The 56,233-nt window shown below is 62.6% G+C and carries 54 protein-coding genes (2 of these 54 running past the window's edge); 28 read left to right on the top strand and 26 right to left on the bottom strand.

Going from position 1 to position 56,233, the window contains the following annotated elements; translation table 11 throughout:
* On the bottom strand, window positions 1–97 hold the beginning of the coding sequence (rph, locus tag BLS27_RS08920; protein WP_043212958.1) for a ribonuclease PH. It extends 626 nt beyond the left edge of the window; only the first 97 of its 723 coding nucleotides appear in the window; its start codon is at window positions 95–97; its stop codon lies beyond the left edge, outside the window.
* A gap of 226 nt (window positions 98–323) precedes the next feature.
* On the opposite strand from rph, the gene BLS27_RS08915 reads away from it, so the two are divergent.
* Together BLS27_RS08915 and gmk are read left to right on the top strand one after the other, a co-directional pair.
* Complete coding sequence (locus tag BLS27_RS08915) at window positions 324–1,187, top strand: YicC/YloC family endoribonuclease (protein ID WP_043212955.1); 864 nt, start codon at window positions 324–326, stop codon at window positions 1,185–1,187.
* A gap of 13 nt (window positions 1,188–1,200) precedes the next feature.
* Entirely contained in the window at window positions 1,201–1,857 is a 657-nt protein-coding gene (gmk, locus tag BLS27_RS08910; RefSeq protein WP_043212953.1) for a guanylate kinase, read from the top strand.
* A gap of 39 nt (window positions 1,858–1,896) precedes the next feature.
* On the opposite strand, the gene BLS27_RS08905 is transcribed toward gmk, so the two are convergent.
* The 3 genes from BLS27_RS08905 to BLS27_RS08895 all read right to left on the bottom strand — a co-directional run bounded on the left by BLS27_RS08905 (window position 1,897) and on the right by BLS27_RS08895 (window position 5,714).
* On the bottom strand, window positions 1,897–3,441 hold the full coding sequence (locus tag BLS27_RS08905) for an APC family permease (RefSeq protein WP_070572153.1): 1,545 nt from the start codon (window positions 3,439–3,441) through the stop codon (window positions 1,897–1,899).
* A 112-nt stretch (window positions 3,442–3,553) separates the two neighbouring features.
* A complete protein-coding gene (locus tag BLS27_RS08900; RefSeq protein WP_090344202.1) occupies window positions 3,554–4,327 on the bottom strand; it encodes a gamma-glutamyl-gamma-aminobutyrate hydrolase family protein in 774 nt (257 codons plus the stop codon).
* 4 nt (window positions 4,328–4,331) lie between these two features.
* A complete protein-coding gene (locus tag BLS27_RS08895) occupies window positions 4,332–5,714 on the bottom strand; it encodes a glutamine synthetase family protein (RefSeq protein ID WP_043209890.1) in 1,383 nt (460 codons plus the stop codon).
* Between the two features lie 209 nt (window positions 5,715–5,923).
* Between BLS27_RS08895 and BLS27_RS08890 the strand changes: the two genes are divergently transcribed.
* The 5 genes from BLS27_RS08890 to BLS27_RS08870 all read left to right on the top strand — a co-directional run bounded on the left by BLS27_RS08890 (window position 5,924) and on the right by BLS27_RS08870 (window position 10,684).
* Window positions 5,924–6,796: a LysR family transcriptional regulator gene (locus BLS27_RS08890; RefSeq protein ID WP_043209893.1), complete on the top strand. Its 873-nt coding sequence runs from the start codon at window positions 5,924–5,926 to the stop codon at window positions 6,794–6,796.
* 272 nt (window positions 6,797–7,068) lie between these two features.
* The gene (gene rpoZ, locus BLS27_RS08885) at window positions 7,069–7,332 is read left to right on the top strand and encodes a DNA-directed RNA polymerase subunit omega (protein WP_008091595.1); all 264 of its coding nucleotides are present in this window, start codon (window positions 7,069–7,071) and stop codon (window positions 7,330–7,332) included.
* A gap of 59 nt (window positions 7,333–7,391) precedes the next feature.
* The gene (gene spoT / locus BLS27_RS08880) at window positions 7,392–9,500 is read left to right on the top strand and encodes a bifunctional GTP diphosphokinase/guanosine-3',5'-bis pyrophosphate 3'-pyrophosphohydrolase (RefSeq protein ID WP_043209897.1); all 2,109 of its coding nucleotides are present in this window, start codon (window positions 7,392–7,394) and stop codon (window positions 9,498–9,500) included.
* Window positions 9,501–9,521: 21 nt separating this feature from the next.
* On the top strand, window positions 9,522–9,902 hold the full coding sequence (locus BLS27_RS08875) for a RidA family protein (RefSeq protein WP_043209898.1): 381 nt from the start codon (window positions 9,522–9,524) through the stop codon (window positions 9,900–9,902).
* Window positions 9,903–9,958: 56 nt separating this feature from the next.
* Entirely contained in the window at window positions 9,959–10,684 is a 726-nt protein-coding gene (locus BLS27_RS08870; protein WP_090344200.1) for a hypothetical protein, read from the top strand.
* A 126-nt stretch (window positions 10,685–10,810) separates the two neighbouring features.
* Here BLS27_RS08870 and BLS27_RS08865 read toward each other — a convergent pair whose 3' ends face one another.
* A complete protein-coding gene (locus BLS27_RS08865; RefSeq protein ID WP_043209901.1) occupies window positions 10,811–11,662 on the bottom strand; it encodes an SDR family oxidoreductase in 852 nt (283 codons plus the stop codon).
* Window positions 11,663–11,853: 191 nt separating this feature from the next.
* Here BLS27_RS08865 and exbB point away from each other — a divergent pair, with 191 nt between their 5' ends.
* From exbB to BLS27_RS08835, 6 genes are all read left to right on the top strand, one after another.
* Window positions 11,854–12,816 (top strand): tonB-system energizer ExbB, encoded by a 963-nt coding sequence (gene exbB, locus BLS27_RS08860; RefSeq protein WP_090344403.1) that lies wholly within the window; start codon window positions 11,854–11,856, stop codon window positions 12,814–12,816.
* 3 nt (window positions 12,817–12,819) lie between these two features.
* Window positions 12,820–13,248, top strand: a complete 429-nt coding sequence (exbD, locus tag BLS27_RS08855) for a TonB system transport protein ExbD (protein WP_043209902.1) — start codon at window positions 12,820–12,822, stop codon at window positions 13,246–13,248.
* On the top strand, window positions 13,245–13,979 hold the full coding sequence (locus BLS27_RS08850; RefSeq protein WP_043209905.1) for an energy transducer TonB: 735 nt from the start codon (window positions 13,245–13,247) through the stop codon (window positions 13,977–13,979). The genes exbD and BLS27_RS08850 overlap by 4 nt, the downstream gene beginning before the upstream one ends.
* Before the next feature lie 94 nt (window positions 13,980–14,073).
* The gene (locus BLS27_RS08845) at window positions 14,074–15,000 is read left to right on the top strand and encodes a hydrogen peroxide-inducible genes activator (RefSeq protein WP_043209907.1); all 927 of its coding nucleotides are present in this window, start codon (window positions 14,074–14,076) and stop codon (window positions 14,998–15,000) included.
* 3 nt (window positions 15,001–15,003) lie between these two features.
* The gene (recG, locus tag BLS27_RS08840) at window positions 15,004–17,082 is read left to right on the top strand and encodes an ATP-dependent DNA helicase RecG (RefSeq protein WP_090344197.1); all 2,079 of its coding nucleotides are present in this window, start codon (window positions 15,004–15,006) and stop codon (window positions 17,080–17,082) included.
* A gap of 141 nt (window positions 17,083–17,223) precedes the next feature.
* Window positions 17,224–18,627 (top strand): aminoacyl-tRNA deacylase and HDOD domain-containing protein, encoded by a 1,404-nt coding sequence (locus BLS27_RS08835; protein ID WP_043209911.1) that lies wholly within the window; start codon window positions 17,224–17,226, stop codon window positions 18,625–18,627.
* Between the two features lie 117 nt (window positions 18,628–18,744).
* On the opposite strand, the gene BLS27_RS08830 is transcribed toward BLS27_RS08835, so the two are convergent.
* The 4 genes from BLS27_RS08830 to BLS27_RS08815 form a co-directional block, all read right to left on the bottom strand.
* Window positions 18,745–19,119 carry a helicase gene (locus BLS27_RS08830; protein WP_090344194.1) on the bottom strand — a complete coding sequence of 125 codons (375 nt, stop codon included), beginning with the start codon at window positions 19,117–19,119 and terminating at the stop codon, window positions 18,745–18,747.
* 155 nt (window positions 19,120–19,274) lie between these two features.
* Complete coding sequence (locus BLS27_RS08825) at window positions 19,275–19,574, bottom strand: HU family DNA-binding protein (protein WP_043209915.1); 300 nt, start codon at window positions 19,572–19,574, stop codon at window positions 19,275–19,277.
* 189 nt (window positions 19,575–19,763) lie between these two features.
* Window positions 19,764–20,912, bottom strand: a complete 1,149-nt coding sequence (locus BLS27_RS08820) for an NAD(P)/FAD-dependent oxidoreductase (RefSeq protein WP_090344191.1) — start codon at window positions 20,910–20,912, stop codon at window positions 19,764–19,766.
* A gap of 29 nt (window positions 20,913–20,941) precedes the next feature.
* Window positions 20,942–21,109 (bottom strand): rubredoxin, encoded by a 168-nt coding sequence (locus BLS27_RS08815; protein ID WP_011536423.1) that lies wholly within the window; start codon window positions 21,107–21,109, stop codon window positions 20,942–20,944.
* 132 nt (window positions 21,110–21,241) lie between these two features.
* Here BLS27_RS08815 and BLS27_RS08810 point away from each other — a divergent pair, with 132 nt between their 5' ends.
* Together BLS27_RS08810 and ubiA are read left to right on the top strand one after the other, a co-directional pair.
* Window positions 21,242–21,799 carry a chorismate--pyruvate lyase family protein gene (locus BLS27_RS08810; protein ID WP_090344189.1) on the top strand — a complete coding sequence of 186 codons (558 nt, stop codon included), beginning with the start codon at window positions 21,242–21,244 and terminating at the stop codon, window positions 21,797–21,799.
* Window positions 21,799–22,689 carry a 4-hydroxybenzoate octaprenyltransferase gene (gene ubiA / locus BLS27_RS08805; protein WP_090344187.1) on the top strand — a complete coding sequence of 297 codons (891 nt, stop codon included), beginning with the start codon at window positions 21,799–21,801 and terminating at the stop codon, window positions 22,687–22,689. The genes BLS27_RS08810 and ubiA overlap by 1 nt, the downstream gene beginning before the upstream one ends.
* Before the next feature lie 88 nt (window positions 22,690–22,777).
* Here the strand turns inward: ubiA and BLS27_RS08800 are convergent, their stop codons facing one another.
* Window positions 22,778–23,149 carry a COG4315 family predicted lipoprotein gene (locus BLS27_RS08800; RefSeq protein WP_043209922.1) on the bottom strand — a complete coding sequence of 124 codons (372 nt, stop codon included), beginning with the start codon at window positions 23,147–23,149 and terminating at the stop codon, window positions 22,778–22,780.
* A 177-nt stretch (window positions 23,150–23,326) separates the two neighbouring features.
* On the opposite strand from BLS27_RS08800, the gene phoB reads away from it, so the two are divergent.
* The 3 genes from phoB (at window position 23,327) to BLS27_RS08785 (ending at window position 27,067) form a co-directional block, all read left to right on the top strand.
* Window positions 23,327–24,016, top strand: a complete 690-nt coding sequence (phoB, locus tag BLS27_RS08795; protein ID WP_003253341.1) for a phosphate regulon transcriptional regulator PhoB — start codon at window positions 23,327–23,329, stop codon at window positions 24,014–24,016.
* 158 nt (window positions 24,017–24,174) lie between these two features.
* Complete coding sequence (gene phoR / locus BLS27_RS08790; protein WP_043209923.1) at window positions 24,175–25,482, top strand: phosphate regulon sensor histidine kinase PhoR; 1,308 nt, start codon at window positions 24,175–24,177, stop codon at window positions 25,480–25,482.
* 244 nt (window positions 25,483–25,726) lie between these two features.
* A complete protein-coding gene (locus BLS27_RS08785) occupies window positions 25,727–27,067 on the top strand; it encodes a hemolysin family protein (RefSeq protein WP_043209925.1) in 1,341 nt (446 codons plus the stop codon).
* A 66-nt stretch (window positions 27,068–27,133) separates the two neighbouring features.
* Here the strand turns inward: BLS27_RS08785 and BLS27_RS08780 are convergent, their stop codons facing one another.
* From BLS27_RS08780 to BLS27_RS08745, 8 genes are all read right to left on the bottom strand, one after another.
* Complete coding sequence (locus BLS27_RS08780) at window positions 27,134–28,030, bottom strand: peptidoglycan DD-metalloendopeptidase family protein (protein WP_090344185.1); 897 nt, start codon at window positions 28,028–28,030, stop codon at window positions 27,134–27,136.
* A 244-nt stretch (window positions 28,031–28,274) separates the two neighbouring features.
* Window positions 28,275–29,189 carry a response regulator gene (locus BLS27_RS08775; protein WP_043209926.1) on the bottom strand — a complete coding sequence of 305 codons (915 nt, stop codon included), beginning with the start codon at window positions 29,187–29,189 and terminating at the stop codon, window positions 28,275–28,277.
* A 164-nt stretch (window positions 29,190–29,353) separates the two neighbouring features.
* The gene (phoU, locus tag BLS27_RS08770; protein ID WP_043209928.1) at window positions 29,354–30,124 is read right to left on the bottom strand and encodes a phosphate signaling complex protein PhoU; all 771 of its coding nucleotides are present in this window, start codon (window positions 30,122–30,124) and stop codon (window positions 29,354–29,356) included.
* Between the two features lie 130 nt (window positions 30,125–30,254).
* Window positions 30,255–31,088, bottom strand: coding sequence for a phosphate ABC transporter ATP-binding protein PstB (gene pstB / locus BLS27_RS08765; protein WP_043209930.1), 834 nt, complete (start codon window positions 31,086–31,088; stop codon window positions 30,255–30,257).
* A 102-nt stretch (window positions 31,089–31,190) separates the two neighbouring features.
* The gene (gene pstA / locus BLS27_RS08760) at window positions 31,191–32,861 is read right to left on the bottom strand and encodes a phosphate ABC transporter permease PstA (RefSeq protein ID WP_043209932.1); all 1,671 of its coding nucleotides are present in this window, start codon (window positions 32,859–32,861) and stop codon (window positions 31,191–31,193) included.
* A 17-nt stretch (window positions 32,862–32,878) separates the two neighbouring features.
* Complete coding sequence (locus BLS27_RS08755) at window positions 32,879–35,167, bottom strand: ABC transporter permease subunit (RefSeq protein ID WP_090344183.1); 2,289 nt, start codon at window positions 35,165–35,167, stop codon at window positions 32,879–32,881.
* 139 nt (window positions 35,168–35,306) lie between these two features.
* Window positions 35,307–36,305: a phosphate ABC transporter substrate-binding protein PstS gene (locus BLS27_RS08750; protein ID WP_043209935.1), complete on the bottom strand. Its 999-nt coding sequence runs from the start codon at window positions 36,303–36,305 to the stop codon at window positions 35,307–35,309.
* Window positions 36,306–36,503: 198 nt separating this feature from the next.
* Window positions 36,504–37,793 (bottom strand): MFS transporter, encoded by a 1,290-nt coding sequence (locus tag BLS27_RS08745; protein WP_090344181.1) that lies wholly within the window; start codon window positions 37,791–37,793, stop codon window positions 36,504–36,506.
* Window positions 37,794–38,153: 360 nt separating this feature from the next.
* On the opposite strand from BLS27_RS08745, the gene BLS27_RS08740 reads away from it, so the two are divergent.
* Entirely contained in the window at window positions 38,154–38,552 is a 399-nt protein-coding gene (locus BLS27_RS08740) for an acyl-CoA thioesterase (RefSeq protein ID WP_003253317.1), read from the top strand.
* A gap of 72 nt (window positions 38,553–38,624) precedes the next feature.
* A complete protein-coding gene (locus BLS27_RS08735) occupies window positions 38,625–39,521 on the top strand; it encodes a D-hexose-6-phosphate mutarotase (RefSeq protein WP_090344179.1) in 897 nt (298 codons plus the stop codon).
* A 60-nt stretch (window positions 39,522–39,581) separates the two neighbouring features.
* Here the strand turns inward: BLS27_RS08735 and BLS27_RS08730 are convergent, their stop codons facing one another.
* The 5 genes from BLS27_RS08730 to BLS27_RS08710 form a co-directional block, all read right to left on the bottom strand.
* A complete protein-coding gene (locus tag BLS27_RS08730) occupies window positions 39,582–40,115 on the bottom strand; it encodes a DUF3299 domain-containing protein (protein WP_167358079.1) in 534 nt (177 codons plus the stop codon).
* A gap of 45 nt (window positions 40,116–40,160) precedes the next feature.
* Complete coding sequence (locus BLS27_RS08725) at window positions 40,161–40,409, bottom strand: GlsB/YeaQ/YmgE family stress response membrane protein (protein WP_043209941.1); 249 nt, start codon at window positions 40,407–40,409, stop codon at window positions 40,161–40,163.
* A 96-nt stretch (window positions 40,410–40,505) separates the two neighbouring features.
* A complete protein-coding gene (locus tag BLS27_RS08720) occupies window positions 40,506–41,588 on the bottom strand; it encodes a 5-(carboxyamino)imidazole ribonucleotide synthase (RefSeq protein WP_070572184.1) in 1,083 nt (360 codons plus the stop codon).
* A gap of 10 nt (window positions 41,589–41,598) precedes the next feature.
* Window positions 41,599–42,090, bottom strand: coding sequence for a 5-(carboxyamino)imidazole ribonucleotide mutase (purE, locus tag BLS27_RS08715; protein WP_043209945.1), 492 nt, complete (start codon window positions 42,088–42,090; stop codon window positions 41,599–41,601).
* A 171-nt stretch (window positions 42,091–42,261) separates the two neighbouring features.
* Window positions 42,262–43,203 carry a LysR substrate-binding domain-containing protein gene (locus tag BLS27_RS08710; protein WP_090344176.1) on the bottom strand — a complete coding sequence of 314 codons (942 nt, stop codon included), beginning with the start codon at window positions 43,201–43,203 and terminating at the stop codon, window positions 42,262–42,264.
* 180 nt (window positions 43,204–43,383) lie between these two features.
* Here BLS27_RS08710 and aspA point away from each other — a divergent pair, with 180 nt between their 5' ends.
* The 4 genes from aspA to BLS27_RS08690 all read left to right on the top strand — a co-directional run bounded on the left by aspA (window position 43,384) and on the right by BLS27_RS08690 (window position 48,361).
* A complete protein-coding gene (gene aspA / locus BLS27_RS08705) occupies window positions 43,384–44,808 on the top strand; it encodes an aspartate ammonia-lyase (RefSeq protein WP_043209948.1) in 1,425 nt (474 codons plus the stop codon).
* Window positions 44,809–45,004: 196 nt separating this feature from the next.
* Entirely contained in the window at window positions 45,005–45,997 is a 993-nt protein-coding gene (locus BLS27_RS08700; RefSeq protein ID WP_090344173.1) for an AraC family transcriptional regulator, read from the top strand.
* 217 nt (window positions 45,998–46,214) lie between these two features.
* The gene (locus BLS27_RS08695) at window positions 46,215–47,258 is read left to right on the top strand and encodes a histone deacetylase family protein (protein WP_090344171.1); all 1,044 of its coding nucleotides are present in this window, start codon (window positions 46,215–46,217) and stop codon (window positions 47,256–47,258) included.
* Window positions 47,258–48,361, top strand: a complete 1,104-nt coding sequence (locus BLS27_RS08690) for a polyamine ABC transporter substrate-binding protein (protein WP_090344169.1) — start codon at window positions 47,258–47,260, stop codon at window positions 48,359–48,361. The genes BLS27_RS08695 and BLS27_RS08690 overlap by 1 nt, the downstream gene beginning before the upstream one ends.
* 81 nt (window positions 48,362–48,442) lie before the next feature.
* Here BLS27_RS08690 and pdxR read toward each other — a convergent pair whose 3' ends face one another.
* A complete protein-coding gene (gene pdxR / locus BLS27_RS08685; RefSeq protein ID WP_090344167.1) occupies window positions 48,443–49,981 on the bottom strand; it encodes a MocR-like pyridoxine biosynthesis transcription factor PdxR in 1,539 nt (512 codons plus the stop codon).
* Window positions 49,982–50,070: 89 nt separating this feature from the next.
* Here pdxR and BLS27_RS08680 point away from each other — a divergent pair, with 89 nt between their 5' ends.
* The 3 genes from BLS27_RS08680 to BLS27_RS08670 are packed head-to-tail and all read left to right on the top strand — an operon-like array spanning window position 50,071 to window position 51,834.
* Window positions 50,071–50,700 carry an FMN-binding negative transcriptional regulator gene (locus tag BLS27_RS08680; RefSeq protein ID WP_090344165.1) on the top strand — a complete coding sequence of 210 codons (630 nt, stop codon included), beginning with the start codon at window positions 50,071–50,073 and terminating at the stop codon, window positions 50,698–50,700.
* Between the two features lie 11 nt (window positions 50,701–50,711).
* The gene (locus BLS27_RS08675) at window positions 50,712–51,158 is read left to right on the top strand and encodes a GNAT family N-acetyltransferase (protein ID WP_090344162.1); all 447 of its coding nucleotides are present in this window, start codon (window positions 50,712–50,714) and stop codon (window positions 51,156–51,158) included.
* A gap of 4 nt (window positions 51,159–51,162) precedes the next feature.
* Window positions 51,163–51,834, top strand: coding sequence for a GNAT family N-acetyltransferase (locus tag BLS27_RS08670; RefSeq protein ID WP_090344160.1), 672 nt, complete (start codon window positions 51,163–51,165; stop codon window positions 51,832–51,834).
* Window positions 51,835–51,981: 147 nt separating this feature from the next.
* On the opposite strand, the gene oadA is transcribed toward BLS27_RS08670, so the two are convergent.
* Both oadA and BLS27_RS08660 read right to left on the bottom strand, forming a co-directional pair.
* Entirely contained in the window at window positions 51,982–53,790 is a 1,809-nt protein-coding gene (gene oadA, locus BLS27_RS08665) for a sodium-extruding oxaloacetate decarboxylase subunit alpha (RefSeq protein ID WP_043209967.1), read from the bottom strand.
* An 11-nt stretch (window positions 53,791–53,801) separates the two neighbouring features.
* A complete protein-coding gene (locus BLS27_RS08660) occupies window positions 53,802–55,217 on the bottom strand; it encodes an acetyl-CoA carboxylase biotin carboxylase subunit (protein WP_070093419.1) in 1,416 nt (471 codons plus the stop codon).
* 189 nt (window positions 55,218–55,406) lie between these two features.
* On the opposite strand from BLS27_RS08660, the gene BLS27_RS08655 reads away from it, so the two are divergent.
* Window positions 55,407–56,233, top strand: partial view of a LysR family transcriptional regulator gene (locus BLS27_RS08655; RefSeq protein ID WP_043209969.1) — the 5' portion only. The gene runs 136 nt beyond the window's last position; 827 of the gene's 963 nt are visible here — the first part of the coding sequence; it begins with the start codon at window positions 55,407–55,409; its stop codon lies beyond the right edge, outside the window.

Genomic DNA, 56,233 nt, shown 5'->3' with positions numbered 1-56,233 from the left:
ACTCGACCAGTACCGACCCCTCGGCGTGCTTGGTGTAGTTGCGGGTGATGCGGATCGAGCGGAGCTGATCGGCGGCGCGACCACTTGGACGTTTCATCTGGGATACCTGTACCGGGACTTGAATCTGGCGAGCATTATAAGGCCCGTCGCCCTGTGAGGACATGCCTATTGTCGCGCGCCGGGGCAGCCTGTCGTCTTTTCCCACCGGCCTTGCAGGCGCTCTGTAGCATGGGCGGATTGGGCGCCCGCACCGCACTGCGTTACAATCCCACGCCTTGGCCGAAAGGCTTTCCCGTTCATTCAGACTTCGCGAGGTACTCACCATGGTGCACAGCATGACCGCTTTTGCTCGCGTCGAGCGCGCTGGCAGCCAAGGCACCCTGGCCTGGGAACTGCGCTCGGTCAACCACCGCTACCTGGAGCCTCACCTGCGCTTGCCCGAGGCCCTGCGCGATCTGGAAGGCGCGGTGCGCGAAGGCCTGCGCCAAGGCCTTTCGCGCGGCAAGGTCGAATGCACCCTGCGCCTGAGCGAAGACAACGCCGGCAAGCCCCTTCAAGTCGACCGTGAGCGCGCCGCGCAACTGGTCGCCGCCGCCGAGACCGTCGCCGGTCTGATCAAGCAGCCCGCACCGCTGAACCCGCTCGAAGTCCTGGCCTGGCCCGGCGTGCTGGTGGCCGACGCCAGCGACCCTCAGGCGCTCAATGCCGAGGCCATGGCGCTGTTCAACGAGGCGCTCGCCGAGCTCAAGGCCGGCCGCCAGCGTGAAGGCCTGGAGCTGGCCCGCCTGATCAACGAGCGTCTGGACGGCATGACCGCAGAGGTCACCACCTTGCGCGCTCTGGTGCCTCAAATGCTGGCGGCCCAACGCCAGCGCATCCTCGACCGCTTCAATGACCTGCAGGCCGAACTCGACCCGCAGCGCCTGGAACAGGAGATGGTGTTGCTGGCCCAGAAAAGCGACGTGGCCGAAGAGCTGGACCGCCTCAGCACGCACATCACTGAAGTCCGGCGCGTACTCAAGTCCGGCGGCGCGGCCGGCCGGCGCCTGGACTTCCTGATGCAGGAGCTCAACCGCGAGGCCAACACCCTGGGCTCCAAGGCATTCGACCCGCGCAGCACCCAGGCGGCGGTCAACCTCAAGGTGTTGATCGAACAGATGCGTGAACAAGTACAGAACATCGAGTAAGGCCACCCCCACCATGAACCACAGCAGCGGCACTCTCTACATCGTCTCGGCCCCGTCCGGCGCCGGCAAGACCAGCCTGGTCACGGCACTGATCAAGGACGATCCACGCATCAGCGTCTCGGTTTCGCACACCACGCGCAACAAGCGCCCGGGTGAAGAACACGGCGTGAATTACCACTTCGTCAGCCATGACGAGTTCAAGGCCCTGATCGAGCGTAACGACTTCCTCGAGCATGCCGAAGTGTTCGGCAACTTCTACGGCACTTCGCGCAGTGCGCTGCAACAGGCCCTGGACCAGGGCCAGGACCTGATCCTGGAAATCGACTGGCAAGGCGCCCAGCAGGTACGCAAGCTGATGCCACAGGCGCTTTCGGTATTCATCCTTCCGCCGAGCCAGCAGGCACTGCGCCAGCGCCTGGACAACCGCGGCCAGGACAGCGAAGAGATCATCGAAGGCCGCATGAAGGAAGCGGTCAGCGAAATGGTGCACTACGACGAGTACGACTACGTCATCATCAACGATGACTTCGCCGTTGCATTGGAAGACCTCAAAGCCGTGTTCCGTGCGAACCGCGATGGTGACTCGCTGGCCACAGAACGCGCCGAGGCGCTCAAGCTGCACAAGCAACAGCAACGCCATGGAGCGCTGCTCAAGCAATTGATCGGCTGAAATCAAAAAGGGGCTGCGTTCGCAGCCCCTTTTCTTTCATTACTCCTGCAGTTGCAGGTTGGCCTGCTGGCGCAACGTTGCGCCCAGGAAGTAGGCCGGTGCGCGCCAGCGCGACAGCACCATCAACACGATCCCCAGTGCCGAGATGATTGCCGCGATCACGAACACCAAGCCAAGACCGGCAACGTGAGAACCGCTGCCGAAATCCGGCGAGGCGCTGTCGATCGCCGTGCGCACGAAGATGATCGACAGGATCACACCACCCACCAGCGGGCACAGGCCGCGCATGAAGAAGTGACGCAGGCTGCCGAACAGACTGTGGCGGAAGTACCAGACACAGGCATAGGCCGTCAGCGAGTAGTAGAAGCAGATCATCATGCCCAAGGCAGTGATGGTATCGGCCAGCACGTTCTCGCTCAGGGTGCGCATGGTCACGTAGAACAGACCAGCAGCAACGCCCGCGCAGATGGTAGCGTAGCGCGGGGTCTGCGAACGCGGGCAGACGCTGGCAAAGCGCTGCGGCACGGCACCGTAGTAGCCCATTGCAAGCAGGGTCCGCGCCGGCGACACGAAGGTCGACTGCAAGGACGCAGCGGTGCTAGCCAATACGGCAATGGACATCAGGATCGCCAGTGGGCCCATGACCGGACCGGCCAGGTGCGCAAAGACGTTCTCCTGGATACGCGGGTTACCCAGACCCAGGCCGACATCACTGATTCCGGCGAACTGCAGGGTGGCGATGGCGGTGACCAGGTAGAGACCAAGGATCAGCAATACCGTCCAGGTGGCAGCCTTGCCCGGGACTTCGTCACTGCCGATCGACTCTTCGCTCACGGTCAGGCACACGTCCCAGCCCCAGAAGATGAAGATCGACAACGACAGACCTGCGGCGAACGCCGAGAAAGACTCCACGCCAAACGGGTTGAACCAGGCCAGATCGAATGCCAGCGGTGGCGGTGCGGTGGTCTCGCTGAAGGCGGCGAACGCAAAGCCGATCAACACCAGCAACTGCAAGGCCACCAGGCCGTATTGCACGGTCATCGTGGTGCCCATGCCACGGCAGCAGATCCACACCGCAAGGGCGATGAACACACAACAGGTGGTGATGTTCACCAACAAGTTGTCCGCCAATGCCGCCAGCTCCTGCTGACCGGTGATCTGTGCAATGAACAGATAGAAGAAATCGACGGCCACACCCGCCAAGTTGGACAACACGATGGTTGTGGCCACGACCAGCCCCCAGCCACCGATCCAGCCGATCATCGGCCCGAAAGCCCGCGCCGACCACGTAAAGGAAGTGCCGCTGTCCGGCTCCGCGGCATTGAGCTCGCGATAACCCAGCGCGACCAGCAGCATAGGCAGGAAGCCGACGATGAAAACAGCGGGAAGGTGGGCGCCCACCTCACGCACGGTGGGGCCAAGGGCGCCGGTCAGGGTATAGACAGGTGCAATCGTGGAGATGCCCAGCACCACGCTGGCCAGCAGGCCCAAACGGCCTTTTGCAAGGCCTTTACTGGCGCGCTGGGTGTTGCCTGCATCGGTCGCCACATCGGGTGGGCGGCCGGCTTCGGTGTATTCGCTCATGAGTCTTTGCCGTAACTATTGGTATTGTTTTCACGGACCTTGCGAACAAGGCCCGCTTTCACTCATTGAAAGCTGTTGCAGGGAGCGGGTCATCCAAGACCTTCGGGTAACGTCAGAGTGTTTTCTGGCGCGAACCCTCCCGTGCAGCATGGGCAATGCAGGCCTCGCGGAATGCCTGGAACAGGCGCCGGGAGACCGGGTTTTCGGCGAAACGCCATTCCGGGTGCCACTGCACGCCGAGCACGAAGCCCGGCGCATCAGGCATGGACACCGCTTCGATCAGGCCATCCGGGGCCCGTGCCTCGACGCGCAGGCCAGGGGCCAAACGGTCGATGCCCTGGCTGTGCAGCGAGTTGACCTCGAACTGCGCAGCCAGGCCCAAGCGCTCGAACAGCCCTCCCGGCGAAACGCCGACGGGGTGTCGAGGGCTGTATTGCACCTCAAGCGGTGCATCCTCAGGTTCTCGGTGATCCAGGTAGCCGGGCAGTTCCTGCACGCGCTGGTGCAGGGTGCCGCCGAGGGCGACGTTCAACTCCTGGAAACCACGGCAGATACAGAACACCGGTATACCGGCGGCAATGGCTGCCTGCAGCAACGGCAAGGTCAGACGGTCACGCGCGGTGTCGTGCCGGGTCCCTTCCGCGCTGGGGGCGCCATTGTAATGATGCGGCTCGACATTAGAAGGTGAGCCGGTAAAAAGAATGCCATCGAGCCGAGCGAGCAGCGCCTGTGTGTCGCTGCCACCGTCGCGGGCCGGCAATATCAACGGAAGCCCCGCAAAGCCGGCCGCCTCCACGTACTTGTCGCCCACAGTGTGCGACGAGTTTTTCCCCACCTGCTGGCGGCAGGCGCTGACACCGATCAGAGGGACCGCATTTGCGCTCATGGGCTTATACCGTGTGCAGGTACCAGTTGTACTCGAGGTCGGAGATCGACACTTCGAACTCGGCCAGCTCGCTTTCCTTGCAGGCCACGAAGATATCGATGTAGTCCGGGCTGATGTATTGGTTGAGCACCTCGCTGTCGTCCAGCGCGCGCAGGGCGTCACGCAGGTTGTTCGGCAGGCTCTGCTCCAGCTGCTCGTACGAGTTTCCTTCGATCGGCTCACCCGGCTCGACCTGGTTGGTCAGGCCGTGATGGATGCCGGCCAGAATGGCGGCGAGCATCAGGTAAGGGTTGGCGTCCGCGCCGGCCACGCGGTGCTCGATGCGCACGTTCTCGCTGCTGTCGGTGGGCACGCGCAAGGCGACGGTGCGGTTGTCCAGGCCCCAGCTCGGTGCGTTCGGCACATAGAACTGTGCGCCGAAGCGACGGTAGGAATTGATGTTCGGGCACAGAAACGCCATCGATGCCGGCATGGTTTCCAGCACACCACCAATCGCGTGGCGCAGCGCATCGCTCTTGAGCGGGTCTTCGTTGGCGAAGATGTTCTTGCCGGTCTTCTTGTCCAGCAGCGAGATGTGCACGTGCAAGCCGTTGCCTGCCTGGCCCGGGTAGGGCTTGGCCATGAAGGTGGTATCCATCTCATGGTCGTAGGCGATGTTCTTGATCAGGCGCTTGAGCAGGATCGCGTAGTCACACGCCTTGAGCGGATCGGCCACGTGGTGCAGGTTGACTTCGAACTGGGCCGGGGCGCTTTCCTTGACGATGGCGTCGGCAGGAATGCCTTGCTCCTTGGCCGCTTCCAGCATGTCTTGCAGGCAGTCGGCGTACTCGTCCAGATCATCGATCAGGTACACCTGGGTCGACTGCGGGCGCTTGCCGGAGATCGGGGAGCGCGGTGGCTGCGGACGGCCATTGAGGTTGTCCTGGTCGATCAGGTAGAACTCGAGCTCGAAGGCTGCGCAGATATCCAGGCCCAGCTCGTCGAATTTGGCGACCACTTGACGCAGCACTTCACGTGGGTCGGCGAAGAATGGGGCGCCGTCCAGCTCATGCATGGTCATCAGCAACTGAGCAGTGGGGCGCTTCTGCCAAGGCTCGTCGGACAAAGTGCCGGGGATCGGATAGCAGATGCGGTCAGCATCGCCGATGTCCAGGCCAAGGCCGGTGCTCTCGACGGTCGAGCCGTTGATATCCAGGGCGAACAGCGACGCCGGCAGGTTGATGCCTTTCTCGTATACCTTGTGCAGGCTGGCGCGCTCGATGCGCTTGCCGCGTACCACACCGTTCATATCGGAAATCAGCAGATCGACGAACTGCGTGTCCGGATGAGCCTCTAGGAATTCATTCATCTCGCTGGAAGAACTGGCGCACGGGATTACCGACGTCATGGCTGTACATCCTTTGATTCGGGGCGGCGATGTGGAGGGATACTGCTGGCGCCTCGCGGGCGGCGATGGTTGCTACTGTTGTTCTTTTCACTGTCCCATCGTTGGGGATAGGGTGCGACCCGGTGTGCATTGATTCCCGGGGGCCGTTCCACTATAAAATGGCCTCAACGCAACAGACATTGGCATTTCGGCAAGCAGAGCGTGCAACAATGCAATATCAGATTACCCATGCCGACCTTTCGTTGGTCCTGGCCCTGGAGCGTGGTCGCTCGCTGGCCAAAGCCGCCGAACTGCTCAAAGTAGACGTCTCGACGGTGTTTCGCTCGATTCGCCGACTGGAGTCCGCACTGGGCACAGCACTGTTCGTCAAGAGTCGCAAAGGCTACCTGCCCACCGATACCGCCCAGGCCCTGGCAGAGCAGGCCGAGCGCGCCGAGCAGGCGCTCGATGCCGCTCGCATCGCCCTGACCAGCGGGGAACAGGTCGTCAGCGGTACCGTTCGTCTGACATGTACTGAAGCCGTCATGCACAGCCTGCTGCTGCCAGCGCTGGCTGACTTCATGTCGAACTACCCTGCCCTGTCGCTGGAACTGGGCACCTCCAACACCTTCGCCAACCTCAGTCGACGCGATGCCGACATCGCGCTTCGCCTGACCAACACACCGCCCGAGCACCTTGTCGGCCGCTGCCTGGGCTCCACGTCCTACGTGGTCTGTGGCCAAGCGCAGTGGCGCGAGCGGCTGGGCGAATCGCATCACAGCGTACCGTGGATCGCCCCGGACGACTCGATGCAGGACCATCCCACAGTCGTCTGGCGCAACCAGCAGTACCCTGGCTTGAACCCACGCTACCAGTGCAGCAGCATGTCGACCATCGCCCAGCTGGTCAGCACCGGGCTTGGCGTCGCGGCATTACCGGACTACATGGTCGATGCCCTGCCCGAGGTTGAAGCCCTGAGCGGCCCCCTGCCCGGTTGCGATACCCAGCTGTGGCTGCTGACCCGCCCGGACTGCCGAGCGCTGCGCTCGGTACAGACCTTGTTCGAAGAGCTCACCCCGCGCCTGCGCGACGCCATGTTGTGATAACGCGCCAAGGAGGGTTGTCTGCCGTCTATGCATCCCGTTATCGTCAGGGTAGAGCGTGCCGGTGTCTGTTCCGGTGCTTTCGCGAACAAGTCCGCTCCCACAAGCACAACGCTGTGTCTGTGGGTTTACCCGCGAAGCAGCCAATACAGGCCCGACAGACCAGCACCTGACAAAACAGCGCTTCCCTATTGGCTGGTGATTTTTTAAACTATCGAGTCCGCCTGCCCACTCTGGGCTGCACGCTAACGCATTTGCTACTGAGGAAGACCATGGCCCGCGTAACTGTTGAAGACTGCCTGGAACACGTGGATAACCGCTTTGAGCTGGTCATGCTCTCGACCAAGCGCGCCCGTCAGCTGGCCACCGGCGGCAAAGAGCCGCGCGTTGCATGGGAAAACGACAAGCCGACCGTCGTCGCCCTGCGCGAGATCGCCGAAGGTATCGTCACTCCCGAGTTCATCGCCGCCGAAGAGATCGTAACGGAAGATCCAGTCTTCGCTGCGTTCGAGGACGAGAACAACGAGGCTGTCTGATCCATGCCCGGTCGACATCGTGCGGCACAAGGCCCTCTCCCTCGGCAGGAGGTGAACCCATGCCGGGTATAGAAGCCCTCGCCGAACGGCTGTCGACCTACCTCGGCCCCGACCAGGTCAATCTGGTCCGCCGGGCCTACTTCTACGCCGAACAGGCGCACGATGGCCAACGCCGCCGCAGCGGCGAGCCCTACGTGACCCATCCGCTGGCCGTGGCCAGCATCCTGGCCGACATGCACATGGACCATCAAAGCCTGATGGCCGCCATGCTGCACGATGTGATCGAAGACACCGGCATCGCCAAGGAAGCCCTCTGCCAGCAATTTGGCGAAACTGTCGCCGAGCTGGTCGACGGGGTCAGCAAGCTGACCCAGATGAACTTCGAGACCAAGGCCGAGGCCCAGGCCGAAAACTTCCAGAAGATGGCCATGGCCATGGCCCGGGACATCCGTGTGATCCTGGTCAAGCTGGCCGACCGCCTGCACAACATGCGCACCCTGGAAGTGCTCTCTGGCGAAAAACGCCGACGCATCGCCAAGGAAACCCTCGAAATCTACGCCCCTATCGCCAATCGCCTGGGCATGCACAATGTGCGCGTGGAATTCGAAGACCTCGGCTTCAAAGCGATGCACCCGATGCGTTCCTCGCTCATCCATCGCGCCGTCAAGAGCGCCCGTGGCAACCGCAAGGAAATCGTCGCCAAGATCGAACAGTCGCTGGCCAATTGCCTGGCCGCGGACGGCATCGAGGGCGAGGTCAGCGGCCGGCAAAAACACCTCTATGGCATCTACAAGAAGATGCGCGGCAAGCGCCGCGCCTTCAACGAGATCATGGACGTGTATGCCTTCCGCATCATCGTCGACAAGGTCGATACCTGCTATCGCGTGCTCGGCGCCGTACACAACCTGTACAAGCCGCTGCCCGGTCGCTTCAAGGACTACATCGCGATTCCCAAGGCCAACGGCTACCAGTCGCTGCACACGACGCTGTTCGGCATGCACGGCGTACCCATCGAGATCCAGATCCGCACTCGCGAAATGGAAGAGATGGCCAACAACGGGATCGCCGCCCACTGGCTGTACAAGTCCAACGAGGACGAACAGCCCAAGGGCAACCATGCCCGCGCCCGGCAATGGGTCAAGGGCATCCTCGAACTGCAGCAGCGTGCCGGCAACTCGCTGGAATTCATCGAGAGCGTCAAGATCGATCTGTTCCCGGACGAAGTCTACGTCTTCACGCCCAAGGGCCGGATCATGGAGCTACCCAAAGGCTCCACCGCCGTCGACTTCGCCTACGCAGTGCACACCGACGTCGGCAACAGCTGCATCGCCTGCCGCATCAATCGCCGCCTGGCGCCGTTGTCCGAACCGCTGCAAAGCGGCTCGACAGTGGAAATCGTCAGCGCACCGGGCGCACGCCCCAATCCGGCCTGGCTCAACTTCGTGGTCACCGGCAAGGCGCGTACGCACATTCGTCACGCACTCAAGCAGCAACGCCGCTCCGAGTCGATCAGCCTGGGCGAACGCCTGTTGAACAAGGTGCTCACCGGTTTCGACAGCAGCCTGGAGAAAATCCCGCCGGAGCGCATCCAGTCCATTCTCAGCGAATACCGACTGGAACTGCTCGAGGATCTGCTCGAAGACATCGGCCTGGGCAATCGCATGGCCTATGTTGTGGCTCGCCGCCTGTTGTCCGCCGAAGGCGAGCAACTGCCCGCACCGGAAGGCCCACTGGCCATCCGCGGCACCGAAGGCCTGGTGCTCAGCTACGCCAAGTGCTGCACCCCGATCCCCGGCGACCCGATCGTCGGGCACCTGTCGGCGGGCAAAGGCATGGTCGTGCACCTGGAAAACTGCCGCAACATCAGTGAAATCCGCCACAACCCGGAAAAATGCGTGCAGCTCTCCTGGGCCAAGGACATCACCGGTGAGTTCAATGTCGAACTGCGTGTCGAGCTGGAGCACCAGCGCGGCCTGATCGCCTTGTTGGCCAGCAGCGTCAATGCCGCCGACGGCAATATCGAAAAAATCAGCATGGACGAACGCGACGGCCGTATCAGCGTGGTCCAACTGGTGGTCAGCGTGCATGATCGCGTGCACCTGGCCCGCGTGATCAAGAAGTTGCGTACCCTGACCGGCGTGGTCCGCATCACCCGCATGCGTACGTAGTCCGTCAACCAAGGAGTCATCATGACCAAGACCGTCATCAACAGCGACAAGGCCCCAGCCGCCATCGGCACCTACTCCCAGGCGATCAAGGCCGGCAACACCGTCTACATGTCCGGCCAGATCCCGCTGGATCCGAAAACCATGGAACTGGTCGAAGGCTTCGAAGCCCAGACCGTCCAGGTCTTCGAAAACCTCAAGGCCGTTGCCGAGGCCGCTGGCGGTTCGTTCAAAGACATCGTCAAGCTGAACATCTTCCTCACCGACCTGAGCCACTTCGCTAAGGTCAACGAGATCATGGGTCGTTACTTCGAGCAGCCTTACCCAGCGCGCGCCGCTATCGGCGTTGCCGCTCTGCCGAAAGGCTCCCAGGTCGAGATGGACGCGATCCTGGTCATCGAGTGATGCCTCCGGTGGCGGGCGCCCTGCCCGTCACCTTTCCTGCCCCAAGGTTTTACGCCATGCGCCATGCCCTGCCCCTTGCACTGGCAGCCCTGCTCCTGGGCGGCTGTGCCAGTCACAAACCTGAAGACTACAACGGCACCTGGATCAACCAGGACGCCATCGATGCCGCCGACGGCAGCAGCCTGCACCAGGCCCTGAGCAAAAAAGGGCCCGTACTCGAATGGAAAATCGACACCGCCAACCAGCAAGCCAGCTACAGCAACGGCTTCGAGGCAGTGGATGGTTACCTGAGCGCGAAGGAAGACCAGTGGCAGGCCAGCTTCACCGGCGGCCAGACCGAGCAACTGGACCTCAGTGGCGACAAACTGCGCGTCACCTCGCAAAACGGCAACAAGCAGACCTTCGTGAAGGTACCGACGGCCTCCGCCAACACACCGCTTGGCGGCAGTTTTGAAAAGGCCCTGTATACCGCCTATCTGGGTGGCGAGTGGAAGATCGTCGAGGGCCCGGGCAAGGGTGCGACGGTGCGCTTCGCCGACAACGGCAGCGTGACCGGCCTGCCGAATCTGGATCGCTACGCACTCTGCCTGGCAGGTGATTGCGCCGACATGGGCGGCGACAACGACAGCCTGTGGTTGGAGCGCAACCAACGAGGCGCGCCGTGGATATTCAAGCGCGACGGCGACACGCTGGAGATCCATCAAGCGGTCAATCGTGCCCAGCCAGACGAAAAGCCGCAGCTGGCCCCCGGCGCCCGGCAGTGGGTGCTTGAGCGCGACTGATTCGACCTCGCAAGTCCCTCGCTCCCACAGGCACCGCGGCACCCTCGATAACGCCACGGTGCCTGTGGGACGGGTTTAGCTGCGAAAACCCGAGGCGGTCCTGCAAGAAGCAGCCTTGATTGCGGTCTACCCTTTCAAGATCGCGGTGTACCCTTCCCTGTAGCTTGGATACTGCGGCGCCCATCCCAGCGCACGTGCTCGTGCATTGCTGCAGCGCTTGCTGCCGGTACGCCGAACGCGTTGCTCGTCCGACCATTCGCTCACGCCCATGTACTGGCGCAGCCAGCCCACTACCTCGGCCAAGGGTGCAGGGTCGTCATCAACGCCGATATAGCATGCGTCCAGCGCCACGTCCCGGGCGTCGGCCTGGAGCAGGAAGGCCAGCAAACCTGCCGCATCCTCGGCGTGGATGCGGTTGCCATACAGCGGCGGCTCCTCGGCCACCCGATAACCCTGACGCACCTGGCTGAGCAGCCATTCCCGACCCGGGCCATAGATGCCAGTCAGGCGCACGAGCGTTGCGGGCAGCCCGCTGTGCAGCGCCAAATGCTCGGCCTGCAGCATCACGCGGCCCGAATAGCTTTGAGGTTCGGTCACCGCGTCTTCGTCGACCCACTCGCCCTGCGCCTGCGCATACACACTGCTGCTGGACACGAACAGCAGCCGCCGGGGCTGCTGTCCACGCGCCTTTAGCCAATCGAGTACATGACGCAGACCGTCGACATAAGCGGCCTGGTATCCCGCCTCATCGTGTTGGCTGGCGGCCACGCAGTACACCAAATAGTCGGGCGAACGCTGGGGCCAGGCTGCCGGTATCGCGGGCTCGGAGAGGTCGGCGGCGATCGGCACGACGCCCGCAGGCAGGTGCTCGACCGAGCGTCGCAAGCCACTGACCTGCCAGCCCAGCGCCAGCAACTGGCGAGCTAGACGACCGCCTACATCACCGCAGCCAACGATCATCACGCAGGGTTCGGACATTTCAATCGCTCCACAGGCAAAGGTTCAGGCTAACCGGATTAATCGATAGGCGGCTAGACGATGGTTAAAAAAGGCAACTTTATTACTTCTGCTAACAAGAATTACTTGCAATAATGGCGCCCTATCTGTTCTCGGCCCGCCTCGAGGCCTTGGAGAACGTCACCTTTTTATCTTCATCAGGTCCGGCCAGCATGACACGTACACAATCCTCCGCTTCGCCAACCACGTCGCGCGCATGGCGCGCCATCGCCGCGCTGACCCTCAGCCTGGTGCTGGCCCCGGCCGCCATGGCCGATGAGCCTGCCACCGCAGCCACCAGCGCCCCCGCTGCCGCTGCAGCACCTGCCGCCCCGGCTCCAACCGGTGAAACCCAGGCCCCCGCTGCTACCCCCAATGCCCAGGCACCTGCGGACGAGAACGTCCAGGCCCTGGTCGAAGACACCTCTCTGGGCATGGCACACGATCTTTCTCCCTGGGGCATGTATAAGAACGCCGACGTCGTCGTCAAAGCCGTGATGATCGGCCTGGCCATCGCCTCGCTGATCACCTGGACCATCTGGATCGCCAAGGGCTTCGAGCTGATGGGTGCCAAGCGCCGACTGCGTGGCGAAATCGCCTTGCTGAAGAAAGCAGCCAGCCTCAAGGAAGCGAGCGACGCCGCCAACAAGGCAGGCACCCTGGCCCACACCTTGGTCCATGATGCGCTGGACGAAATGCGCCTCTCGGTCAATGCCCGTGAGAAGGAAGGCATCAAAGAGCGCGTCAGCTTCCGCCTGGAGCGCCTGGTCGCCGCCAGCGGCCGCAGCATGAGCACCGGCACCGGCATGCTTGCCACCATCGGTTCCACTGCGCCTTTCGTCGGTCTGTTCGGTACCGTCTGGGGCATCATGAATAGCTTCATCGGCATCGCCAAGACCCAGACCACCAACCTGGCCGTAGTCGCCCCTGGCATCGCCGAAGCCCTGCTGGCCACCGCCCTGGGCCTGGTCGCGGCCATTCCGGCCGTGGTCATCTATAACGTCTTCGCCCGCTCGATTGCCGGCTACAAGGCCCAGGTCTCCGACGCCTCGGCCCAGGTACTGCTGCTGGTGAGCCGTGACCTGGACCACCAGGGTGGCGAGCGCGTTGCCCCGCACATGGTGAAAGTGGGGTAAGCCATGGGCCTGCATCTGAACGAAGGTGGCGACGACCTCGCCGAAAACCACGAAATCAACGTCACGCCTTTCATCGACGTCATGCTGGTGCTGCTGATCATCTTCATGGTCGCCGCCCCGCTGGCTACCGTCGACATCAAGGTCGACCTACCAGCCTCGACCGCCAAGCCGGCGCCGAGGCCCGAGAAGCCGGTGTTCGTCAGCGTCAAGACCGACAAGAAACTCTATGTCGGCGATGACGAGGTGGCCCAGCGCGACCAGCTTGGTGCAATGCTCGATGCCAAGACCAAGGGTGACAAGGAAACCACGATCTTCTTCCAGGCCGACAAAGGGGTTGATTACGGCGACCTGATGGAAGTGATGAACACCATGCGCGCCGCCGGCTACCTCAAGGTCGGCCTGGTCGGTCTCGAAACGGCAGCCAAGCAATGACAACGACACGGTCCAACCTGGCGCGCTACGGCGTAAGCCTGGCGATCGTGCTGGGCGTGCATGTGCTGGCGGTGCTACTGACCCTGAACTGGTCCGTGCCCCAGGCCGTCGAGCTACCACCGGCAGCCATGATGGTCGAGCTGGCGCCGCTGCCCGCACCGGCACCGCCACCACCGCCCAAGGCCGCACCGCAGCCTCCGGCACCGGTCGAAGAGCCTCCGCTACCCAAGCTGGTAGAGGCGCCCAAGCCGAAGATCGCCATCGCCAAACCACCCAAGCCCAAGGCCAAGCCTCAACCGCCCAAGCCTGAGAAAAAACCTGAGCCGCCGAAGGATTTGCCACCGGCCAAGGAACAGGTCGCGGACACGCCGCCCAGCAACACGCCACCGCAGAAATCGGCGGCACCAGCGCCGAGCATCGCGTCCAATAGCAATGCGCTGCCGACGTGGCAGAGCGACTTGCTGCGCCACCTGGCCAAGTACAAGCGGTATCCGGAAGACGCTCGCCGCCGTGGTCTGCAAGGCATCAACAGGCTGCGCTTCGTGGTAGACGCCGAAGGCAAGGTGTTGTCGTTCTCGCTGGCCGGTGGTTCGGGCAGTGCGGCGCTGGACCGAGCGACCCTGGAAATGATCCGCCGGGCGCAGCCAGTACCCAAGCCGCCGAAGGAATTGCTGAACAATGGCCAGATCGAAGTCGTGGCGCCGTTCGTCTACTCGCTGGACCGTCGCTGATACTTTTGTTTCTGTCACAAAACAGCAAGTCTGATAACGTGCGTCTATCGATTGCAGCCGCTATGCTGGGGCCGCAACTTCATGGACGCACGTTATGACCCTCACAGAATTACGCTACATCGTCACACTCGCCCAGGAGCAGCATTTCGGCCACGCCGCCGAGCGTTGCCATGTCAGCCAGCCGACCCTGTCGGTCGGTGTGAAGAAACTCGAGGACGAGCTTGGCGTGCTGATCTTCGAGCGCAGCAAGAGCGCGGTGCGCCTGACCCCGGTCGGCGAAAGCATCGTCGCCCAGGCGCAGAAGGTTCTGGAGCAGGCCCAAGGTATTCGCGAACTGGCCCAGGCCGGCAAGAACCAACTCACCGCGCCGCTCAAGGTCGGTGCCATCTATACCGTCGGCCCCTATCTCTTCCCGCACCTCATTCCTCAGCTGCACCGGGTCGCCCCGCAGATGCCGCTGTACATCGAAGAGAACTTCACCCACGTACTGCGCGAAAAACTGCGCAACGGCGAGCTGGACGCGGTGATCATCGCCCTGCCGTTCAACGAGGCGGACGTGCTGACGCTGCCGCTGTACGACGAGCCCTTCTACGCGCTGATGCCCGCCGATCACCCTTGGACCGCCAAGAAGACCATCGACACCGCCATGCTCAATGACAAGAGCCTGTTGCTGCTCGGCGAGGGCCACTGCTTCCGTGATCAAGTGCTGGAGGCCTGCCCGACCATCAACAAGGGCGGCGAAGGCTCCAAGCACACCACGGTCGAATCCAGCTCGCTGGAAACCATCCGCCACATGGTCGCCTCCGGCCTTGGCGTGTCGATCCTGCCGCTGTCGGCCGTACACAGCCACCATTACGCCCCAGGCGTGATCGAGGTGCGCCCACTCACGGCGCCTTCGCCTTTCCGTACCGTCGCCATCGCCTGGCGCGCCAGCTTCCCGCGGCCCAAGGCCATCGAGATCCTCGCCGACTCGATCCGCCTCTGCTCGGTCGCCAAGCCGCCTGCGGAAAAATCGGCCTGACCCATGACCGAGCTGTCGACTGTCCCGGTGACCGCCCTCAAGGGTGTTGGCGAAGCCATGGCCGAGAAACTGGCCAAGGTCGGCTTGGAGAACCTGCAAGATCTGCTGTTCCACCTGCCGCTGCGCTATCAGGATCGCACCCGCGTGGTGCCCATCGGGGCTTTGCGTCCCGGTCAGGACGCGGTGATCGAAGGTGTGGTCAGCGGCGCCGACGTGACCATGGGCAAGCGCCGCAGCCTGGTGGTGCGCCTGGGAGATGGAACCGGCGTGCTGAGCCTGCGTTTCTATCATTTCAGCAATGCCCAGAAAGAAGGCCTCAAGCGTGGCACCCATTTGCGCTGCTACGGCGAGGCCCGCCCCGGTGCGTCGGGGCTTGAGATCTATCACCCGGAGTACCGGGCGCTCAATGGCAACGAACCGGCGCCACCAGTCGAACAGACCCTGACGCCCATCTATCCGAGTACCGAAGGCCTGACACAGCAACGCCTGCGCCTGTTGTGCCAGCAGAGCCTGGCCATGCTCGGCCCGCGCAGCCTGCCGGACTGGCTGCCCGAAGAACTGGCCCGGGATTACCACCTGGCGCCGCTGGACGATGCGATCCGCTACCTGCACAACCCACCGGCCGACGCCGACCTCGACGAACTCGCCGAAGGCCAGCACTGGGCCCAGCATCGCCTGGCCTTCGAAGAGCTGCTGACCCATCAGCTCTCCCAACAGCGCCTGCGCGAAAGCCTGCGCGCCCTGCGAGCCCCGGTATTGCCCAAGGCCAGCCGCCTGCCAGCGCAATACCTGGCCAACCTGGGCTTCAGCCCCACCGGCGCCCAGCAGCGAGTCGGCAACGAAATCGCCTACGACCTCAGCCAGCCCGAGCCGATGATGCGCCTGGTGCAGGGCGATGTCGGCGCAGGCAAGACGGTAGTCGCGGCCCTTGCCGCCTTGCAGGCCTTGGAAGCCGGCTACCAGGTGGCCCTCATGGCGCCTACCGAGATCCTCGCCGAACAGCATTACCTGACCTTCAAACGCTGGCTCGAGCCCTTGGGCATCGAGGTGGCCTGGCTGGCGGGCAAGCTCAAAGGCAAGGCGCGCGCCAGCGCCTTGGAGCAGATCGCCAGCGGTGTGCCGATGGTGGTCGGCACCCATGCGCTGTTCCAGGAAGAAGTGAAGTTTCGCCGCCTGGCCCTGGCGATCATCGACGAGCAGCACCGGTTTGGCGTACAGCAGCGTTTGGCCTTACGCCAGAAAGGCGTGGACGGCGCGCTGTGCCCGCACCAGTTGATCATGACCGCCACCCCGATTCCGCGGACGCTGGCGATGAGCGCCTACGCCGACCTGGACACCTCCATCCTCGACGAGTTGCCCCCTGGCCGTACCCCGGTGAACACCGTGCTGGTGGCCGACAGCCGGCGCTTCGAAGTGGTCGAGCGGGTACGCGCGGCCTGCGCCGAAGGGCGCCAGGCGTATTGGGTCTGTACCCTGATCGAAGAGTCGGAAGAACTGACCTGCCAGGCGGCAGAAAGCACCTTCGAAGAGCTGGGCAGCGCCCTGGGCGAACTGCGTGTGGGCCTGATCCACGGACGCATGAAACCGGCGGAAAAAGCCGCGGTGATGGCCGAGTTCAAGGCCGGCAATCTCCAGTTGCTGGTGGCGACCACCGTGATCGAGGTGGGCGTGGATGTGCCCAATGCCAGCCTGATGATCATCGAGAACCCCGAGCGCCTGGGCCTTGCCCAGTTGCACCAGCTGCGCGGCCGGGTGGGCCGGGGCAGCGCGGTCAGCCATTGCGTGCTGCTCTATCATCCGCCCCTGTCGCAGATCGGCCGTGAACGCCTGGGTATCATGCGCGAAACCAATGACGGCTTCGTCATCGCCGAGAAAGACCTGGAGCTGCGCGGCCCCGGCGAAATGCTCGGCACCCGCCAGACCGGTCTGCTGCAGTTCAAGGTAGCGGATCTGATGCGTGACGCAGATCTGCTCCCTGCCGTGCGTGATGCAGCCCAGGCGCTGCTGGCCCGTTGGCCCGACCATGTCAGCCCACTGTTGGACCGCTGGCTGCGCCATGGCCAACAGTACGGACAGGTGTGATACCGATCACGAAATGCACCCAAACCTAGAGGCCTGTTTTGCAGCCTCACGCTGCCTGGGCCACCATCGAAGCATAATGGATCCAGTTATCGCGCCGGGTGGTTATACTTCGCGTTTAAAAGAAAACCTTGGACTCAGACCATGACTGAAGTTGCCCTGGATACTTCGACCCCACACGCACCCTCTGTCATTCGGCTGTTGCTCGACAAGCTCGGCGTGCCCTACCGCGAAGTGCCCGAGCATGCGCAGCTACCGGTCAACGCTCGAGTCCAGGCGATCCTTCTCGACGACGAAGTCGGCGCTTTGATGGTGCTGTTCCCGCAGAGCCAATTGCTGGACTTGAACCGCCTCACCGAGCTTACCGGTCGCAAGCTGGTGGCCGTGCCGGTCGCACGCCTTGCGCACATGCTCGACAAGCATGCCCTCAAGACCCTGCCGGGGATCCCGGCACTGACCAGCTACCCCTGCCTCTACGAAGCCAGCCTGCTGAAAGTCGACAATCTGCTGATCCAGTCCGGTGAGCCCGGCTTGCTGCTTGAGATCCCACGCGAAGCGTTCAAAGGCATGTTGAGCAAAGCCAGCGCGGGTAACTTCGGCGAACAGACTCACGACATCCGGCCCAACCTCGACCGCCCGCACGATGACCCCCAGGAAATCACCCGCGCCGTCCAGGCCTTCACCGCACGACGCATCCAGCAACGCCTCGAGCAGACCATCGAGATTCCTCCGCTGGCGGACACCGCACAGAAAATCATTAAACTGCGCGTCGACCCCAATGCCAGCATCGATGACATCACCGGTGTCGTGGAAACCGACCCGGCCCTGGCCGCTCAGGTGGTCAGTTGGGCAGCCTCGCCTTACTACGCCTCGCCCGGCAAGATCCGTTCGGTGGAGGATGCCATCGTGCGCGTACTGGGCTTCGACCTGGTGATCAACCTGGCCTTGGGCCTGGCGCTAGGCAAGACCTTGAGCCTGCCCAAGGACCACCCTCAGCAAACCACGCCCTACTGGCAGCAGTCGATCTACACCGCTGCGGTTATCGAAGGCCTGACCCGTGCCATGCCCCGAGCCGAGCGACCTGAGGCCGGCCTGACCTACCTGGCGGGCCTTCTGCACAATTTCGGGTATTTGCTGCTGGCGCACGTGTTTCCGCCGCACTTCTCGCTGATCTGCCGCCATCTGGAGGTCAATCCGCACCTGTGTCACACCTACGTGGAGCAACACCTGCTGGGCATCAGCCGCGAACAGATCGGCGCCTGGCTGATGAAGCTGTGGGACATGCCTGAAGAGCTGTGCACCGCGCTGCGCTTCCAGCACGACCCGAGCTATGAGGGGGAGAATTCGGCGTTCCCCAACCTGGTGTGCCTGGCGATTCGCCTGTTGCGGGCCCGCGGTATCGGCTCAGGGCCTCAGGAGGAGATTCCCGAGGCCCTGCTGGAACGGCTGAGCCTGACCCGGGAAAAGGCCGACGATGTCGTGAACAAGGTGCTGGAGGCCGAGGCGTTGCTGCGCGAACTGGCCTCGCAGTTCCATGCCCCGCATTAAGCGGTGAGCAGCTGTGGGAGCAACCGTCTTGTGCATCGGCCTGCTCAGGTAAACCCGTGCCCTCTAGAGGGTCGGGCTTACCCGCCGAGAAGACAACAGGAAAAGCCGCTCCCCGTATCAACCCTTCTTCTTGGGCTTGAGGTATTTCATCAGGCCCTGGAACCAGATGACCAGCGCCGGATTGCCCTTGATCTGGATACTCTTGTCCTGAATGCCTTGCATGAAGGCCAGCTGCTTGTTGCTGGCCTGGAGCGTGGCGAAGCCAAAGGCTGCGTCCTTGAAGGCAATGGCGAAGGCCGGCTGCGGGTGCAGGCCCCCTTTACTGCTGATGCGCTCGCCGCTGACGATGAAATGCCGGCTAATCCGGCCATCGAGGGTCTGCATCTGGAACACCAGATCCTTGTCACGCAATTGTTGCTGGAACGCCGGATTGTTGCGGCTGGCCCTGGCCATCAACAGGCCCATGGCCCAGAGCAGGAAGCGAAACTTCATCAACACGCCTCGACTAAAAAGTGACTGAGCGGCGCAGTTTATCCTTTTATTGGTCGCTCAATGCAAATCTGCTGTTTCGATGATTTTCCAGGTACCTGAATGCACAACGGGCGCCCAAGGCGCCCGTTTGGATAACCACTGTTATCGATGAAGGGTCATTTGCCTTTTTTCGCAGGCTTGGCGGGTTGGTTGACGCTGTCGCGCAGGTTCTTGCCGGGCTTGAAGGCAACAGTGTTGCTGGCTTTGATCTTGACGGGCTGCCCGGTCTGCGGGTTCTTGCCGGTGCGGGCGCCACGATGACGTTTTTCAAAAGTACCGAAACCGACCAGGGTGACCGTGTCCTTGTCCAGCGCACCGGTGATGCTGTCGAGGATCGCATTCAAGACCTGGTTGGCCTTTTCCTTGGTCAAGTCGGCCTTTTCGGCGATAACAGCGGCGAGTTCTGGTTTACGCATAGTGAAGCCTCTTATACGGGATTTCTTGTTGTTATTGCCGTGCTGCTTCGCGAAGCAGCGTTCAAGGCACCGCAGGCTCTAATCTGCGGCAGACGGGAGTGAGAATGGCACGCTCACCGAAGCCGCGCCAGTACTTGGGTGGCCATTGTCGCTTCAAGAACAGGACATACCCGACAGAGCGCCCGCTATTTACGCCATCAGGGGTGGCAACTGCCGATTGAGCGCCAGCTTTTCCATCACCGCCGTGCCGGTCAACGCATAGCCCAGCAGCTGGCCAGAGGCATCGCGGCAGAGCACCTTGAGGTCGGCGCCCTGCCCCTCGACCTGCCAGACACCTTCGCGCCCAGGAGGGGGCGGGGAAACCACCAGCGGGCACGCTGGGGTTTTAACGGTCACTGGCATCGGCCCATAGGCGACAGCGGTAGGGTTGCCAGCGAGCGTCTGGGCCAAAGCACGGGCGCAGGTCATCAGCGGCATGACATAGAGCAGGTTGATTCCATCGACCTCGGCGCAATCGCCCAGGGCGAAGATATTGGCGTGGGAGGTGCGCAACTGCCGGTCCACCACCACACCCCGGTTTGTCTGCAAGCCCGCGGCAGCGGCAAGGTCCGTGCGCGGGCGCAGGCCGATGGCCGAGACCACCAGGTCACAGGCGATCACGCGGCCATCGGACAGGTGTGCCTCCAGGCCTTGTTCATCGCGCTGCAGGCGGGTCAGCACCGGCCCCAGATGAAAGCGGACCCCAAGCCCCTCCAGGCCCGCCTGTACCGCACTGGCCGCAGCAGGGTGCAGTAGGGTTGGCATCACTTGCTCACAAGGGGCGACCACATCGACTTCGAAGCCGCCAAGGCTCATGTCGTTGGCGAACTCGCACCCGATCAGGCCAGCGCCGAGGATCAGCACCCGGTGTTTGCCTGCCGCCGCGGCCCGAAAGCGCCCATAGTCTTCAAGATCATTGATGGGGAAGACCAGGTCAGCCGCATCGCCCTCGATCGGCACTTGGACCGTCTGTGCACCCCACGCCAGGATGAGATCGCGGTACTCGACCGCCTCTTCACCGATCCACAGACGCTTGTGGCCAGGATCGATGCCACTGATGGGAGTATGGGTGCGGATTTCGGCCTTGAGCTGTTCGGCCATGGCGCCCGGCTCGGCCATGCACAGGCCGTCGGCATCCTTCTGCTTGGCAAAGCCGGTGGAAAGCATGGGCTTGGAGTAGGAACGGCCATCGTCGGCAGTGATCAGCAACAGCGGCGTATCGCTGTCGAGCTTGCGAAACTCCCGGGCCAGATTGTAGCCCGCAAGGCCGGTACCGATGATCACCACGGGGGACGTCATGTCATGCTCCTCTCGTTGAACAGGTGTGATCAGCCGATGGCGATCATTTCGAAATCACTCTTGCCGACACCACAGTCGGGGCACAGCCAGTCTTCCGGCACGTCTTCCCAGCGGGTGCCCGGGGCGATGCCGTCATCCGGCCAGCCTTCGGCCTCGTCGTAGATCAGGCCACAGACAATGCATTGCCACTTCTTCATCTCGTTCTTCCTCATCTGGATCAGGCGCGGCGGTACCGCAGGGGCTTTGTACTGGCCCTTCCAGCAGTATGCAAGCAACAGCGGCAAACATGCTAAGCTCGCCGCCTCTCTGGCTGTAACAAGCATACCGACGTGCCGTACGAAACCCCGCAAGCAGCCGCTGTCGCGTGGCTGCCGTATTCACAGCTGGCTGCCGGCATCGAACCGTCGATTCTCGACTGGCTCTTCGATCAAGGCTCTCTGACCCGCCGCCTGACCCACCTCTCCCGTGACCATTTCGCCGTCACCCCCCTGTTCGAGGGCTGGCAGCCCCTGCGCGATGACGAATGCCAAGCCTTGGGCCTGGCTCCTGGCGAAGAAGGCTGGGTGCGCGAAGTCTACTTGCGCGGCCATGACCAACCCTGGGTGTTCGCCCGCAGCGTGGCCGGGCGCAGCGCCCTGGAGCGCGGTGGCCTGAACCTCGAGACGTTGGGCAGCCGCTCGCTGGGCGAGCTATTGTTCTGCGACCAGGCCTTCACCCGTCACCCCATCGAAGTGTGCAGTTATCCACAGGCTTGGCTGCCGCCCGAAGCGCGCCATGCCAACCTGTGGGGGCGGCGTTCGCGGTTTGCCCGCGATGGCCTTGACCTGCTGGTGGCCGAGGTGTTCCTGCCGGCCCTATGGCAAGCGGCCAAGGAGGAAATCCGCTGATGTACCTGCAACTGCTCAAGTCGTTCAACCGCCTGCATCCCCGGGCCTGGGACTTCATCCAGCTCAGCCGCATGGACCGCCCGATCGGCATCTACCTGCTGCTGTGGCCCACCCTTTCTGCAGTGTGGATCGCCGGCAACGGCTCGCCGACGCTGGCCAATGTGCTGATCTTCGGCCTGGGCGTGGTACTGATGCGTGCCGCCGGCTGCTGCATCAACGACTTCGCCGACCGCAAGGTCGATGGCCATGTCAAACGCACCGCCGACAGGCCGCTGGCCAGCGGCCGGGTAAGGCCTCGCGAAGCGCTGATGCTGTTCGCGATCCTGGTGGGAGTGAGTTTCCTGCTCGTGCTGTGCACCAATGCCCGCACGGTATGGCTGTCGTTCGGCGCGGTGGCATTGGCGTTCTGCTACCCATTCATGAAGCGCTACACCTACTACCCCCAGGTGGTGCTGGGTGCGGCTTACTCGTGGGGTATCCCCATGGCGTTCACCGCCGCAGGGGGCGAGCTGCCGGCCAGCGCCTGGCTGTTGTACATCGCCAATTTGCTGTGGACCGTGGGCTATGACACCTATTACGCGATGGTGGACCGCGACGACGACCTGAAAATCGGCGTGAAATCCACGGCAATCCTCTTCGGCGAAGCCGACCGGACCATCATCCTGACCCTGCAAATGCTGTCGCTGGGCTGCCTGTTGCTGGCGGGCAATCGCTTCGACATGGGGGGATGGTTCCACTTGGGCCTGCTTGCGGCAGCTGGGTGCTTTGCCTGGGAATACTGGTCAACGCGCAAGCTGGACCGGGAATCGTGCTTCAAGGCCTTCCTGCACAATCACTGGGCAGGGATGCTGATCTTCATCGGTGTGGTGGTGGACTACGGATTGCGCTGAGCCCTGCACCATCGCTGTGGGACGGGTTTAGCCGCGAATCGAAGGTGATTGCACCTTCGCATTCGCGGGTAAACCCGCTCTGTAAGGTTCAAGGCTTGGCGATATGCCAGACGTCCTTCACGCCGTCACCGGTCTTGTCCCCGGCTTTCTTGTCCTTGATGAAGGTATACAGCGGCTTGCCGTCATAAGCCCACTGCTTGGTCCCGTCATCGCGGGTGACCTGGGTCCACTTGTCCTTGGCGGGCTCGTCTTCGGCCTTGACCATCAACGGCGGCCAGTTCTTGGCGCACTCGCCGTTGCACATGGACTTGCCGTCGGCATCCTTGTCGAAGGTGTAGAGGGTCATGCCAGCATGATCGACCCACATGCCATCCTTTTCCATCGCGTGGTGGGCCGATGCCACCCCCGGTAGCGCCAGCGCAGCGAAAAGGGCCATCCAGCTCAGCGTATGTCGTGTCATTGGAATCACCATGGTTTCGGGGGGTGTAAATGAGGTTTCGCCACCGCCGTGGCGGCCCCTTCAAGCCTAGTCCAGTCATGGAATGTCGCCAGAATCGCCAATGTCCTGTCACACAGCTGCAATAATTCCGTTATCTAATGCGGGCCAAGACACAGTTCCTGGGAGAGGTTTTACGCAATGGTTGGCAGAAACATTCTGATCGTCGACGACGAAGCGCCCATTCGCGAGATGATCGCCGTTGCATTGGAAATGGCCGGCTATGACTGCCTGGAAGCGGAAAACTCCCAGCAAGCCCATGCCATCATCGTCGATCGCAAGCCGGACCTGATCCTGCTCGACTGGATGCTGCCCGGCACCTCGGGTATCGAGTTGGCCCGGCGCCTGAAGCGCGATGAACTGACCGGCGACATCCCGATCATCATGCTCACCGCCAAGGGTGAAGAGGACAACAAGATTCAGGGACTGGAAGTCGGCGCCGACGACTACATCACCAAGCCGTTCTCGCCTCGTGAGTTGGTCGCGCGTCTCAAAGCCGTACTGCGCCGCACCGGCCCCAGCGACAGCGAGGCGCCGATCGAAGTGGGCGGCCTGCTGCTCGATCCGATCAGCCACCGCGTGACCATCGACGGCAAGCCCGCCGAAATGGGCCCTACCGAATACCGCCTGCTGCAGTTCTTCATGACCCACCAGGAGCGCGCCTACACCCGGGGCCAGTTGCTCGACCAAGTCTGGGGCGGCAATGTCTATGTCGAGGAACGCACCGTCGACGTGCATATTCGTCGCCTGCGCAAGGCATTGGGTGAAGCCTACGAAAATCTGGTACAAACCGTCCGAGGCACCGGCTACCGCTTCTCGACCAAGAGCTAGCTGCAAGCGCCAAGCTTCAGGCGGCACGCGCCGGCAGCGCCGAACAGCTTGCCGCCAGGCTTGGAATAAAGGACTGAACAGCACCACCGATCCGCTTCTTCTTGCAGCTTGAAGCACACAGCTTGCAGCTTGAAGCTGGATCCGAAGGATCCCCTCAATTGAACCAGAACTGGCACGCGACCTTGATTCGCCACATGCTGCTGCTGATCACCGTCTGCCTGATCGGCGGGCTGGTCAGCGGCTACTACGGCTGGAGCCTGGCCATCGGCCTTGCGCTCTACCTGGGTTGGACCCTCAAGCAACTGCTGCGCCTGCACGACTGGCTGCGCAATCATCAGCCCGACGAAGCCCCGCCCGATGGCTACGGCCTGTGGGGCGAGGTGTTCGACAGCATCTACCACCTGCAACGTCGCGATCAGCGGGTGCGCGGCCGCCTGCAGGCGGTGATCGACCGGGTGCAGGAATCCACCGCGGCGCTGCGCGATGCGGTGATCATGCTCGACAGCGAAGGCAACCTCGAATGGTGGAACCGCGCCGCTGAAACCCTGCTGGGCTTCAAGACTCCACAGGATGGCGGCCAGCCGGTGACCAACCTGGTGCGCCACCCGCGCTTCAAGGAGTACTTCGAATCGGAGAACTACGTCGAGCCGCTGGAGATCCCCTCCCCGATCAACGACCGGATGCGGGTCCAGCTTCACATCACCCGCTATGGCAACAACGAGCACCTGATGCTGGTACGCGACGTCACCCGCATCCATCAGCTCGAGCAGATGCGCAAGGATTTCGTCGCCAACGTCTCCCACGAGCTGCGCACCCCCCTGACGGTCATCACAGGGTACTTGGAAACCCTGCTGGACAACGTCGACGACGTGAACCCACGCTGGGGCCGGGCGCTCCAGCAGATGAGCCAGCAAGGCGCACGGATGCAGACACTGCTCAACGACCTGCTGCTGCTGGCCAAGCTCGAAGCCACCGACTATCCCTCGGACAATCAGCCCGTGGCCGTCGAGGCCCTGCTGCAATCGATCAAGGGCGACGCTCAAGCGCTGTCCGGCCCACGCAACCAGCGCATCACGCTGGAGGCAGCGCCTGGCGTGCGCCTCAAGGGCAGCGAGTCGGAACTGCGCAGCGCCTTCTCCAACCTGGTGTTCAACGCCGTGAAGTACACCCAGGACGAAGGCAACATCCGCATTCGCTGGTGGGCGGACGAGCAAGGTGCTCACCTCTCCGTGCAGGACTCCGGCATCGGCATCGATGCCAAACACCTGCCCCGCCTGACCGAGCGCTTCTACCGGGTCGACTCCAGCCGCGCCTCCAATACGGGCGGCACAGGGCTTGGCCTGGCGATCGTCAAGCACGTGCTGCTGCGCCATCGTGCACGCCTTGAGATCAGCAGCGTGCCAGGCCACGGCAGCACCTTCACCTGCCATTTCGCACCTGCCCAGGTGGTGACGAACAAAGCCTGAAACCACGGCACCGCAGGCGCGATTTTACCCGCCGACGCCGGCACAGCCGGTGCATGACCTGGTTAGCGGCTGAACCCGCTCCCACGAGGTGCGTGCCAGCCGTGCAGGCGGCGTTGCCACCAACGGGGTGATAGCGCGCCCTTTGCTTTTGCAGCTTCAACCGCTACATTGGATCCCCTGTGCCAGCCAACGCTGGCACTTTTTTTCTCCCTAATTCAAAGACGGACCCTGTAAAAACTCCATCATGGACCCTTCCCCTGGTTTCAGCTTCATCTCCCTCTTCGCCGACTTCGGCATGATTCTCTTTGCCTTCCTTCTGGTGCTGCTCAACGGCTTCTTCGTTGCCGCCGAGTTCGCCATGGTCAAGTTGCGCGCGACCCGCGTCGAGTCGATCGCCGAACTGCACGGCTGGCGCGGCAGCATCCTGCGCAAGGTTCACAACCAGCTGGACGCCTACCTGTCGGCCTGCCAGCTGGGCATCACCCTGGCCTCCCTGGGCCTGGGCTGGGTCGGTGAGCCGGCCTTCGCGCACCTGCTCGAGCCGCTGCTAGCCGCCGTTGGCGTCGATACGCCGGAGCTGGTCAAAGCGATCTCGTTCTTCGTCGCCTTCTTTGTGATCTCCTACCTGCACATCGTGGTCGGCGAGCTGGCGCCCAAGTCCTGGGCGATCCGCAAACCCGAGCTGCTGTCGCTGTGGACGGCGGTGCCGCTGTACCTGTTCTACTGGTTGATGTACCCGGCGATCTACCTGCTCAACGCCAGCGCCAACACCATTTTGCGTATCGCCGGCCAGGGCGAGCCTGGACCGCACCACGAGCATCATTACAGCCGCGAAGAACTCAAGCTGATCCTGCATTCGAGCCGTGGCCAGGACCCAAGCGACCAAGGCATGCGTGTACTGGCTTCGGCAGTGGAGATGGGCGAACTGGAAGTGGTCGACTGGGCCAACTCCCGCGAGGACATGGTCAGCCTCGATGCCAAGGCACCGCTCAAGGAAATCCTGGCGATGTTCCGTCGCCACAAGTTCAGCCGCTACCCGGTCTACGACGCCGAGCGCGAAGAGTTCGTGGGGCTGTTGCACATCAAGGACCTGCTGCTGGAACTGGCCGAGATGGACCACTTCCCAGAAACCTTGGACCTGGACGACCTGGCTCGCCCGCTGGAGCGCGTCTCGCGGCACATGCCGCTGTCCCAGCTGCTGGAGCAATTCCGCAAGGGCGGCGCGCACTTCGTGCTGGTCGAGGAAGCCGACGGCAAGGTGATCGGCTACCTCACCATGGAGGACGTGCTGGAAGTGCTGGTCGGCGACATCCAGGACGAGCACCGCAAGACCGAACGCGGCATCCTCGCCTACCAGCCGGGCAAGCTGCTGGTACGTGGCGACACGCCATTGTTCAAGGTCGAACGGCTGCTGGGGGTGGATCTGGACCACATCGAGGCCGAGACCCTGGCAGGTCTGGTCTATGAAACGCTCAAGCGCGTACCGGAGGAAGAGGAAGTGCTGGAGGTCGAAGGCCTGCGAATCATCATCAAGAAGATGAAAGGGCCGAAGATCGTGCTGGCCAAGGTACTGAAGCTCATCTGACTGCTCTGGGGGCGCTTTGCGCCCCATCGCTGGCTGGCGCCAGCATCCACAGCGCCCCCTGCAAGCTCAAGGGTTGCCAGCGGTGAAGTCTGGCATCCCTCCGATCGGTCGGTCGAACTGGTAGGGGATCGACTCCAGCGCCAACCCCACGTTGCGCTGCACCACGAAATGCAGGTGGGGCCCGGTGCTGTTGCCGGTATTGCCCGACTTCGCCAATGGCGCCCCCTGCAACACCCGCTGCCCTTCGCTGACCACCACCGACCCGCGCATCAGATGCAGATAGACACCCATGGTGCCATCCGGATGCAGGATCCTGACGAAGTTGCCCGCCGGGTTGTTGCCACGGCCCGTCTGGTTGTTCTCGATCTTCACCACCACCCCGCCCCGCGCCGCGACGATCGGCGTGCCTTCGGGCATGGCGATGTCCATGGCGTAGCGCCCTTTGGGGCCAAAGTGGCTGAAGCGCCCGTTCGGGCCCTGGCTCAGCCGGAACGGCCCTCCTTGCCAGGGGAACGGATAGCGAAACGCCTGTGGGCGCCGCGCGGGGTCACCCAGGGCATAGCGCAGTTTCGAATCGTATTTCACCCGCTCGCCGGGCAACGCCGCCAGTACCGTCAGCACCTGCGTCGAGCGCGGCGGTACCACGCGCCGGACGATCCGGGGCGCACTGCCGCCCTGGACATTGGCCAGGCGCTGCAAACGCAGCTCGACCTCCACCGGCGCGAACAGATCGTTACGCACGAAAAAGCGCGTACCGCCCGCAAAATCGACTGTACGCAAACGCACCTGGCGCTCCAGCCGCTCGAACATCGGCTCGCGCAGCACGAACGCTTTGGCACCAGGGCTTGGGTGTTCAGAGTAGGAGACCACGCCGTAAGCATCGGTGGTCTTGTACAGGGTCATGCCCACGCTCGAAGCCGAGACCGTGAGCAAGGCACAGAACAGCAGCAGACGAGTTGGCATGGCGGTGGCTTTTTGACAGTTATTGTGTCTGGAAGCCTAGCAGTCGGATTTCAAAGGGGTATTGCAGTTGGTCGGGAAATGAGCAATTGGCCATCACTGGCGCCCCGCTTCACCCGCGAAAAGGGGCAAAGCCCGTGGTATCCATGGACGGTGGCTGCTTCACAGGTAAACCCGCTCCCACACGTGCTCCGCGGATACCTGTGGGCGGGTTTACCTGCGCGCAGCCGCGCTCCGGATTGGCGATCTAGGCGCCGGGGGTGAAGTGCTTCTGCGCGGTTCCGCGGGCGATCAGGCGCGACAGGTAGTCGAGCTTCTGCGCATCCTGGTCGACGAACTTGAACGTCAGTTGCAGCCAGTCACTTTCAGGCTTGGGCTCCAGGGCGGCGATGGCGTGCAGGTAGCCATTGAGCCGGGCGACTTCGGCGTTCTCGCCTTGCTCCAGGTCCAACACCGCCCCTTCGAGCACCTGTGGCAGCGTGGGGCTGCGACGAACCACCAGCAAGGCTTCCTTGAGGCTCAATGCCTTGATCACGCAGGGCTGGGTACCGCTGGACAAGCGCAACTGCCCCTGGCCACGTCCACTCTGGGCGGCGGCGGCGGCCGTCTTCGGGGTCGGCGCGTTGATCAGCGGTTTGCCAGGCGCAGGTGCCGGCGCAGCGGCAGCAGCCACCGGAGCCTTGACCGTCTCGGGGCGACCGCCGGTCAGGGCACTGAGCGAGTCATTGGCAAATGCCGAGTTGACCCGCGCCGGTGCGCTGGCCATCAGGCTGTCGAGCTTGCCGAGCTTGGTCAGGGACTTCTTCACCTTGGTCAGCAGTTGCTCGTTGGTGAACGGCTTGCCCACAAAGTCGGAAACACCGGCCTGGATGGCCTGGATCACGTTTTCCTTGTCGCCACGGCTGGTCACCATGATGAACTGCAAGTCCTTGTACTCCGGCTGCTGCCGGCACCAGGTGAGCAGTTCCAAGCCAGACATCTCCGGCATTTCCCAATCGCACAGGACCAGGTCGAACCGCTCCTTGCCCAGCATGGCCATGGCCTTGCGGCCGTTGACCGCATCTTCGATGACGATGCCTGGGAAGGCATTGCGCAGACACTTCCTCACCAGGTCACGGATGAATGGCGCATCATCCACGACCAGCACATTGACCTTACTCATCGATACTCCTCTTGAACCCCGACTAGCATACCGCCGACTGATGGCCATTTGCCAAACCACTGGTCACGCCGGGACTCCTCTGGTCATTCGCGGGTGCCTGCTGGCTGCTCGACCGCAAACGAAAACGCCCGGCCTAGGCCGGGCGTCGATGCTCGGGAGCAATCCTACTTATCGTCCGATTCGGCCGGAACATTAGCGATTTCGCCATCGTCGGCCGCTTCGCCCAGCACTTCGGCCTTCATGCGTTTGAGGCCCATGTGACGCACGTCGGTGCCGCGCACCAGGTAGATCACCAGTTCCGAGATATTGCGCGCATGGTCGCCGATGCGCTCCAGCGAACGCAGGGCCCAGATCACGCTCAGCACGCGGGAGATCGAGCGCGGATCTTCCATCATGTAGGTGACCAGTTCACGCAGGGCGGTCTTGTACTCGCGGTCGATGGTCTTGTCGTACTGGGCCACCGAGAGGGCGAGATCCGCATCGAAACGGGCGAAGGCGTCCAGCGCGTCACGCACCATGTTGCGGACCTGGTCACCGATGTGGCGCACTTCGACGTAGCCGCGTGGCGACTCGCCTTCCTCGCACAGCTGAATGGCGCGGCGGGCGATCTTGGTCGATTCGTCGCCGATGCGCTCCAGGTCGATCACCGACTTGGAGATGCTGATGATCAGACGCAGGTCAGAAGCCGCCGGCTGACGACGGGCGAGGATGCGCACGCACTCCTCGTCGATGTTGCGCTCCATTTGGTTGATCTGCTCGTCGACTTCACGCACCTGCTGGGCCAGGCCCGAGTCGGCCTCGATCAACGCGGTGACGGCGTCGTTGACCTGCTTCTCGACCAGGCCACCCATCGCCAGGAGGTGGCTGCGAACCTCCTCGAGCTCGGCGTTGAACTGCTGGGAGATGTGGTGGGTAAGGCTCTCTTTGTTGATCATGCTTTCGCTCCGCGAAGTTGCAAGCCCCAAGCTGCAAGCTTCAAGTGGTTCGTGTCGTTCCCTGGCGCCGCGCTAACCGCTTTTTCTGGCAGCTGGCAGCTTGATGCTTGCAGCTGCGCCAAAGGCGCCCTTAGCCGTAACGACCGGTGATGTAGTCTTCGGTCTGCTTCTTCGCCGGATTGGTGAACAGCGTGTCGGTATCCCCGAATTCGACCAGTTTGCCCATGTACATGAAGGCGGTGTAGTCCGATACGCGGGCCGCCTGCTGCATGTTGTGGGTCACGATGACGATGGTGTATTTGGATTTCAGTTCGTAGATCAGTTCTTCGACCTTCAGCGTCGAGATCGGGTCCAGCGCCGAGCAAGGTTCGTCGAGCAGCAGCACCTCCGGCTCAACGGCAATGGTACGGGCAATGACCAGACGCTGCTGTTGACCACCGGACAGGCCTAGGGCCGAGTCGTGCAGGCGGTCCTTGACCTCATCCCACAGGGCCGCGCCCTTGAGGGCCCACTCGACGGCTTCGTCGAGCACGCGCTTTTTGTTGATGCCCTGGATGCGCAGGCCGTAGACCACGTTTTCATAGATGGTCTTGGGGAACGGGTTGGGCTTCTGGAACACCATGCCGACGCGGCGGCGCAGCTCGGCCACATCCTCGCCCTTGCGGTAGATGTTGTTGCCGTACAGGTTGATCGCGCCTTCCACGCGACAACCGTCGACCAGGTCGTTCATGCGGTTGAAGGTGCGCAGCAAGGTCGACTTGCCGCAGCCGGACGGGCCGATGAAGGCGGTCACGCGCTGCTTGGGAATGTTCATCTTCACGTCGTACAGCGCTTGCTTGTCGCCGTAAAACAGGGACAGACCCGGGACTTCGATGGCCACGGTTTCTTCGGCCAGGCGCAGGCTCTGCTTGTCGCGGCCCAGGGCGGACATGTCGATGCCGTGGGCGTGGGATTCATGCTGCATGTTCTCACTCCGTTCGTAGCTGCAAGCTTCGAGCTGCAAGCTGCAAGTTGGGTCAAAGCGGCAATCTGCTTGGAGCTTGCCGCTTGAAGCTTAAAGCTGAAATCAGCTGTCGAGGGCCTTGTACTTCTCGCGCAGGTGGTTACGGATCCACACCGCCGAGAGGTTGAGGGTCGCGATCACCAGCACCAGCAGCAGCGCGGTGGCGTACACCAGCGGCCGCGCGGCCTCGACGTTCGGGCTCTGGAAGCCGACGTCGTAGATGTGGAAGCCCAGGTGCATGATCTTCTGGTCCAGGTGCAGGTACGGGTAGTTACCGTCCACCGGCAGCGATGGCGCCAGTTTCACCACACCCACCAGCATCAGCGGCGCCACTTCGCCCGCGGCACGGGCCACGGCGAGGATCATGCCGGTCATCATGGCCGGACTGGCCATTGGCAGAACGATCTTCCACAGGGTCTCAGCCTTGGTCGCGCCGAGCGCCAGGGAGCCTTCGCGCACCGTACGTGGGATGCGCGCCAGGCCTTCCTCGGTGGCCACGATCACTACCGGCACTGCCAGCAGCGCCAGGGTCAGCGAGGCCCACAGCAGGCCCGGGGTACCGAGGGTCGGCGCCGGCAGGGCTTCGGGGAAGAACAGGCGGTCGATCGAGCCACCCAGCACATAGACGAAGAAGCCCAGGCCGAACACGCCATAGACGATCGCCGGAACACCCGCCAGGTTGTTCACTGCAATACGGATCAGGCGAGTCACCGGGCCCTGCTTGGCATATTCACGCAGGTAGACCGCCGCCAGTACACCGAACGGGGTAACGATCACGGCCATGATCAGGGTCATCATCACGGTGCCGAAGATGGCCGGGAAGATACCGCCTTCGGTATTGGCTTCACGCGGGTCGTCGCTCAGGAACTCCCACACCTTGCTGAAGTACACGCCCAGCTTGGTCATGACAGACATGCCGTTGGGCTGGTAGGCATGGACCACCTTGCTCAGGTTGATCTCCACTTCGCGGCCATTGCCGTCGCGGGCCACCAGGCTGTCGCGGGCGAATGCCTGGTGCAGGCCGGTCAGGCGCTCTTCGATGGCCTTGTAGCGAGCGTTGAGCTCGGCACGCTCAGCGTCCATGTCCGCCTGGGCGGCAGCGTCCAGCTTGCCGTCCAGCTCGAGCTTGCGAGCCTGCAGGCGCAGACGCTCAAGACCATGGTTGATGGCACCGATGTCTTTCTTCTCAAGGGTCTGCAGCTCTCGGGCCAGCTGGTCGGCGCGCTTGAGGCGACTCTGCAGCTCAGCCCAGGCGGCAGGGCCTTCGGCGACCACACGGCCTTCTTCCTTGACGCTCGCCAGGTAGCCATAGAAATTGCCCCACTCGCGGCGCTCCAGGGCAATCAAGTCGGCCGGCTTCTGCTGGTCGACCAGCCAGTCGCCTACCAACCAGGTGAAGTCGCTGCCGTTGAGGTCGCGGTTACCCACCTTGACCAGCTCGCGGGTCATGAACTCCGGGCCTTCGTCCGGAACCGGCAAGCCGGCGCCCTTGAGGCGGGCACGTGGCACTTCTTCTTTCTGCACCACCTCTGCGATGATCACATGATCGCCCTGGCCCGGCACCTTGTAGGTGGCCTGGATCAGGTCGGCTGGCCAGAAGTGGCCCAGGCCGCGGACGGCGATCACGGCGAGCAGGCCGACGGTCATGATCACCGCCATGGCGACCGCGCCACCGCTGATCCAGACGCCAGGGGCGCCGCTCTTGAACCAGCCTTTGAGGGAATCCTTTTTCACGGATCTCTACCTTTCTATCAAAGCGACGAGTATTTCTTGCGCAGACGCTGGCGAATCAGCTCGGCCAAGGTGTTCATGATGAATGTGAACATCAGCAGCACGAGGGCAGCGAGGAACAGCACACGGTAGTGGCTGCCGCCGACTTCGGATTCGGGCATTTCCACCGCCACGTTGGCGGCGAGGGTGCGCATGCCTTCGAACAGGTTCAGCTCCATGACCGGGGTGTTGCCGGTGGCCATGAGCACGATCATGGTCTCGCCCACCGCACGGCCCATGCCGATCATCAGCGCCGAGAAAATACCCGGGCTTGCGGTGAGGATGACCACGCGGGTCAGGGTCTGCCAGGGTGTCGCACCCAGGGCTAGGGAGCCCAGTGTCAGGCTGCGTGGCACACTGAATACAGCGTCTTCGGCAATGGAGTAGATGTTCGGGATGACGGCGAAGCCCATGGCGATACCCACTACCAGGGCGTTGCGCTGGTCATAGGTGATGCCCAGGTCATTGGTGATCCACAGACGCATGTCGCCGCCGAAGAACCAGTTCTCCATGAACGGGCTCATGAACAGGGCGAACCAACCGATCACCAGGATGACCGGGATCAGGATCGCCGCTTCCCAACCGTCCGGGATACGCAGGCGGATCGACTCCGGCAGGCGGCTCCAGGCAAAGCCGGCGGCGAGAATGCCGATCGGCAGGATCAGCAGCAGGCTGAACACACCTGGCAGGTGACCTTCCAGGTACGGTGCCAGGAACAGGCCGGCGAAGAAGCCGAGGATCACCGTCGGCATCGCTTCCATCAACTCGATGACCGGCTTGACCTTGCGGCGCATGCCCGGGGCCATGAAGTAGGCGGTGTAGATAGCGGCGGCGATGGCCAGAGGCGCGGCCAGGATCATCGCGTAGAAGGCGGCCTTCAGAGTGCCGAAGGTCAGCGGCGACAGGCTCAGCTTGGGCTCGAAATCGGTGTTGGAGGCCGTGGACTGCCAGACGTACTTCGGCTCGTCATAGTTCTCGTACCAGACCTTGCCCCACAGCGCGCTGAAAGACACTTCCGGGTGCGGGTTCTTCAGGCTCAGTGGCAACAGCTTGCCGCCTTGCTCGATGATGATGCGGTTGGCGCGTGGCGACAGGGCCAGCACGCCGGCGCCTTCTGCGACCGGCTCGACCAGCAGGGTGCGGTGGGCGGTGCTGTGAAACACGCCCAGCTTGCCTTCGCTGTCCAGCGCGACGAAGCCCTTGCGACGCTCTTCGGCATCGATCTGCACGACCGGCGCCTTGCCCAGCTGGAAGCTACGGATCAGCTTGAAGCGCGACTCGCCATCCGGGTCGCGAGCCATGAACCACTGGCTCAGCCCGCCCTTGGAATCACCGAAGATCAGCGAGATGCCGCCGACCAGTTGGGCGCTGGCAGTGATTTCGGTGTCGCCATCCTCAGACAGTTTGTAGCGACCATTGAGGCTCTTGTCGCGCAGGCTGAAGACGTCGGCGATGGCACGACCGTTGACCACGTACAACCATTGCTGACGCGGATCGACGAAGATGGCCTTCACCGGCTCGGTCATCTGCGGCAGCTCGATGCGGTTCTGCTCGGTGGTGACTTCGCCGGTCATCATGTTTTCCTGACGGGTCAGCTCGGTCACGTGCAGTTGCGAACCGGTAGAGCCAGCCAGCAGCAGGGTATCGCCGTTGACGTTGACACTCACGTGCTCCAGCGCGCGGCCCTGTGGGTCGAGCACGAACGGCGCCTGACCATAGGGGTAGTCGATACCCGCATCGATGGTCTTCTTGTTGTCCGGATAGGTGATCTTGTAGGTGTGGTGGAACACCAGCGCCTGGCCGTTGGACAGACCAAGCACCACCAGCGGGCTGCCCGGCTGGTCGGCGCTGATGGACGTCACTTGAGTGCCTGCCGGCAACGGCAGGTCGACATGCTCGACTTCGCTGCCGGTCTTGGAATCGAAGAACAGCGCCTGGCCCTTATCGGAAACGCGCATGCCCACGAGGTTCTGCTCCTCGAGGGCGATCATCAGCGGCTTGCCGGCATCCTGTTGCAGCCACGTCGGCTCCAGCGCTTTCTTGCTGGTCAGCTCGGCGCCCTGGAACAGCGGCAGGACCACGTAGGCCAGGTAGAAGAAGATCAGGGTGATGGCTGCCAGCACGGCAAGCCCGCCAACCAGTACATACCAGCGGGTCAGGCGATCCTTCAGCGCACGCAGGCGGCGCTTGCGTTGCAGCTCGGGCGTATTGAAGTCAATCCGCACGGGGGGAGAATTTTGGGTCATGGTGGAGTTGGCCAGATCATTCATGCGCACACCCTAGCGGTCCCGTATGACAAAAACATGACAATGCAGTGACGCAAAAAAGCCCGCCGCTCAGGAATCCTGGCTTCGGACGAGGAATTCGTGGAGGAGGCCGGCGTTCGGCGCCGGCCTCTTCCTCAGTTACTTACTTCTTTGCAACGTTACCGGCGTGGGACAAACCCAGGTCAGCCAGGGTCTTGTCGACCACTTTGGCCGGCAGCGGGATGTAGCCGTCCTTCACCACGACCTGCTGGCCCGCCTGGGACAGGACCAGTTTCACGAACTCAGCTTCCAACGGGGCCAGAGGCTTGTTCGGGGCCTTGTTGACGTAGACGTACAAGAAGCGCGACAGCGGGTAGGTACCGTTCAGGGCGTTGGCTTCGTTGTCCTCGACGAAGGCGCCGCCTTCTTTCTTGGCCAGAGGCACGGTCTTGACGCTGGCGGTCTTGTAGCCGATGCCCGAGTAGCCGATGCCGTTCAGCGAGCTGCTGATCGACTGCACGACCGAAGCCGAGCCTGGCTGCTCGTTGACGTTAGGCTTGAAGTCGCCTTTGCACAGCGCTTCTTCCTTGAAGTAGCCGTAGGTGCCGGATACCGAGTTGCGGCCGAACAGCTGGATCGGCTTGTTGGCCAGATCGCCGGTCACGCCCACATCACCCCACGTCTTGACGTCGGCTTTGCCACCACACAGACGGGTCGAGGAGAAGATGGCATCGACCTGAGCCATGGTCAGGCCCTTGATCGGGTTGTCCTTGTGGACGAAGACTGCCAGGGCGTCGACGGCGACCGGAATGGCGGTCGGCTTGTAGCCGTACTTCTGCTCGAAGGCCTGCAGCTCGACGTCCTTCATCTTGCGGCTCATCGGGCCGAGGTTGGCGGTGCCTTCAGTCAGCGCGGGTGGCGCAGTGGAGGAGCCGGCAGCCTGGATCTGGATGTTTACGTTCGGGTATTCCTTCTTGTAGGCCTCGGCCCACAGAGTCATGAGGTTCGCCAGGGTATCGGAACCGACGCTGGAGAGGTTGCCCGATACGCCAGTGGTCTTGGTGTAGGTCGGGATTGCAGGATCGACGGCGGCAACCGCATTGGCGGTAGCGACGCCAGCGGCGGCGAACGTGAGGGCCGCCATCAAACGCTTCAGTTTCATGCCTAACTCCTAGCAGGAATATTTGGGGTGTGAGATGGATCGGGCCCAAGTATCTGCAGGCCGCATGAACACTCTATGACTTGAATGTGACAATTGGATGAAAGGCCATCACGGTCGCCCGGGATGGCCTTTACAGGATGTTGCGGCACTGCAGGATAAACATCGCCATGCCGTCTTCGCGGATACGACCGCCCTCGGTCAGCGCTTGGTCGCGAGCAGGTAGACACCCACCAGCAGACCCACGGCGCACAGGCAAGACACGTAATAGGCAGGTGCCATGGGGCTGAACTTGAGCAGCGCGGTGACCACCATTGGCGTCAGGCCGCCGAAGATGGCGTAGGCCAGGTTGTAGGAGAACGAGAGCCCACTGAAACGCACCACCGGCGGGAAGGCCTTGACCATCACATAAGGCACCGCACCGACGATGCCGACGAACAGACCGGTCAACGCGTACAGCGGGAACAGTAGGTCCGGTCGCGTCGGCAGGCTGTGGTAGAAGGCCCAGGACGATGCCAGCAGCGCCAGGCTGCCGACGATGAACACACGCCCGGCGCCGAAACGATCGGCCAGGCTGCCGGCACCCACACAGCCAATGCTGAGCAGGACGATAGCCAGACTGTTGGCCTTCAGCGAGTCGGTGGGGCTGATGTGATAGAGGCTTTGCAGCAGCGCCGGGGTCATGAGGATCACCACCACGATGCCCGCCGACAACAGCCAAGTCAGCAGCATCGACAAAATGATCGCACCACGATGATCACGCAGCACCGCACGCAGCGGCAGCTCTTCGGCCAAGGCCTTTCGCTGCTGCATCTCGGCAAATACCGGCGTCTCGTGCAGCCAGCGGCGTAGGTACACCGCGAACAGGCCGAACACGCCCCCGAGCAGGAACGGAATGCGCCAGGCGTAGTCCGCCACTTCGTCGGCGCTGTAGACCGTATTGATCAAGGTTGCCACGAGCGAGCCGAGCAGAATGCCTGACGTCAGGCCCGCCGTGAGCGTGCCGCAGGCATAACCGGTATTGCGCGCCGGCACATGCTCGGAGACGAACACCCAGGCGCCCGGAACCTCGCCACCGATGGCCGCACCTTGCACGACACGCATCAAGAGCAGCAGGACCGGGGCCCACAGGCCGATCTGCGCGTAGGTTGGCAGCAGGCCCATGACCAAGGTCGGCAAGGCCATCATGAAGATGCTCAGCGTGAACATCTTCTTGCGACCGAGCAGGTCGCCGAAGTGGGCCATGATGATGCCGCCCAAAGGCCGCGCCAGGTAGCCGGCCGCGAAGATGCCGAAAGTCTGCATCAGACGCAGCCACTCGGGCATGTCGGCGGGGAAGAACAACTTGCCGACTACCGTGGCAAAGAACACGAAGATGATGAAGTCGTAGAATTCCAGTGCTCCACCAAGGGCGGACAGTGAAAGGGTCTTGTAGTCACTGCGGGTCAGCGGCCGCGAGGGCTGCTCGATACTGCTCGGCACGGAGGTCATGGGTTGTTCTCTTATTGGTCTGCAGGCCGTTTGTCACGCGGCTTCTGGGTCAGTGACCCGCGAAGATAACAAATTGCCGCACCCGCCTCATAGCGGTACAAAATCCATACAGATATTCACGAATGCGCGGTCGTCGCTGGCTGTGCAGGTCTATATACTGACCGCTCGTAGGAAAAGGTTGAGCAACACGTGGGATGCTGTGCGAAAACGCCGGTCAATGTTGCAGGCGGTTTCGCAGAGTCTCCCTTTGGCCGCCCATCGAAGCGAAATCAGCGTAGTATGTTTCAAGCTGAATCGTTTTCCCGGCGACCGTCATTTGCGCCAACCAACGAAAGCGTCACGGGTCCGAGGCCCCACCGCATGATTGAGCTCGAACAAGAAGATCCTATCCCACAGGGCGACCTTGCCCTTCAGATCACTGCCCTACCCCGTGAAACCAACGGTTTCGGCGATATCTTCGGCGGCTGGCTGGTCGCCCAGATGGACCTGGCCGGCACCGCCATGGCCAGCCGCGTCGCCGGTGGCCGCGTTGCCACCGTGGCGATCGACCGCATGGCTTTCCTGGTCCCGGTGGCCGTGGGCGCGCAGCTTTCCTTTTACACCCAGACCCTGGAAATCGGCCGTAGCTCCATCCAGATGATGGTGGAAGTGTGGAGCGACGACCCGCTTTCCAGCGAATGGCGCAAGGTCACCGAAGCTGTGTTCGTTTTCGTCGCCATCGACGGCAGTGGCCGTACCCGTTCCGTCCCTCGTCGCTGAGCCAGGGGCGCGGTAAACTCGTTGCAAGGCATGAGGTCCAAGGCCTGATATGCATCACGACGAGACAAGCGCATGGCTACTTTCCAGGTCGAAACGGAACAACACGGCGAACTCAACTGCTGGCGCATCACCAGCAATCATGCCGAACTGCTGATCGCCCAACAGGGCGCCCAGGTCTTGAGCTACCAACGACTGGGTGAGCCCCCATTGCTGTGGTTGAGCGACCAAGCCATCTTCCGCCAGGGCAAGTCCGTGCGCGCCGGAGTGCCGGTGTGCTGGCCCTGGTTCGGCAATCTGCAGCGCAACCCCCAGGCCGTGCAGGCCATGTACCAAGGCGAACAGGCACCTGCCCATGGGTTGGCGCGCACCCGTGACTGGCAGCTGCTGGGCATCGAGGAGGCCGCAGAAGGCCTTCGCATCGAGTTCAGCCTACCGGAAGCGCTGGGCGACCTGCCAGGCTGGCCTCATGAGGTCGAGCTCAAGCTGCTGATCGAAATGGGCACGCAATTGAAGCTGACCTTGAGCAGCTTCAACCAGGGTAATGACAACGTCACCATCAGCCAGGCCCTGCACAGCTACTTTGCGGTCAGCGATGTACGACAGGCTCGGGTCGAGGGCGTGGAGAACCTTGGTTACATCGAAACCCTGACCGACTGGGAACTGCGCCAGCAGCTCAGCGCCCTGGGCTTTGCCGGCGAGACCGACCGCATCTACCTGCAGACACCTGATCTGCTGAAGATCGTCGACCCGCAATGGAACCGCCGCATCACTTTGCACGCTACGGGCTCACGCTCGGCGGTGATCTGGAACCCATGGACCGATCGCGCCCGGGAGCTGGCGGACATGGCCGATGATGGCTGGCAGCGAATGCTGTGCATCGAAACAGCGAATGTGTGGGACGATGTGGTAAACCTGGCCCCAGGGGCGAGTCATTCGCTGAGCGTTACGATCACCAGCGAAGCACTCTGACCAGACCCGCTCCCACTGGGTTCTCACATAACCTGTGGGAGCGGCTCGGAAAAGATCGAATCAGAGGTCGGCGTCCTCTACCACCCTCACCTTCCCTGCCTCCAGCGCATAGGCCGCATCGGCCAGGTCGTTGCTGACCTTCTCCACCTTCAAGGTGCCACTGACCCACAGCGGCGTGTAGATGTCGTCGATTTTCATGCCTTTGGGATAACGCACCAGCACCAGCTGGTTGGGTGGCGGCGGCGGCACGTGGATACAGGCGCCGGGATACGGCACGAGGAAGAACAAGGTGCTGTTGCCCTTGGCGTCGCTTTCCAGCGGTACCGGATAACCGCCCAGGCGGATCTGTTTGCCATTCATGGCGGCCACCGTCTTGGTGGAGTACATCACCGCCGGCAGACCCTTGGCCTGCTTGAGCCCACCCTTTTCGGTGAAGGTGCCCATGGCTTCAGGAGAGTCGTGGTCGATTTCAGGCATCTGCTCGAGCGCCTTCTGGTCCGACTTTGGCATCAGCTCCAGCCAGTCGGTTTCGGGCAGCTCGGCATGGGCCAGTGCACTGGCCAGCAGTAGGGGGACAAGGAAAAACGCACGCATGAAAATGCTCGGCAACTCAGTCAATTGCCGAGCATTCTAAACCAGTCACCCGCGTTTCTTGATGAATCCGTAGATCACCAGAAGGATGATGGCACCCACCAGGGCGCCAAAGAAACCTGCGGCCTGCCCCGCCTGGTAGATACCCAGCGCCTGCCCGCCATAAGTCGCGGCAAGGGACCCGGCGATACCGAGAAGAATGGTCATGATCCAGCCCATGCTGTCGTCCCCTGGTTTCAGAAAACGGGCCAGCAGGCCGACGATCAGGCCGATGAAAATGGTTCCAATGATACCCATGGCAATCCCTCTGCTTTGAAGATGGAACAAGCCAAAGCCTAGACAGCACTTTGGCTTGTTGCCATTTCAGAGGGCCTGCGCAGGGCAGAGGTTCAATCAGCCGGCAATCAACGCTTCGACTTCGGCGATCTTGGCCTTGAGAGTGGCCATGTCGGCGCAGCGCAGGGTGGCGTGACCAACCTTGCGGCCGGCCTTGAAGGCTTTGCCGTAGTGGTGCAGGTGGCAGTCGTCGATGGCCACGACCTTATCCACAGCCGGCACTTCACCGATGAAGTTGAGCATGGCGCTCTCGCCGACCTTGGCGGTCGAGCCCAGCGGCAGGCCGGCCACGGCGCGCAGATGGTTCTCGAACTGGCTGCACTCGGCCCCTTCGATGGTCCAGTGCCCGGAGTTGTGGACCCGCGGGGCGATTTCGTTGGCCTTCAGGCCACCGTCGACCTCGAAGAACTCGAAAGCCATCACACCCACGTAGTCCAGCTTCTGCAGCACGCGACCCACGTAGTCTTCGGCCAGCGCCTGCAGCGGATGCGCATCGCTTGCGACCGACAGGCGCAGGATGCCGCTCTCATGGGTGTTATGCACCAGCGGGTAGAAGCGGGTTTCGCCATCGCGGCCACGCACGGCCACCAGCGACACCTCACCGGTGAACGGCACGAAGCCTTCGAGCAGGCATGGGACGCTGCCCAGCTCGGCGAAGGTGCCGACCACATCCTCGGCACTGCGCAGGACCTTCTGGCCCTTGCCGTCATAGCCCAGGGTCCGGGTCTTGAGGACTGCCGGCAGGCCGATGCTGGCCACCGCCGCGTCCAGGTCTTCCTGGGACAGGATGTCGGCGAACGCCGGCGTCGGGATGCCCAGATCGCGGAACATGCTCTTTTCGAACAGACGGTCACGGGCGATGCGCAGGGCTTCGGCACTTGGATAGACCGGAACGAACTGCGAGAGGAAGGCCACGGTTTCGGCCGGAACGCTTTCGAACTCGAACGTCACCAGGTCGACTTCGTCAGCCAGCTGACGCAGGTGATCCTGATCGCCGTAGTCGGCGCGCAGGTGCTCACCCAAGGCAGCCGCGCAGGCGTCCGGGGCCGGGTCGAGGAAAGCGAAGTTCATGCCCAGCGGAGTACCCGCCAAGGCCAGCATGCGGCCGAGCTGGCCACCACCGATTACACCGATCTTCATGTTGATAGCCTCAGGCCTGGCGCGGGTCCGGATTGTCCAGGACGGTTTCGGTCTGCTCCGTGCGGAACTGCTTGAGTGCCGCGTGATACTGCGGGTACTTGGCACCCAGGATGCTCGCCGAGAGCAGCGCCGCGTTGATGGCACCGGCCTTGCCGATGGCCAGGGTGGCGACAGGTACGCCTGCGGGCATCTGCACGATCGACAGCAGCGAGTCGACACCCGAGAGCATCGAGGACTGCACCGGCACGCCCAGCACCGGCAGGTGGGTCTTGGCGGCGCACATGCCCGGCAGGTGGGCAGCACCGCCAGCACCGGCGATGATCACCTCGATGCCGCGGCCTTCGGCCTCTTCGGCATACTGGAACAGCAGATCCGGCGTACGGTGGGCGGAAACCACCTTCACCTCGTAGGGAATGCCGAGTTTTTCCAGCATATCGGCGGTGTGGCTAAGGGTGGACCAATCGGACTTGGAGCCCATGATCACGCCAACCAGTGCACTCATCGTCGAGCCTCTTCGCTTGTGCGCCCTTGGGCGCGTCAAAAAACAACAAGCCACGCGGGACGACCGGCGTGGCTTGTTTGCTGATCATGGCCGGATCGTTCCGGCCTGGGGGCCGCGAAGTATAGCGTAACGCGAGGCCATCCAGGCACCCCCGGCGACCAACTGTCGGCCTTATTTTTCGGGGCTTTGGCTGACTTTCGGGTCAACAGATGCGGTCGTCGTGCCACCCTCCAGCTTGCGCCAGAGCAGACGCACGTTGGCCTTGCGGACCAAGGCGCAGCGATAGAGGCGAATTTCCAACGGCACGTGCCATTGGCTGCCTCCACAGATCGCCAGTTCGCCACGCTCCAGCTCGCCGCGCATCGACAGCCGCGGCACCCAGGCGATACCCATACCTTCAAGGGCCATGCTCTTGAGACTGTCGGCCATGGCGGTTTCATAGACAGTGGTATAGCGCAGGTTGCGCTGACGCAGCAGCAAGTTGACCGATCGACCGAGGAAAGCCCCAGCGCTGTAAGCCAGCAGAGGCACGCTGCTCTCGCCTTCAAGGTCGAACAACGGCTTGCCGTCGGCGCCCACGGCGCATACCGGCAGCATCTCGGTAGTGCCCATGTGCAGCGAGGGGAAGATTTCGGCATCCATCTGCAAGGCCGCATCCGGGTCATAGAACGCCAGCATCAGGTCGCAACCACCTTCACGCAACGCATGCACGGCATCGCCCACGTTGGTGGCCACCAGACGGGTGGCGATGTTCAGGCCGTCGTTGCGCAACTGGGCCACCCAGCGTGGGAAGAAGCCCGATGCCAGCGAGTGTGCGGCAGCCACTTGGACCACTTCACCCTGGCCGCCTTCGAGATGATGCAAATGGCGCAGAACTTCGCTCAATTGGTCGACAACCGTGCGCGCCGTGACGAGAAACAACTGCCCGGCCTCGGTCAGCTCGATCGGTGTGCGGGAACGATTCACCAAGGTCAGCCCTAGCGCCGCTTCCAGGCTGCGGATACGCCGACTGAAGGCCGGCTGGGTGACGAAACGACGCTCCGCCGCCTGGGAAAAACTACGGGTGGCGGCCAGGGCGCTGAAGTCTTCCAGCCACTTGCTTTCGAGGTTCATGAAGCGGTCTCCCAGCGCGCACCAAAATGGAACACGCTCGTTTGTCAATTGGCGTCACATGAATCGGTATGCCGTTTGTGCATAGGTTAGCGTGCAACAGCATTGGCCGCAAAATCCGGGCAGGCCTAGGATTGGCGGCATTCCGGCAGGTGCCGGGTTTAAATCGAGATGATATCCGTCATGTCCTCCGCTGCATCGTTCCGCGTCGAAAAAGACCTGCTTGGTACCCTTGAAGTCCCTGCCGATGCCTACTACGGCATCCAGACTCTGCGCGCTGCCAACAACTTCCACCTCTCCGGTGTTCCGCTGTCGCACTACCCGAAGCTGGTCGTGGCCCTGGCCATGGTCAAGCAGGCCGCTGCCGACGCCAACCGTGAGCTGGGCCACCTGAGCGATGCCAAGCACGCTGCCATCAGCGAGGCCTGCGCCCGTCTGATCCGCGGCGAGTTCCACGACCAGTTCGTTGTGGACATGATCCAAGGTGGTGCAGGTACCTCCACCAACATGAACGCCAACGAAGTCATCGCCAACGTCGCGCTGGAGGTCATGGGCCACCAGAAGGGTGAGTACCAGTACCTGCACCCGAACAACGACGTGAACATGGCGCAGTCGACCAACGACGCCTACCCGACCGCGATCCGCCTGGGTCTGCTGCTGGGTCACGACGCCCTGCTGGCCAGCCTCGACAGCCTGATCCAGGCCTTCGCGGCCAAAGGCAAGGAATTCGACCACGTACTGAAGATGGGCCGTACCCAGCTGCAGGACGCCGTGCCGATGACCCTTGGCCAAGAATTCCGCGCCTTCGCCACCACCATGACCGAAGACCTGCAGCGCCTGCGCTCGCTGGCTCCGGAGCTGCTGACCGAAATCAACCTGGGCGGTACCGCCATCGGCACCGGCATCAACGCCGACCCTGGCTACCAGGCCCTGGCCGTGCAGCGCCTGGCGACCATCAGCGGCCAGCCGCTGGTCCCGGCTGCCGACCTGATCGAAGCCACCTCCGACATGGGCGCCTTCGTGCTGTTCTCCGGCATGCTCAAGCGCACCGCGGTCAAGCTGTCGAAAATCTGTAACGACCTGCGCCTGCTGTCCAGCGGCCCGCGCACCGGCATCAACGAGATCAACCTGCCGGCACGCCAGCCAGGCAGCTCGATCATGCCAGGCAAGGTCAACCCGGTTATTCCGGAAGCCGTCAACCAGGTGGCCTTCGCCATCATGGGCAACGACCTGGCCCTGACCGTCGCCGCCGAAGGTGGCCAGCTGCAGCTGAACGTCATGGAACCGCTGATCGCCTACAAGATCTTCGACTCCATCCGCCTGCTCCAGCGCGCCATGGACATGCTGCGCGAGCACTGCATCGTCGGCATCACCGCCAACGAACAGCGCTGCCGTGAACTGGTCGAGCACTCGATCGGCCTGGTCACTGCCCTGAACCCGTACATCGGCTACGAAAACGCCACCCGTATCGCCCGCGTCGCCCTGGAAACCGGCCGCGGTGTTCTGGAACTGGTGCGCGAAGAGAAGCTGCTGGACGACGCGATGCTCGACGACATCCTGCGTCCGGAAAACATGATCGCTCCACGTCTGGTTCCGCTGAAGGCGTAACCAGACCGCTGTAAAACGTCTCACCAGGTCGAGGGACTAGACACCTCTCAACCTTTCAAGGGCCCGAGCGCACGCTACGGGCCCTTTTTTTATGCGCGCGGCCACCAAGGCCGTAGTGGACTGCAAAGCAGCGCCACATGGCCGTCCGGCACACAACTTGCTCCATAATGCTTCCCAGCCCCACGGGATACCGAGCATGCTGCACAGCCACCTGACCACCCTCAACGCAGTTTCGCTGATTCTCAAGGTCTTCCAGGAAGAAGGCTGCGATGCCGAGCGCCTGCTTTGCGGCAGCGGCATTGGCGCGGCGGATCTGGGCCATGCCGATGCCCGCATCACCACCCAGCAAGAACTGCAGGTATGCGCCAATGCCGTAGCCCTGCGCGAGGAGATCGGCCTGGAGCTGGGGCGGCGCATGCACGTGTCATGCTACGGGATGCTCGGTTACGCCCTGCTCTCCAGTGCCACTTTGGGTGACGCCCTGCGCTTGGCGCTGCGCTATCCCGCACTGCTGGGCACAGCCTTTCACTTGCGCCTGGAGGACGACGGCCAGCGGATCTGGTTCAGCGCCAGCGATTACCAAGACAGCCCTGCCCTGGCGGCCTTCAATGCCGAATTCTGCCTGGTGTCGCTGAAAGTCATCTGTGACGACCTGCTGGGGCGCCCACTGCCGCTGCTCGCGGCGCGCTTCGAGCATCCACGGCCGGGTTACCACGCGCTCTATGCCGATGCATTCCCGTGCCCCCTGGGCTTCGATGCCAACGACAATGCCTTTGCCTTCGAACGCCGCTGGCTGGACATGCCCCTGCCCCTGGCCGACCCCATCACCCACAAGGCCATGGCCGAGCGTTGCCGCCAGCTGAACCTTGAGTTCACCGGGCGCCAGGCGTGGCTGGGGCGCATCCGCCAGCTGCTGATCAAGCAACTCGATGCCGCCCCCGGACTCGAAGGTCTGGCGCGCCAGATGAACTGCTCCTCGCGCACCTTGCGCCGGCACCTGCAAGCCCTGGGCTGCAGCTATCAGCAATTGCTCGACGAGCTGCGCTTCGAGCGGGCCAAGCAGTTGCTGGCCGAGGACCAGATGCCAATCTACCGCATCGCCGAGACGCTCGGCTTCAGCGAGACCGCGAGCTTTCGCCATGCCTTCCAGCGCTGGAGCGGCGTTGCGCCGAGTCATTTTCGCGGCTGATCGGTGCCGGGCTTTTCGCGGGTAAACCCGCTCCTAAGGTATTTGTGCTGAATTCAAAATCAGCGGGAGGCCTGCGGGAGCGGATTTACCCGCGAACATTCCCCCACACCGGACACTGTCTTTGGCCACATCGATCCCCTTTTGGCCGTTTGCAACGTTCTCCCGCCACTCGCCGACTCACACAATGAAGCCACGCCAGTAAACCCGGAGAATAAAAATGCTGACGATCTATTCTGATGATCACCGCCTGCACCACGGCCGCTGCGAGCTGATCGACGGCAAGCTGATGCCCTGCTTCGAGATGCCTTCGCGCGCTGACCACGTCCTGGAGCAAGTCAAGAAGCGCAACCTGGGTCCGGTCGAAGGGCCACGTGATTTCGGCCGCGCGCCCTTGCTGCGGGTGCATGGCGCCGACTACCTGGACTTCTTCGAAGGGGCCTGGGCGCGCTGGTCACAGCTGGGCCAGGAAGGAGACCTGCTGCCCTTCACCTGGCCAGCCCGCACCCTGCGTAAGGTCAAACCGACTGGCCTGCATGGTGAGCTTGGCTACTACAGCTTCGATGCCGGCGCGCCGATCACCGCCGGTACCTGGCAAGCCGCCTACAGTGCAGCCCAGGTTGCCCTCACTGCCCAGGCCGCGATCCAGCAAGGCGCCCATTCGGCATTCGCCCTGTGCCGTCCACCAGGGCACCATGCCGCGGCCGAAGTGATGGGGGGCTACTGCTACCTCAACAACGCCGCCATCGCAGCCCAGGCCTTCCTTGACCAAGGCCACCGCAAGGTCGCCATCCTCGATGTCGACTATCACCACGGCAATGGCACCCAGGACATCTTCTACCAGCGCGGCGATGTGTTCTTCGCCTCGATCCACGGCGACCCGCAGGACGAGTTTCCGTTCTTCCTCGGCTATGCCGACGAAACCGGCGAAGGTGCAGGCGAAGGCTGCAATATCAATTACCCGCTGCCCGCCGGCAGTGACTGGGCCGCCTGGAGCGCTGCCCTGGAGGACGCCTGCCAGCGTATCGCCGCCTACGCGCCGGACGTGGTGGTGGTGTCCCTGGGCGTGGATACCTTCAAGGACGATCCGATCTCGCAGTTCAAGCTGGACAGCCCAGACTACCTGGAGATGGGCAAGCGTATCGGCCAGCTCGGCAAGCCGACCTTGTTCGTGATGGAAGGTGGCTACGCTGTGGAAGAAATCGGTATCAACGCAGTCAACGTGCTGGAAGGCTTCCAGCATGCCCAGCCAGGAGCCCGGTAATGGTCCGACTCAAGCGTCTGCTCGCCCCGTTCATCGCTGCCACCCTGTTCACCGGAGCCCTTCAGGCCCAGGCCGAACAGCGCACCCTGCGCGTGTACAACTGGTTCGACTACATCACGCCGCAGACCTTGACGGACTTCCAGAAGGACAGCGGCGTCAAGCTGATCTACGACATCTTCGACACCAACGAAGCCCTGGAAGCCAAGCTGCTCACCGGCAACTCCGGCTACGACGTGGTGGTGCCGTCCAACGTGTTCCTCGCCAAGCAAATCGAAGCCGGTGTGTTCCAGTCTCTGGACCGATCCAAGCTCCCCAACTGGCAGCACCTGGATCCGGCGCTGATGAAGCTGATCGAGGCCAACGATCCGGGCAACAAGTTCGCCGTGCCGTACATGTATGGCACCGTGCTGATCGGCTTCAACCCGGACAAGGTCAAGGCGGTGCTCGGCGACAAGGCGCCCGTGGACAGCTGGGATCTGATCTTCAAGGAAGAGAACATCGCCAAGCTCAAGCAGTGCGGCGTCGCCCTGCTCGATTCACCGTCGGAGATCCTGCCCTTGGCGCTGCAATACCTGGGGCTGCCACCGAACAGCGAGAAGCCGGCCGACTACAAGAAAGCCGAGGATCTGATGCTGAAGATCCGCCCGCACATCACCTACTTCCATTCCTCGAAGTACATGGCTGACATCGCCAACGGCGATATCTGCGTGGCGGTGGGGTATTCGGGTAGCTTCTCCCAGGCCGCCAACCGCGCGCGCGACGCCAAGAATGGCGTGGTGGTGGACATGCGCCTGCCCAAGGAAGGTGCACCGATCTGGTTCGACATGCTGGCGATTCCCAAGAATGCCGCCAATCCTGAGGATGCACACAGGTTCATCAACTACCTGTTGCGCCCTGAAGTGATCGCGCCGATCAGTGACTTCGTTGGCTACCCCAACCCCAACAAGGACGCCACCGACAAAGTCAGCCCGGCGATCCGCAACAACCCCAACCTGTACCCGACCGCCGAAGCGATGGCCAAGCTGTATACCCTCAAGCCACTGCCACGCGAGGCCGAACGGGCGCGCACCCGGGCCTGGACACGCATCAAGTCCGGGACTTGAGTTGGAATGCTTCGCGGTTGAACCCGCTCCCACAGGTACAGCGCTGCCTGTAAGTACAGCGCTGTGTCTGTGAGAACGGGTTCACCCGCGAACAGGTCGCCACGCCCTGCGCAATCGCATCACTGCATCCGCAATCTGCGCTTCAGGCACCGCCGCGAACCCCAGCACCAATCCGGCGCGCTTATCCACAGGGACATTGCCGTCCTCGAGCCAGTAACTGCTCAGCGGGTTGACTTCCACCCCCACCGCCTCTGCCAGGGCCACTAATGTTTGCTCACGGGCAAGGTTATCCACAGCCACCTTCACATGCAGCCCAGCCGCCACTTCCGGCATGGCACCCAGCCCTGGCACATCTTCCGGCCACCCGGCTTTCAGCACGTTTCTACGCGCCAGCGCTGCCTTGCGCATGCGCCGGATATGCCGTTGAAAGTGCCCCTGGGCCATGAATTGCGCCATTACGCACTGGGTGCCGACCTCCGAATGGCGCACCGCCAACGCCCGCCCCTGACTGAATGCCTCCACCAACGGTCGAGGCAGCACCAGATAGCCCAGGCGCAGGGCCGGGAAGGCGATCTTGCCGAACGTGCCTACGTACAGCACCCGTCCCTGCCGGTCCAAGGAGGCCAAGGGCGCCAGTGGCGCACCGCTGTAGCGATACTCCCCGTCGTAGTCGTCCTCGATGATCCAGCCATCCTGACGCTGTGCCCAATCCAGCAATGACAGGCGCCGGGCCAGGCTCATGGTGACGCCAGTGGGGTACTGGTGCGCCGGGGTCACATAGGCCATCCGGCAATCGGGAAGTTGCGCCAGCTGCGCGCAATCCAGCCCTTCATCATCCACTGGCACGCCCCTGACTTTCGCCCCCGCCAACGCAAAAGTGTGGCCGGCCGCCCGGTACCCTGGGTTTTCCACAGCCACTCCATCGCCTGGCTGCAACAGCAACTGTGCACAAAGGCTGATGGCCTGCTGGGCACCGCTGGTGATCACAATTTGTTCAGCGCCACACGACAACCCACGTGAGCGTCGCAGGTAGGCGGCGACGAGTTCGCGCAGTTGCGGTTCACCCGCCGGATCGCCATAGCCGAGCGATGAAGGATCGGGATTTCGCCAGAAACCCGCTTGCAGCCTGGCCCAGACCTTAAAGGGAAACAAATCGAACGCCGGCACACCGACGCGAAAAGCCCTCGGCGCACCAGCCTTGGGTGGTGGAAGATGGTTGTTTTTAAGCAGCTGCAAAGGCTCGCTGGAGCGCCCTGAACTGGATAAATCTTCAGTATCAGAAGGCAACAATGTGGATAACTCTGTTGATAACCCCTGGGATAACCCTGTGGATAGCTGTGTGGATAGTTTGGGCAGCTGACTCACATAAGTCCCATCGCCAACCCGACTTTCAATGTAACCCTCCGCATACAGCTGGTCGTAGGCCCGCACCACGCTGTTGCGCGAGAGCGATAACATCGCCGCCAGGTCGCGGGTGGCGGGCAAACGCGTGCCACTGCCCAGGCGTCCATCCAGCACCCGCGCCCGCAATGCCTGGTACAGCTGCTGGCTGAGCCCGCGCCGGCGGTCGAGCACGATACCCGTGGGGTCGAAGGGCAGCGCGAGAGGACATTCGTTCATGGCATTGGACCTATGAAAACAGGCTGCATTGGCTCTTACAGAGTACCAATAGCCTGCCTAGGATGAAGCCATTGGACAAGGAATCTCGCATGTACAACGCCAAGCCCCACCAAGAACATGACCTCGCGCGCCTGCACCAGCAAATGTGCGACACCCGCCTCGCCGTTCTGGTCAGCCACGGCGAAAACGGCTTGCTCGCGACCCATCTACCCGTGCTGCTCGATACAGCTCAAGGCGAGTACGGCACTGTCTATGCTCACCTGGCCCGGGCCAACCCTCAATGGCGGGACTTGGAGCAAGGCGGCGAAGCGTTGCTGGTTTTCCCAGGCGCAGATGCCTATGTCAGCCCGAGCTACTACCCGAGCAAGACCGAAAACCCCAGGGTCGTGCCCACCTGGAATTACCTGGCCGTGCACGCCTATGGCGCGGTGCAGGTAATTCACGACGCCCCTCGCCTGCTGGCGATCGTCAGCCGCCTGAGCGATCGGCACGAACAAGACCGCGCCAAACCCTGGAAGGTGAGCGACGCACCCAGCGATTACATCGATGGCATGCTGCGCGCCATCGTCGGCCTGCGCATGCCCATTGCCCGTCTGCAAGGCGCGCGCAAGCTCAGCCAGAACCGCTCGGCGCAAGACATCGCTGGCGTACGTGACGGTCTGGCCAGCAGTTCCGATTACCTGGACAACCAACTCGCAGCGCACATGCGCCCACTCTGAAGGAAAAGACCATGCCCAGCGTTACCCTGCGCCCAGTGCGCGCCAACGACCATGCCGCCTGGCTCGCCCTCTGGCATGCCTATCTGCGCTTCTACGAAACCGGATTGGCCGATGAGGTCAGCGCCAGCACCTGGCAGCGTTTGCTCGATGAGAACGAGCCCACCCACTCGGCGTTGGCCTGGGTCGATGGCAAAGCCGTGGGGATGGTCAATTGGATCTATCACCGCTCCAACTGGAGCATCGAGAATTCGTGCTACCTGCAAGACCTGTACGTCAACGCCGACCAGCGCGGCCTGGGCATTGGTCGCCAGCTGATCGAGCATGTCTACGCGACCGCCAAGGCAGCCGGCTGCATCAAGGTGCACTGGCTCACCCACGAGACCAACGCCACCGCCATCAGCCTGTACGAACAAGTCGCAGAGCGGCCGGGCTTCATTCAATTTCGCAAAGGCTTGTAGGCCCATGACAGACGCACTGAACTGGAAGCCCGCGGCAACGCCCAACGCCGAGCCCCTCGAAGGACGCTTCGTCCGCCTGGAAAAACTCGACCCGGCCCGCCACGGCAATGACCTTTGGGACGTGTTGCAGGGCCCTGGCTCGGACCCAGTGCTGTGGGACTACCTGCCCTATGGGCCTTTCAATGAGCGCGCCAGCTTCGACCGCTGGCTCGAAGGCAACGCCGCCAGTCGCGACCCGCTGTTCTACAGCGTCATCGACCGCGCCACCGGCCAGGCCCAGGGCATCCTGAGCTACATGTCGATCGTCCCCGAACAGGGCCGCTTCGAGATCGGCCACATCGCCTTCGGCGCCGCCATGCAGCGCACCCCTCGCGGCACCGAGGCCGTCTACTTGCTGAGCCAGCTCGGCTTTGCCTTGGGCAACCGGCGCCTGGAGTGGAAGTGCAACAACGCCAATGCCCGCTCCAAACGCACCGCCGAGCGCTTCGGCTTTGTCTTCGAAGGGGTGTTCCGCAAGCACATGGTGGTCAAGGATCACAACCGGGACACGGCCTGGTACTCGATCACCGATGATGAGTGGCCAAGCGTGGCGGCAGGCTTCGAGCGCTGGTTGAGCGAAGAGAACCAGCAGCCCGAGGGGCAAGTGAAGACCTTGGAAGCCTGCCGTAAAGGCTGAGAGTGCCGGCGGTACACCCACTCCCACGGGGATGCGTTATCCCTCTGGGAACGGGCCTGCTGGTGAAAGAGACCGACAAATTCAGCACAAAAAAAGGGGAGCATATCGCTCCCCATGAGGTAAACCGCTTGCTGTCGAAGGCTTGGATCAGCCTTCGATCTCGATCAGGATCTCGCCCGGCGTGACGCGATCACCCTTGGCCACGTGGATGGCAGTGACCTTGCCGGCAATCGGGGCCTGGACTTCGGTCTCCATCTTCATCGCTTCGGTGATCAGCACCGGTTGGCCGGCCTTGACGGTGTCACCTTCCTTGACCAACACATCGACGATGTTGCCCGGCATGGTGGTGCTCACGTGACCTGGGCCAGTGGCCTGCTTGCGCTTGCTGCCACCGCCGCTGACGAACTCGTTGAGCGGCTCGAACACCACCTCTTCCGGCATGCCATCGATGGACAGATAGAAGTGACGCTTGCCTTCGGCCTTGACGCCCACACCGGTGATATCGACGCGGTAAGTCTCGCCGTGCACGTCGATGACGAACTCGGTCGGTACACCTTCGCCGCCCGAGCCTGCCACGGCACCGGCTTCCGGAATCGGCAGCAGGGCTTCTGGAGTCAGGGTGCCGGCTTCACGCTCCTCGAGGAACTTGCGACCGATGTCCGGGAACATCGCGTAGGTCAGCACGTCTTCCTCGCAGCGAGCCAGGTTGCCGATATCGGCACGCAGCTTGGCCATCTCCGGCTTGAGCAGGTCGGCCGGGCGCACGTCGATCACTTCTTCGCTGCCGATCGCCTGGCGACGCAGTTGTTCGTTGACCACACCCGGCGCCTTGCCATAGCCGCCTTGCAGGTAAAGCTTCACCTCGTTGGTGATGGTCTTGTAGCGCTCGCCGGCCAGCACGTTGAAGAAGGCCTGGGTGCCGACGATCTGCGAGGTCGGGGTCACCAGCGGCGGGTAGCCGAGGTCTTCACGTACGCGTGGGATCTCCGCCAGCACTTCGTTCATGCGGCTCAGGGCGCCTTGCTCCTTGAGCTGGTTGGCCAGGTTGGAAATCATGCCGCCTGGCACCTGGTTGACCTGCACGCGGGTGTCCACGGCGGTGAACTCGCTCTCGAACTGGTGGTACTTCTTGCGCACGGCATAGAAGTACAGACCGATTTCCTGCAGCAGTTCCAGATCCAGGCCGGTATCGAACTCGGTGCCCTTGAGCGCGGCGACCATCGACTCTGTCCCTGGGTGGCTGGTGCCCCAGGCGAAGCTGGAGATCGCGGTATCGATGTGGTCGGCACCGTTTTCCACGGCCTTGAGTTGGCACATGGCGGCCAGGCCAGCGGTATCGTGGGAGTGGATGAACACCGGCAGCGATTGTTCAGCTTTGAGCGCCTTGACCAGCTCGCCGGTGGCGAATGGGGTCAGCAGGCCGGCCATGTCCTTGATCGCGACCGAGTCGCAGCCCATGGCTTCCATCTGCTTGGCCTGGGCGACGAAGGCGTCGATGGTGTGCACGGGGCTGGTGGTGTAGGCGATGGTGCCCTGGGCGTGCTTGCCGGCAGCCTTGACCGCTTCGATGGCCACACGCAGGTTACGCACGTCGTTCATGGCGTCGAAGATACGGAACACGTCAATGCCATTGACCGCGGCCTTGGCGACGAAGGCCTTGACCACGTCGTCGCTGTAGTGGCGGTAGCCCAGCAGGTTCTGGCCACGCAACAGCATCTGCAGGCGGGTGTTAGGCAGGGCGGCGCGCAGCTTGCGCAGACGCTCCCACGGGTCTTCCTTGAGGAAGCGCACGCAGGCGTCGAAGGTCGCGCCACCCCAGACTTCCAGAGACCAGTAGCCCACCTTGTCGAGCTTGTCGCAGATCGGCAGCATGTCTTCGGTGCGCATGCGGGTGGCCAGCAGGGACTGGTGGGCGTCGCGCAGGATTGTGTCGGTGACAAAGATTTTCTTGGACATTATTCGGTTCCTCACAGGCCTGCGTGTGCAGCAATGGCGGCGGCGATGGCCAGGGCCAGCTCTTCGGGTTTGCGCTTGATCGAGTAATTGGTCAGTTCCGGGTGGCTTTCCACGAAGCTGGTGTTGAACTGGCCGCTACGGAATTCCGGATTGCGCAGGATCTCCTGGTAATACGCGGCGGTGGTCTTCACGCCCTGCACACGCATGTCGTCCAGGGCCCGCAGGCCACGGTCCATGGCTTCTTCCCAGGTCAATGCCCAAACCACCAGTTTCAGGCACATGGAGTCATAGAACGGCGGAATGGTGTAGCCGGTGTAGATCGCGGTGTCGGTACGCACACCTGGGCCACCGGGCGCGTAATAACGGGTGATCTTGCCGAAGCTGGGCAGGAAGTTGTTCTTCGGGTCTTCGGCGTTGATGCGAAACTGCAACGCGTAGCCGCGGTGCTGGATGTCTTCCTGCTTGACCGACAGCGGCAGGCCCGAGGCGATGCGGATTTGCTCGCGCACGATGTCGATGCCGGTGATTTCTTCGGTGATGGTGTGTTCCACCTGCACGCGAGTGTTCATTTCCATGAAGTACACCTCGCCATCGGCGAGCAGGAACTCCACGGTACCGGCGTTCTCGTAGTTCACGGCCTTGGCCGCGCGGACCGCCAGGTCGCCGATGTAGGCGCGCTGTTCCGGGGTCAGCTGAGGGCTGGGGGCGATTTCGATGAGCTTCTGGTTGCGGCGCTGGATCGAGCAGTCGCGCTCGAACAGGTGCACCACGTTGCCGAAGCTGTCACCTAGGATCTGCGCCTCGATGTGCTTGGGGTTGACGATGCATTTTTCCAGGAACACTTCCGCCGAGCCGAAGGCCTTGGTGGCCTCGGAGATCACGCGGGGGAAAGCTTGCTCGAGCTCTTCGCGGCTGTTGCAGCGACGGATACCACGACCGCCACCACCCGAGGTGGCCTTGAGCATGACCGGGTAACCGATACGATCACCTTCGGCCAGGGCTTCGTGGATGTCGGCGACGTTGCCTTCGGTACCGGGCGTTACCGGCACACCGGCCTGGATCATGGTGCGGCGCGCTTCAGTCTTGTCGCCCATGCGGCGAATGACGTCGGCGGCAGGGCCGATGAACTTGATGCCACGCTCTGCGCAGATTTCCGCGAGCTCGGCGTTTTCCGACAGGAAGCCGTAACCTGGATGCAAGGCATCACAGCCGGTTTCCACGGCCAGGTTGACCAGCTTGCGCGGGTTCAGATAGCCGGCCAGGGGCTCGGCACCGATGCTGTAGGCCTCGTCGGCGCGCTTGACGTGCAAGGCATGACGGTCGGCGTCGGAATAGATCGCCACAGAGCGAATGCCCATCTCGGCGCACGCACGCACGATCCGAACTGCGATTTCACCCCGGTTGGCGATCAGGATTTTTTTTATCACTGGAGTCTTCCCAAAGCCGATGGAACACACGAGCCGGATTCCCCGGTCGGCGCGTGGCCAGAGGTTGCTGGCCAGTCGCAAACCAACCCTATCGCTGTAGGTTGATAAACAAAAATCAATATTTGTTAGGGTCGACATAAGCAAAAGCTTATAGTGCCGTAACAAGGTTTTGCGGGAGCCTGTGGAAAAATGCGTAAGTCGTTGATGCGTATGACATTGCGTCAGTTGCAAATCTTTAACGAGGTATGCGATCTGCGCTCCTACAGCCGGGCGGCGGAAGAAATGGCATTGACGCAACCCGCCGTAAGTCTACAGATCCGTCAGCTCGAGGAGCTGATTGGCCAGCCGCTGTTCGAGTACGTGGGCAAGAAGCTCTACCTGACCGAAGCGGCCGAGGCCCTGCAGCGCGCCAGCCGGGACATCTTCGGTCGCCTGGAAAACCTCGACATGCAGCTCTCGGACATGCAGGGCTCACTGCAGGGCCAACTGAAACTTGCGATCGAATCCAGCGCCAAGTACTTCGTGCCCCACTTGTTCGCCGCGTTCAAGCAACGCCATCCAGAGGTCAACCTGACCCTGACGGTGGTCAATCGGGCACAGGCGATCCGCCGGCTTTCGGACAACCGCGACGACCTGATCATCATGTCGATGGTGCCCCAGGACATGGGGCTTGAGTTCATGCCGTTCCTGAACAACCCGATCGTGGCCGTGGCACCGCCGGACCATCCGCTGTGCAAGCTGGAGAAGCTGCGCCTGCAGGATCTCGAGCCTCATACCTTGCTGATTCGCGAGCAGGGTTCGGGCACCCGCAAGGCCTGCGAGGAATACTTCAAGGACAAACGCGTGCACTTCACTCAGACGCTGGAAGTCGCCTCGGCCGATGCCCAACGCGAGTGCGTGATCGCAGGCCTCGGCATCGCGCTGCTCACCCGCCATGCGCTGAACTTGGAGTTGGCCACCGGGGTGCTGAAAGAACTGCCGGTAGAGGAGTTGCCGCTGTATCGCAGTTGGTGCGT

Source organism: Pseudomonas guariconensis (genome assembly GCF_900102675.1).
Lineage (GTDB): Bacteria > Pseudomonadota > Gammaproteobacteria > Pseudomonadales > Pseudomonadaceae > Aquipseudomonas > Aquipseudomonas guariconensis.
Note: the sequence above shows the minus strand (reverse complement) of the source record. Positions and strands in the feature narration are given on the sequence as shown.

Coding starts and splice junctions, on each gene's coding strand:
- BLS27_RS08785 (WP_043209925.1), top strand. CDS start 25,727: ATGGACCCTTCCCCTGGTTTCAGCTTCATCTCCCTCTTCGCCGACTTC.
- BLS27_RS08700 (WP_090344173.1), top strand. CDS start 45,005: ATGCTGCACAGCCACCTGACCACCCTCAACGCAGTTTCGCTGATTCTC.
- BLS27_RS08900 (WP_090344202.1), bottom strand. CDS start 4,327: ATGAGCGCAAATGCGGTCCCTCTGATCGGTGTCAGCGCCTGCCGCCAG.
- BLS27_RS08780 (WP_090344185.1), bottom strand. CDS start 28,030: ATGCCAACTCGTCTGCTGCTGTTCTGTGCCTTGCTCACGGTCTCGGCT.
- BLS27_RS08830 (WP_090344194.1), bottom strand. CDS start 19,119: ATGAAGTTTCGCTTCCTGCTCTGGGCCATGGGCCTGTTGATGGCCAGG.
- exbD (WP_043209902.1), top strand. CDS start 12,820: ATGGGCCTGCATCTGAACGAAGGTGGCGACGACCTCGCCGAAAACCAC.
- BLS27_RS08845 (WP_043209907.1), top strand. CDS start 14,074: ATGACCCTCACAGAATTACGCTACATCGTCACACTCGCCCAGGAGCAG.
- phoB (WP_003253341.1), top strand. CDS start 23,327: ATGGTTGGCAGAAACATTCTGATCGTCGACGACGAAGCGCCCATTCGC.
- exbB (WP_090344403.1), top strand. CDS start 11,854: ATGACACGTACACAATCCTCCGCTTCGCCAACCACGTCGCGCGCATGG.
- BLS27_RS08850 (WP_043209905.1), top strand. CDS start 13,245: ATGACAACGACACGGTCCAACCTGGCGCGCTACGGCGTAAGCCTGGCG.
- BLS27_RS08750 (WP_043209935.1), bottom strand. CDS start 36,305: ATGAAACTGAAGCGTTTGATGGCGGCCCTCACGTTCGCCGCCGCTGGC.
- BLS27_RS08815 (WP_011536423.1), bottom strand. CDS start 21,109: ATGAAGAAGTGGCAATGCATTGTCTGTGGCCTGATCTACGACGAGGCC.
- BLS27_RS08905 (WP_070572153.1), bottom strand. CDS start 3,441: ATGAGCGAATACACCGAAGCCGGCCGCCCACCCGATGTGGCGACCGAT.
- BLS27_RS08675 (WP_090344162.1), top strand. CDS start 50,712: ATGCCCAGCGTTACCCTGCGCCCAGTGCGCGCCAACGACCATGCCGCC.
- BLS27_RS08745 (WP_090344181.1), bottom strand. CDS start 37,793: ATGACCTCCGTGCCGAGCAGTATCGAGCAGCCCTCGCGGCCGCTGACC.
- BLS27_RS08695 (WP_090344171.1), top strand. CDS start 46,215: ATGCTGACGATCTATTCTGATGATCACCGCCTGCACCACGGCCGCTGC.
- BLS27_RS08835 (WP_043209911.1), top strand. CDS start 17,224: ATGACTGAAGTTGCCCTGGATACTTCGACCCCACACGCACCCTCTGTC.
- BLS27_RS08710 (WP_090344176.1), bottom strand. CDS start 43,203: ATGAACCTCGAAAGCAAGTGGCTGGAAGACTTCAGCGCCCTGGCCGCC.
- aspA (WP_043209948.1), top strand. CDS start 43,384: ATGTCCTCCGCTGCATCGTTCCGCGTCGAAAAAGACCTGCTTGGTACC.
- BLS27_RS08865 (WP_043209901.1), bottom strand. CDS start 11,662: ATGTCCGAACCCTGCGTGATGATCGTTGGCTGCGGTGATGTAGGCGGT.
- BLS27_RS08775 (WP_043209926.1), bottom strand. CDS start 29,189: ATGAGTAAGGTCAATGTGCTGGTCGTGGATGATGCGCCATTCATCCGT.
- BLS27_RS08825 (WP_043209915.1), bottom strand. CDS start 19,574: ATGCGTAAACCAGAACTCGCCGCTGTTATCGCCGAAAAGGCCGACTTG.
- phoU (WP_043209928.1), bottom strand. CDS start 30,124: ATGATCAACAAAGAGAGCCTTACCCACCACATCTCCCAGCAGTTCAAC.
- BLS27_RS08890 (WP_043209893.1), top strand. CDS start 5,924: ATGCAATATCAGATTACCCATGCCGACCTTTCGTTGGTCCTGGCCCTG.
- rpoZ (WP_008091595.1), top strand. CDS start 7,069: ATGGCCCGCGTAACTGTTGAAGACTGCCTGGAACACGTGGATAACCGC.
- BLS27_RS08680 (WP_090344165.1), top strand. CDS start 50,071: ATGTACAACGCCAAGCCCCACCAAGAACATGACCTCGCGCGCCTGCAC.
- pdxR (WP_090344167.1), bottom strand. CDS start 49,981: ATGAACGAATGTCCTCTCGCGCTGCCCTTCGACCCCACGGGTATCGTG.
- BLS27_RS08870 (WP_090344200.1), top strand. CDS start 9,959: ATGCGCCATGCCCTGCCCCTTGCACTGGCAGCCCTGCTCCTGGGCGGC.
- BLS27_RS08915 (WP_043212955.1), top strand. CDS start 324: ATGGTGCACAGCATGACCGCTTTTGCTCGCGTCGAGCGCGCTGGCAGC.
- BLS27_RS08670 (WP_090344160.1), top strand. CDS start 51,163: ATGACAGACGCACTGAACTGGAAGCCCGCGGCAACGCCCAACGCCGAG.
- ubiA (WP_090344187.1), top strand. CDS start 21,799: ATGTACCTGCAACTGCTCAAGTCGTTCAACCGCCTGCATCCCCGGGCC.
- BLS27_RS08720 (WP_070572184.1), bottom strand. CDS start 41,588: ATGAAGATCGGTGTAATCGGTGGTGGCCAGCTCGGCCGCATGCTGGCC.
- BLS27_RS08895 (WP_043209890.1), bottom strand. CDS start 5,714: ATGACGTCGGTAATCCCGTGCGCCAGTTCTTCCAGCGAGATGAATGAA.
- pstB (WP_043209930.1), bottom strand. CDS start 31,088: ATGCAGCATGAATCCCACGCCCACGGCATCGACATGTCCGCCCTGGGC.
- purE (WP_043209945.1), bottom strand. CDS start 42,090: ATGAGTGCACTGGTTGGCGTGATCATGGGCTCCAAGTCCGATTGGTCC.
- BLS27_RS08875 (WP_043209898.1), top strand. CDS start 9,522: ATGACCAAGACCGTCATCAACAGCGACAAGGCCCCAGCCGCCATCGGC.
- BLS27_RS08820 (WP_090344191.1), bottom strand. CDS start 20,912: ATGACGTCCCCCGTGGTGATCATCGGTACCGGCCTTGCGGGCTACAAT.
- BLS27_RS08730 (WP_167358079.1), bottom strand. CDS start 40,115: ATGCGTGCGTTTTTCCTTGTCCCCCTACTGCTGGCCAGTGCACTGGCC.
- BLS27_RS08690 (WP_090344169.1), top strand. CDS start 47,258: ATGGTCCGACTCAAGCGTCTGCTCGCCCCGTTCATCGCTGCCACCCTG.
- oadA (WP_043209967.1), bottom strand. CDS start 53,790: ATGTCCAAGAAAATCTTTGTCACCGACACAATCCTGCGCGACGCCCAC.
- BLS27_RS08740 (WP_003253317.1), top strand. CDS start 38,154: ATGATTGAGCTCGAACAAGAAGATCCTATCCCACAGGGCGACCTTGCC.
- BLS27_RS08735 (WP_090344179.1), top strand. CDS start 38,625: ATGGCTACTTTCCAGGTCGAAACGGAACAACACGGCGAACTCAACTGC.
- spoT (WP_043209897.1), top strand. CDS start 7,392: ATGCCGGGTATAGAAGCCCTCGCCGAACGGCTGTCGACCTACCTCGGC.
- BLS27_RS08725 (WP_043209941.1), bottom strand. CDS start 40,409: ATGGGTATCATTGGAACCATTTTCATCGGCCTGATCGTCGGCCTGCTG.
- gmk (WP_043212953.1), top strand. CDS start 1,201: ATGAACCACAGCAGCGGCACTCTCTACATCGTCTCGGCCCCGTCCGGC.
- BLS27_RS08800 (WP_043209922.1), bottom strand. CDS start 23,149: ATGACACGACATACGCTGAGCTGGATGGCCCTTTTCGCTGCGCTGGCG.
- BLS27_RS08755 (WP_090344183.1), bottom strand. CDS start 35,167: ATGAATGATCTGGCCAACTCCACCATGACCCAAAATTCTCCCCCCGTG.
- recG (WP_090344197.1), top strand. CDS start 15,004: ATGACCGAGCTGTCGACTGTCCCGGTGACCGCCCTCAAGGGTGTTGGC.